The 57671-nt window shown below is 72.1% G+C and carries 51 protein-coding genes and 1 tRNA gene (1 of these 52 running past the window's edge); 33 read left to right on the forward strand and 19 right to left on the reverse strand.

Going from position 1 to position 57671, the window contains the following annotated elements; translation table 11 throughout:
* Window positions 1–115: 115 nt before the first annotated feature.
* Window positions 116–2020 carry a sigma-70 family RNA polymerase sigma factor gene (locus CSIV_RS16855; protein ID WP_077052459.1) on the forward strand — a complete coding sequence of 635 codons (1905 nt, stop codon included), beginning with the start codon at window positions 116–118 and terminating at the stop codon, window positions 2018–2020.
* Between the two features lie 10 nt (window positions 2021–2030).
* On the opposite strand, the gene CSIV_RS16860 is transcribed toward CSIV_RS16855, so the two are convergent.
* The gene (locus CSIV_RS16860) at window positions 2031–2897 is read right to left on the reverse strand and encodes a hypothetical protein (protein WP_077052460.1); all 867 of its coding nucleotides are present in this window, start codon (window positions 2895–2897) and stop codon (window positions 2031–2033) included.
* Window positions 2840–3277: a DUF6326 family protein gene (locus CSIV_RS16865; RefSeq protein ID WP_077052461.1), complete on the reverse strand. Its 438-nt coding sequence runs from the start codon at window positions 3275–3277 to the stop codon at window positions 2840–2842. The genes CSIV_RS16860 and CSIV_RS16865 overlap by 58 nt, the downstream gene beginning before the upstream one ends.
* Window positions 3278–3408: 131 nt before the next feature.
* On the opposite strand from CSIV_RS16865, the gene CSIV_RS16870 reads away from it, so the two are divergent.
* The 4 genes from CSIV_RS16870 to CSIV_RS16885 all read left to right on the forward strand — a co-directional run bounded on the left by CSIV_RS16870 (window position 3409) and on the right by CSIV_RS16885 (window position 6514).
* Window positions 3409–4071, forward strand: coding sequence for a DUF2306 domain-containing protein (locus CSIV_RS16870; RefSeq protein WP_077052462.1), 663 nt, complete (start codon window positions 3409–3411; stop codon window positions 4069–4071).
* Window positions 4072–4075: 4 nt separating this feature from the next.
* Window positions 4076–5191 (forward strand): sensor histidine kinase, encoded by a 1116-nt coding sequence (locus CSIV_RS16875; protein ID WP_083735199.1) that lies wholly within the window; start codon window positions 4076–4078, stop codon window positions 5189–5191.
* Window positions 5188–5841 carry a response regulator gene (locus tag CSIV_RS16880; RefSeq protein ID WP_077052738.1) on the forward strand — a complete coding sequence of 218 codons (654 nt, stop codon included), beginning with the start codon at window positions 5188–5190 and terminating at the stop codon, window positions 5839–5841. The genes CSIV_RS16875 and CSIV_RS16880 overlap by 4 nt, the downstream gene beginning before the upstream one ends.
* A gap of 241 nt (window positions 5842–6082) precedes the next feature.
* A complete protein-coding gene (locus CSIV_RS16885; protein ID WP_077052464.1) occupies window positions 6083–6514 on the forward strand; it encodes a MarR family winged helix-turn-helix transcriptional regulator in 432 nt (143 codons plus the stop codon).
* Window positions 6515–6633: 119 nt separating this feature from the next.
* On the opposite strand, the gene CSIV_RS16890 is transcribed toward CSIV_RS16885, so the two are convergent.
* Window positions 6634–8130, reverse strand: a complete 1497-nt coding sequence (locus tag CSIV_RS16890) for an L-serine ammonia-lyase, iron-sulfur-dependent, subunit alpha (protein ID WP_077052465.1) — start codon at window positions 8128–8130, stop codon at window positions 6634–6636.
* A 146-nt stretch (window positions 8131–8276) separates the two neighbouring features.
* Between CSIV_RS16890 and CSIV_RS16895 the strand changes: the two genes are divergently transcribed.
* Window positions 8277–8349: transfer RNA gene (locus CSIV_RS16895), tRNA-Arg, on the forward strand.
* A gap of 124 nt (window positions 8350–8473) precedes the next feature.
* Here the strand turns inward: CSIV_RS16895 and CSIV_RS16900 are convergent.
* The 4 genes from CSIV_RS16900 to CSIV_RS18535 form a co-directional block, all read right to left on the reverse strand.
* Window positions 8474–8770, reverse strand: coding sequence for a hypothetical protein (locus CSIV_RS16900; protein ID WP_077052466.1), 297 nt, complete (start codon window positions 8768–8770; stop codon window positions 8474–8476).
* Window positions 8771–9003: 233 nt separating this feature from the next.
* On the reverse strand, window positions 9004–10116 hold the full coding sequence (locus CSIV_RS16905) for a flavin-containing monooxygenase (RefSeq protein WP_077052739.1): 1113 nt from the start codon (window positions 10114–10116) through the stop codon (window positions 9004–9006).
* A gap of 30 nt (window positions 10117–10146) precedes the next feature.
* Window positions 10147–11325 (reverse strand): low temperature requirement protein A, encoded by a 1179-nt coding sequence (locus tag CSIV_RS16910; protein ID WP_139340748.1) that lies wholly within the window; start codon window positions 11323–11325, stop codon window positions 10147–10149.
* Window positions 11322–11477: a hypothetical protein gene (locus CSIV_RS18535; RefSeq protein ID WP_160897449.1), complete on the reverse strand. Its 156-nt coding sequence runs from the start codon at window positions 11475–11477 to the stop codon at window positions 11322–11324. The genes CSIV_RS16910 and CSIV_RS18535 overlap by 4 nt, the downstream gene beginning before the upstream one ends.
* A gap of 270 nt (window positions 11478–11747) precedes the next feature.
* Here CSIV_RS18535 and CSIV_RS16915 point away from each other — a divergent pair, with 270 nt between their 5' ends.
* Window positions 11748–13214: a helix-turn-helix transcriptional regulator gene (locus tag CSIV_RS16915; protein ID WP_077052467.1), complete on the forward strand. Its 1467-nt coding sequence runs from the start codon at window positions 11748–11750 to the stop codon at window positions 13212–13214.
* 537 nt (window positions 13215–13751) lie between these two features.
* Complete coding sequence (locus tag CSIV_RS16925) at window positions 13752–14327, forward strand: TetR/AcrR family transcriptional regulator (RefSeq protein WP_202400782.1); 576 nt, start codon at window positions 13752–13754, stop codon at window positions 14325–14327.
* 22 nt (window positions 14328–14349) lie between these two features.
* On the opposite strand, the gene CSIV_RS16930 is transcribed toward CSIV_RS16925, so the two are convergent.
* The 4 genes from CSIV_RS16930 to CSIV_RS16945 all read right to left on the reverse strand — a co-directional run bounded on the left by CSIV_RS16930 (window position 14350) and on the right by CSIV_RS16945 (window position 18676).
* Window positions 14350–14964: an asparagine synthase gene (locus tag CSIV_RS16930; protein ID WP_077052469.1), complete on the reverse strand. Its 615-nt coding sequence runs from the start codon at window positions 14962–14964 to the stop codon at window positions 14350–14352.
* Between the two features lie 50 nt (window positions 14965–15014).
* Window positions 15015–15443 carry a YdeI/OmpD-associated family protein gene (locus tag CSIV_RS16935; protein ID WP_077052470.1) on the reverse strand — a complete coding sequence of 143 codons (429 nt, stop codon included), beginning with the start codon at window positions 15441–15443 and terminating at the stop codon, window positions 15015–15017.
* A gap of 141 nt (window positions 15444–15584) precedes the next feature.
* Entirely contained in the window at window positions 15585–18014 is a 2430-nt protein-coding gene (locus CSIV_RS16940; protein WP_077052471.1) for a glycoside hydrolase family 2 TIM barrel-domain containing protein, read from the reverse strand.
* The gene (locus tag CSIV_RS16945; RefSeq protein WP_077052472.1) at window positions 18011–18676 is read right to left on the reverse strand and encodes a TetR/AcrR family transcriptional regulator; all 666 of its coding nucleotides are present in this window, start codon (window positions 18674–18676) and stop codon (window positions 18011–18013) included. The genes CSIV_RS16940 and CSIV_RS16945 overlap by 4 nt, the downstream gene beginning before the upstream one ends.
* 183 nt (window positions 18677–18859) lie before the next feature.
* On the opposite strand from CSIV_RS16945, the gene CSIV_RS16950 reads away from it, so the two are divergent.
* From CSIV_RS16950 to CSIV_RS16990, 9 genes are all read left to right on the forward strand, one after another.
* A complete protein-coding gene (locus CSIV_RS16950; protein ID WP_077052473.1) occupies window positions 18860–20383 on the forward strand; it encodes an ABC transporter substrate-binding protein in 1524 nt (507 codons plus the stop codon).
* A 61-nt stretch (window positions 20384–20444) separates the two neighbouring features.
* On the forward strand, window positions 20445–21386 hold the full coding sequence (locus tag CSIV_RS16955) for an ABC transporter permease (RefSeq protein WP_077052474.1): 942 nt from the start codon (window positions 20445–20447) through the stop codon (window positions 21384–21386).
* Window positions 21383–23245, forward strand: coding sequence for a dipeptide/oligopeptide/nickel ABC transporter permease/ATP-binding protein (locus tag CSIV_RS16960; protein WP_077052475.1), 1863 nt, complete (start codon window positions 21383–21385; stop codon window positions 23243–23245). Before CSIV_RS16955 ends, CSIV_RS16960 begins: the two co-directional genes overlap by 4 nt.
* Complete coding sequence (locus CSIV_RS16965) at window positions 23242–24078, forward strand: ATP-binding cassette domain-containing protein (protein ID WP_077052476.1); 837 nt, start codon at window positions 23242–23244, stop codon at window positions 24076–24078. Before CSIV_RS16960 ends, CSIV_RS16965 begins: the two co-directional genes overlap by 4 nt.
* A 176-nt stretch (window positions 24079–24254) precedes the next feature.
* Window positions 24255–26531, forward strand: a complete 2277-nt coding sequence (locus CSIV_RS16970; protein WP_443189831.1) for a glycoside hydrolase family 3 protein — start codon at window positions 24255–24257, stop codon at window positions 26529–26531.
* The gene (locus CSIV_RS16975) at window positions 26528–27652 is read left to right on the forward strand and encodes a serine hydrolase domain-containing protein (protein WP_238592395.1); all 1125 of its coding nucleotides are present in this window, start codon (window positions 26528–26530) and stop codon (window positions 27650–27652) included. The genes CSIV_RS16970 and CSIV_RS16975 overlap by 4 nt, the downstream gene beginning before the upstream one ends.
* Window positions 27649–29166 (forward strand): glycoside hydrolase family 43 protein, encoded by a 1518-nt coding sequence (locus CSIV_RS16980; RefSeq protein ID WP_077052479.1) that lies wholly within the window; start codon window positions 27649–27651, stop codon window positions 29164–29166. The genes CSIV_RS16975 and CSIV_RS16980 overlap by 4 nt, the downstream gene beginning before the upstream one ends.
* The gene (locus CSIV_RS16985) at window positions 29163–31979 is read left to right on the forward strand and encodes an alpha-L-rhamnosidase (RefSeq protein ID WP_077052480.1); all 2817 of its coding nucleotides are present in this window, start codon (window positions 29163–29165) and stop codon (window positions 31977–31979) included. The genes CSIV_RS16980 and CSIV_RS16985 overlap by 4 nt, the downstream gene beginning before the upstream one ends.
* Window positions 31980–31999: 20 nt before the next feature.
* The gene (locus tag CSIV_RS16990) at window positions 32000–33784 is read left to right on the forward strand and encodes a DUF5605 domain-containing protein (protein ID WP_077052481.1); all 1785 of its coding nucleotides are present in this window, start codon (window positions 32000–32002) and stop codon (window positions 33782–33784) included.
* A 58-nt stretch (window positions 33785–33842) separates the two neighbouring features.
* Here CSIV_RS16990 and CSIV_RS16995 read toward each other — a convergent pair whose 3' ends face one another.
* Entirely contained in the window at window positions 33843–35087 is a 1245-nt protein-coding gene (locus CSIV_RS16995; RefSeq protein WP_237488632.1) for a Fic family protein, read from the reverse strand.
* A 74-nt stretch (window positions 35088–35161) separates the two neighbouring features.
* Entirely contained in the window at window positions 35162–35890 is a 729-nt protein-coding gene (locus CSIV_RS17000) for a FadR/GntR family transcriptional regulator (RefSeq protein WP_077052483.1), read from the reverse strand.
* A gap of 101 nt (window positions 35891–35991) precedes the next feature.
* Between CSIV_RS17000 and CSIV_RS17005 the strand changes: the two genes are divergently transcribed.
* From CSIV_RS17005 to CSIV_RS17060, 12 genes are all read left to right on the forward strand, one after another.
* Complete coding sequence (locus tag CSIV_RS17005; protein WP_077052741.1) at window positions 35992–37362, forward strand: MFS transporter; 1371 nt, start codon at window positions 35992–35994, stop codon at window positions 37360–37362.
* Complete coding sequence (locus tag CSIV_RS17010; RefSeq protein ID WP_077052484.1) at window positions 37359–39110, forward strand: dihydroxyacetone kinase family protein; 1752 nt, start codon at window positions 37359–37361, stop codon at window positions 39108–39110. Before CSIV_RS17005 ends, CSIV_RS17010 begins: the two co-directional genes overlap by 4 nt.
* On the forward strand, window positions 39107–39577 hold the full coding sequence (locus CSIV_RS17015) for a ribose-5-phosphate isomerase (RefSeq protein WP_077052485.1): 471 nt from the start codon (window positions 39107–39109) through the stop codon (window positions 39575–39577). Before CSIV_RS17010 ends, CSIV_RS17015 begins: the two co-directional genes overlap by 4 nt.
* Window positions 39577–40344: a triose-phosphate isomerase family protein gene (locus CSIV_RS17020; protein ID WP_077052486.1), complete on the forward strand. Its 768-nt coding sequence runs from the start codon at window positions 39577–39579 to the stop codon at window positions 40342–40344. Before CSIV_RS17015 ends, CSIV_RS17020 begins: the two co-directional genes overlap by 1 nt.
* Window positions 40341–41135, forward strand: coding sequence for a sugar phosphate isomerase/epimerase family protein (locus CSIV_RS17025; RefSeq protein ID WP_077052487.1), 795 nt, complete (start codon window positions 40341–40343; stop codon window positions 41133–41135). The genes CSIV_RS17020 and CSIV_RS17025 overlap by 4 nt, the downstream gene beginning before the upstream one ends.
* Entirely contained in the window at window positions 41132–41998 is an 867-nt protein-coding gene (locus CSIV_RS17030; RefSeq protein ID WP_077052488.1) for a phosphogluconate dehydrogenase C-terminal domain-containing protein, read from the forward strand. The genes CSIV_RS17025 and CSIV_RS17030 overlap by 4 nt, the downstream gene beginning before the upstream one ends.
* A gap of 10 nt (window positions 41999–42008) precedes the next feature.
* Window positions 42009–42764 (forward strand): SDR family NAD(P)-dependent oxidoreductase, encoded by a 756-nt coding sequence (locus CSIV_RS17035; protein ID WP_077052489.1) that lies wholly within the window; start codon window positions 42009–42011, stop codon window positions 42762–42764.
* A 1-nt stretch (window position 42765) separates the two neighbouring features.
* Entirely contained in the window at window positions 42766–44499 is a 1734-nt protein-coding gene (locus tag CSIV_RS17040; RefSeq protein ID WP_077052490.1) for a hypothetical protein, read from the forward strand.
* 124 nt (window positions 44500–44623) lie between these two features.
* Window positions 44624–45031: a DUF4383 domain-containing protein gene (locus CSIV_RS17045; protein ID WP_077052491.1), complete on the forward strand. Its 408-nt coding sequence runs from the start codon at window positions 44624–44626 to the stop codon at window positions 45029–45031.
* 2 nt (window positions 45032–45033) lie between these two features.
* Window positions 45034–45564, forward strand: coding sequence for a hypothetical protein (locus CSIV_RS17050; RefSeq protein ID WP_083735201.1), 531 nt, complete (start codon window positions 45034–45036; stop codon window positions 45562–45564).
* A gap of 124 nt (window positions 45565–45688) precedes the next feature.
* Entirely contained in the window at window positions 45689–46513 is an 825-nt protein-coding gene (locus CSIV_RS17055) for an oxygenase MpaB family protein (RefSeq protein ID WP_442922938.1), read from the forward strand.
* A gap of 197 nt (window positions 46514–46710) precedes the next feature.
* A complete protein-coding gene (locus tag CSIV_RS17060) occupies window positions 46711–47259 on the forward strand; it encodes a J-domain-containing protein (protein ID WP_077052494.1) in 549 nt (182 codons plus the stop codon).
* Window positions 47260–47426: 167 nt separating this feature from the next.
* On the opposite strand, the gene CSIV_RS17065 is transcribed toward CSIV_RS17060, so the two are convergent.
* Together CSIV_RS17065 and CSIV_RS17070 are read right to left on the reverse strand one after the other, a co-directional pair.
* The gene (locus CSIV_RS17065; protein WP_139340749.1) at window positions 47427–48257 is read right to left on the reverse strand and encodes an aldolase/citrate lyase family protein; all 831 of its coding nucleotides are present in this window, start codon (window positions 48255–48257) and stop codon (window positions 47427–47429) included.
* A complete protein-coding gene (locus CSIV_RS17070) occupies window positions 48254–49702 on the reverse strand; it encodes a cation:dicarboxylate symporter family transporter (RefSeq protein ID WP_077052495.1) in 1449 nt (482 codons plus the stop codon). Before CSIV_RS17070 ends, CSIV_RS17065 begins: the two co-directional genes overlap by 4 nt.
* 143 nt (window positions 49703–49845) lie before the next feature.
* Between CSIV_RS17070 and CSIV_RS17075 the strand changes: the two genes are divergently transcribed.
* Both CSIV_RS17075 and CSIV_RS17080 read left to right on the forward strand, forming a co-directional pair.
* Window positions 49846–51450: a sensor histidine kinase gene (locus CSIV_RS17075; RefSeq protein WP_077052496.1), complete on the forward strand. Its 1605-nt coding sequence runs from the start codon at window positions 49846–49848 to the stop codon at window positions 51448–51450.
* A complete protein-coding gene (locus tag CSIV_RS17080) occupies window positions 51447–52127 on the forward strand; it encodes a response regulator (RefSeq protein WP_077052497.1) in 681 nt (226 codons plus the stop codon). The genes CSIV_RS17075 and CSIV_RS17080 overlap by 4 nt, the downstream gene beginning before the upstream one ends.
* Before the next feature lie 254 nt (window positions 52128–52381).
* Here the strand turns inward: CSIV_RS17080 and ald are convergent, their stop codons facing one another.
* On the reverse strand, window positions 52382–53467 hold the full coding sequence (ald, locus tag CSIV_RS17085) for an alanine dehydrogenase (protein ID WP_077052498.1): 1086 nt from the start codon (window positions 53465–53467) through the stop codon (window positions 52382–52384).
* 152 nt (window positions 53468–53619) lie between these two features.
* Between ald and CSIV_RS17090 the strand changes: the two genes are divergently transcribed.
* Both CSIV_RS17090 and CSIV_RS17095 read left to right on the forward strand, forming a co-directional pair.
* A complete protein-coding gene (locus CSIV_RS17090; protein WP_077052499.1) occupies window positions 53620–54093 on the forward strand; it encodes an Lrp/AsnC family transcriptional regulator in 474 nt (157 codons plus the stop codon).
* A gap of 64 nt (window positions 54094–54157) precedes the next feature.
* Entirely contained in the window at window positions 54158–55081 is a 924-nt protein-coding gene (locus CSIV_RS17095) for a hypothetical protein (RefSeq protein WP_077052500.1), read from the forward strand.
* A gap of 10 nt (window positions 55082–55091) precedes the next feature.
* Here CSIV_RS17095 and mmuM read toward each other — a convergent pair whose 3' ends face one another.
* From mmuM to CSIV_RS17110, 3 genes are all read right to left on the reverse strand, one after another.
* Window positions 55092–55934, reverse strand: coding sequence for a homocysteine S-methyltransferase (gene mmuM / locus CSIV_RS17100; protein ID WP_077052501.1), 843 nt, complete (start codon window positions 55932–55934; stop codon window positions 55092–55094).
* Window positions 55931–56440, reverse strand: a complete 510-nt coding sequence (locus CSIV_RS17105; RefSeq protein ID WP_077052502.1) for a MarR family winged helix-turn-helix transcriptional regulator — start codon at window positions 56438–56440, stop codon at window positions 55931–55933. The genes mmuM and CSIV_RS17105 overlap by 4 nt, the downstream gene beginning before the upstream one ends.
* Before the next feature lie 124 nt (window positions 56441–56564).
* Window positions 56565–57671: the 3' portion of a glycerate kinase gene (locus tag CSIV_RS17110; RefSeq protein WP_077052503.1), read on the reverse strand. The gene runs 3 nt beyond the window's last position; 1107 of the gene's 1110 nt are visible here — the last part of the coding sequence; its start codon lies off the right edge, out of view — the gene reads right to left on this strand; the stop codon is at window positions 56565–56567.

Below are 57671 nucleotides of genomic sequence, written 5' to 3' on the forward strand. Positions count from 1 at the left end.
GCGCGGGCGGAGGACCGACGCCCGTCGCGCGAATCGCCCATTAGGCTCTGGCCACGGGGACTCGCCGCCGCACCCTACGACGACGCGGAGAACCGTTCCGGGGGGAGGGGGACGCATGGCCGACGTCCGCGGCGACCGTGAGCTCCTCGCCGCCGTTCGAAGCGGTGAGACCGCAGCCTTCGAAGAGCTGTGGACCCGCCACCGCGAGGCCGCGGCGAGGTACGCGCGGCGGGCGCTTCCCTCGCGGGTGGACGACCTCGTCTCCGAGGCCTTCCTCGCGATCTACCAGCAGGTCACGACGACGGCCACCGGCCCCACGGACGCGTTCCGCCCCTACCTGAAGGCCGTGATCCGCAACACGGCCCTCCGGTGGCGACGCGCGGAGGTCGACCTGAGCGATCGTCCCGTCGAGGACATCGGCACCTCCCTGGATGCGCTGACCCTCGTCGAGCGCGACGACGAGCGCTCCGATCTGTCCGCAGCCCTGGAGGGTCTCCCGCCTCGCTGGCAGCGTCTGCTGTGGTTGACCGAGGTGGAGGGGGCGGACCGCCGGAAGATCGCCGAGGAACTCGGGATCTCGGCCAATGCCGTCTCCGCTCTCCGCCGTCGGGCGACGTCGGGGCTCGCACGCACCTGGCTCGCCCAGCAGATCCCCCCGCTCCTCCGAGACGATCCGACGCACGCCGCCCGCATCCTGCCCGACTACGTCAACCGGGCCACCGACCCACGGACGGATGCCGCCGTCCGTGCCCACATCGCAACCTGCGGGTCGTGCGCCGACCTCCTCCACGCCCTCCGCAGCAGGGCGTCTCGCACCCAGCGCACGCTCATCCTGGTCCTGATCGGCTCGGCGACGGGATCGGGCGCCGCGGCAGCAGCCGCGTCGACGGGTGGCGGGACGGTCACCGCCCTCGGCCTCGGCTCACTCGCCTCGGGAGGACCCGCGTCCTCCACGGCGGGCGGGTCCGCGTCCGTCGGCGTCGCGTCGTCCACGGCGGGCGGGTCCGCGGCCGCCGGCGTCGGTGCCGGCGCCGGCGTCGGCGTCGGCGCCCTGAGCGTGCTCGCCGTCGGCGGTGTCACGGCATCCCTTCTTCTGCTCTCGCCCCTCCTCGGAACAGCAGCCCCCGATGCGGCCGACGCGGCGGCTCCGCCCGCACCGCCGCCCGTCGTGAGCGCAGGATCACCGGTGCTCCCGGCGGCGGAGGACACCTCGCCGACAGAGGCCGCACCCTCCACCCCCGCCCCCGAGGCCACGACCGCCCCCCGCGTGGGGAGGGGGGTCGAGGATCCGAACCTCACGGAGGCTGCTCTCGTCCTCGATCCCGCGGCGCTCCCCCTCCCTCCGTCCGACCGGCCCACCCCGCTCGCGCAGAGCGGTACCCCCACGCCGACACCCGCTCCGACCTCGTCCGCGGGTCCGACCCCCGATCCCGCCGCTGCGACGACGGGGTACCTCGCGCCCGCACTGACCGGGCGCGGTCGACCGGGCGACACCGTCACGGTCGACGTGGACGGATCGCGGTACGCCGCCGACACGACGCCGGACGGCAGCTGGACTTTCGACGCCCGCCGCCTCTCCCTCCCCGCCGGCACCTACCCGTACGCCGTGACGAGTTCCTCGACCGACGGCACGGTCTCGAAACGAGCGGGCAGTTTCACGATCGTGAGTCTCGGGGTCCGCGGCTTCGAGGATCTTGCGGGCATCGAGGACATGACCGTGGACGAAGCATCCACGACCGGTCTCGTGATCGAGGTGGACGGCCCACCGGATGCCACGGTGCTCGCGGTCAGCATGACCGGCCACGCGGTGCAGTTCGCGCTCGACGGCGACGGGCACGCCCGCAAACGCCTCGTGATGGCGGCGCGAGGCTGGTACTACCTCACGTTCCGCGTGGTGGACGGCGACGGTCGCTGGGGCCCCGGCACGGAGCGCGCCGTCGACGTCTACGACCCCGACATCATCTTCGATCCGTGGGGCCCCTCCCCCGAGGAGATGACGTTCGACCTGACCGAACCCTGAGTCGGCCCGCTCACGCGCCGCCCGAGTCGAAGAACCCGGCCAGCGCGGGGGCCGTGTCCAGGACCGTCGAGAGATTCGCGAGCAGGATCAGCCCGAGCGCTCCCGCCAGCAGAGTCAGCGCGACCGCGGCGGATGCCAGGCTCCGACGCACCAGGCGCCGATCGCGCGGCGCTCGCGCACGTCGCACGAGCATCCAGGCGACCGACGCCCCGAGCCCGACGATGACGACGGACAGGCAGACGACGAGGGCTGCGTGGTACGTGCGGAAATCGGCGACCAGAGCACTCGTGACGGGACCGTAGACACCCGCGGCCAGCTCCGCGCGTACGGTGACGACCTCGGGCGAGGTCCCGATCGGCAGGAAGCTCATTACCGAGGACAACGGCGCGACCGCTCCCTGCACGTTCGCCACGACGATCAGCAGCACCAGCACGGGGAGCGACGCTCCCAGCACGCCCGCGGCGATCCACGCGGCTCGTGGGAGGAGCGTGCCGGCGCGCACGGCACGCTCCCACACCTGGCGCCCGACGCCCACCAGCGCGTACAGCAGCGCGATCGCGAGCGCGGCCTTGGTGAAGTGGAACACCGCCCAGAAGGTCACCGCGTCCGAGAGCGGGGCCGCGGGAGCGGCCGCACCCGACGACATCCACCGCTCGAATCCCACCGACACGGTCTCGACGAGACCCGCGACCGCGACCCGGCCCGCCGACGACCACTCGGCCACGAGCGACGGGAGGATCATCGTCGCGACGCCGAGGAGGACCGCGGACAGGACCCAGGATGCCGGACCTCGGTGCCGCGCCGTCGCGGCGATGACGGTCATCGCGCCGACTCGGGTGCCGTCGGCGCGATGACCCCCGCGGCGTTCCAGATCCATGCGACGCGCAGGATGAATGCCAGGAGGGCGACCTCCAGCCCGATCGAGATCGCGTAGAACGCCGCCCACTCCAGACTCTCGCCCACGACGTTGAAGAGCGAGTAGGGGACGAGCACGATCGCGACCACGAGGTTGGTGATGCGGTTCGCTCGGGCGGGGAGGGCCAGGGAGAGGACCACCATGAGGGCGGGGACCGCGACCGAGGCCAACATCACCGTCAGCAGAGGAGCGCTGACCTCGAAGTCCCACACCTTGCCGTTCAGGATCTCGGCGAGCACTCCGGGTTTGAAGAAGTTGAGGATGTCGACGTAGGCGTACAGGAACATGAAGCTCGTCCATGCGGCGGCGATCTTGGCCTGCACGGGAATCGTTGTTGTCATGTCTCGAGACTCGCGCCGAGTCCATCGGAGTCCATCGGACGAGAGGCCGGAACCCGGTCGGCCGAAAGCACGGTTCTCGGCTCGTCCCGCGGGCCGACGACACGGACACCGGGGCGAACGAGCATCGAGACATGTCGAACGAACACGCACGACAGTCCCCGGACGGCGCCTGGCTCGCCGTCACCGGGCTCTTGCTGTTGAGCGCACTCCCCGTCATCGGCGGGATCCTGCGATTGGGCGAGATCCCTTCCGCGGGCGCGGTGCGCCCCGCGGCCTCGTCGATCGCCGCTGTGGCGCACATCGTCGGGATGACCCTCTTCTGCCTGCTGGGCGCGTTCCAGTTCTCACCGGCGCTGCGCTCTCGCCGCCGATGGCATCGCGGCGCCGGCCGCGCGCTGATCCCCGTCGGCTTCGTCGCGGCGCTGGGCGCAGCCTGGCTCGCGGTCTTCTTCGGGGGGCCGGCCGACCAGCGGCCCCTGGCGATGGTCCGACTCGTCTTCGCCGCGGCCATGATCGTGTCGCTCGCGCTCGGGACCGCCGCGATCGCCCGTCGGGACTTCGCGGCCCACGGCGACTGGATGACGCGGGCGTTCGCGATCGGGGTCGGCAACGGCACGCAGGCGCTCGTCGTCCTGCTCTGGACCGTACCTCTGGGCGACGTGGACGCCGACGGCGAGACGTGGCTCGTGGCCACCGGCACCCTCCTCACGGCTCTGGTCGCCGAGGCCGTCATCCACCGGCGGGCTGTTCGGCGCGGACGAGCCACGGCGGCGGGGGAAGCGCTTGTATCCTGACGCGGTGACCGGGGTGCTGCGTTCCGTATGGAGTGCGCCGCGCGCGGTGCCCCCGCCGCCGCGCCGGGTATGGCGCGACGGTGTCCTCCTCGCCGTCGTCGCACTCGCGGCAGTGTCCGAAGGCATCCTGCGAACCGACCTGCCCCACCCGCTGCTCTCCGTCGTCGCCGTGCTCGCGGTCCTGCCGACCGTGCTGTGGCGGCGCGCGCACCCGCTGTGGATGCTGACGATCGCCCTCGCCCCCGTCGATCTCGTGCTGCCGACCTCGCTGCTGTACGCCGGAACGTTCGTGCTCGTGATGGTCTATGCGCTCTTCCGATGGGGCTCCGGTCGCGACCTCATCGTCGGGTCGGCGGTGATCCTCGTGACACTGGCGCTCACCCTCGTACGCGGCGGCGGCCTCGACGAAGTCGTCGGTGGGACGACGCTGTTGCTGGCGACCGTTCTGCTCGGTGTCCTGGTCCGTTCGCGGGCGGGCGCCCGGCACCGACTGCTCGACCAGGCGCGCCTGCGCGAACGCGAACAACTCGCCCGTGATCTCCACGACACCGTCGCCCACCACATGTCGGCGATCGCGATCCGCGCGCAGGCCGGTCTCGCCGTCGCGGAGCACGACCCGAGGGCGGCACGCGACGCACTGCAGGTCATCGAAGCCGAAGCCGGTCGCACGCTGCGCGAGCTGAGGTCGATCGTGCGGGTCCTCCGGCAGGACGAAACGGCGGAACGCGCTCCGAGTCCGGGCATCGGCGACATCGTGAACCTCGCCGGCCGCGCGCCCGGCGGCGCCGCCGTCACCGTGACGATCGACGGCGATCCCGGCATCCTTCCCCCTCCGGTGGCGGCCGCAGTCTCGCGGATCGCGCAGGAGTCGGTGACGAACGCCCTCCGCCACGCGCACGACGTCAGCCGCGTCGACGTCAGCGTCGACGTCGATGACCGGGCAGTGCGGTTGCGCGTGACGAACGACGGCCGCCTCCCCCTGGCGTCCACGCCCGGCTTCGGGATCATCGGCATGATGGAGCGCGCCGCCCTGCTCGGCGGCTCGTGCACCTCCGGCCCGTCCCCCGAGGGCGGCTGGAGGGTCAGTGCGGACCTGCCTCGAACGGGGTGGGCAACGTGAGCATCCGCGTCCTCGTCGCGGACGACCAGGAGCTGGTGCGCACGGGGCTGAGCATGATCCTCGACGCGCAGCCGGACATCGACGTCGTCGGCCAGGCTGCGGACGGGCACGAAGCGATCGCTCAGGCGCGACGGCTGCGGCCGGACGTCTGCGTGTTCGACATCCGGATGCCGGGCATCGACGGCATCGAAGCGACGCGTCTCCTGGCGGGACCCGAGGTCGACGACCCGATGGCCGTCGTCGTCATCACCACGTTCGACCTCGACGAATACGTGTTCGGCGCCTTGCGCGCAGGGGCGAGGGGATTCCTCCTGAAGGACGCCGGCACGCGGTTGCTTACGCAGGCCGTGCGAGCCGCCGCTCGAGGCGACGCTCTCATCGCCCCGAATGTGACCGTGCGACTCCTCGAGGCGTTCGCCGGCGCGAGCCCCGACTCACCGCCGCCGCAACCGCTCGATCCGCTCACCGATCGTGAAGAACAGGTGCTCGCGAGGGTTGCCGTCGGACGCAGCAACAGCGAGATCGCGGGCGAGCTCTACATCACGCTCAGCACGGTCAAGACGCACATCGCGAGCCTGATGTCGAAGCTCGGCGCGCGGAACCGCGTCGAGATCGCGATCTGGGCGTACCAGTCCGGGCGCGTGCGTTAGGGCCCGGGCGTCACCGGCGATCTCATCACGAAAACATCACGACCAACCCTTCCCTTCCGTTACCTCACCGTTATAGAGTCATCGCACGGTGATCGTTTGCTGTGGCGGTCACCGACATGTGATTGCAGGACACTCTTGGTGCAGAGGGCCGGTCGGATGCCGCTTCGACCGGCCCTTCCTGTATTCACCGACATGGACGTGGCACCGCCCCCGTCGGGTCGGGACGCCCTACCCTGAGTCCATGACCGATCGTCGCCTCGCCGTCCAGGCATGGGAGAGCCTGTTCCGTGCGCAGCACGAGGTGTTCGAGGATCTGCGCACCGACTTCGAGTGCTCCGAGCTGTCGCAGGCCGAGTACGACGTTCTCCTGACGGTGACCCGTCGCCGGGGGATGACCGCGCGCCTGCGCGATGTCACGGCGAACATGCTCATCAGCCAGCCCAGCGTCTCGCGCCTGGTGGAGCGCATGGTCGCCCGCGGGCTGCTGACCAAGTGCGCCGACCCCGAGGACGGCCGCGGCTCGCTCGTCACGGCGACCGAAGCCGGCGCCGTCGCCTTCCGCCGTCTCGCCGCCGCGCACGCGACCTCGATCGCGGACCGCATGGCCCGACTCGACGACGCCGAGCTCGCGCAGCTCCACTCGCTGACCGCGAAGCTCCGCGACGAGCGCTGACGCCGGGGCCGCACCGCGCCGCGCTCCGCCGTTGAGTGTCCAAGACACGCCGTTCGGCGCCGATGGCATCGGCGTGTCTTGGACACGGAAGCCCGGGGACGACGCCGACCGCCCGCGCGTCAGCACTCGATGACGTTGACCGCGAGGCCGCCCTCGCTGGTCTCCTTGTACTTCGTCGACATGTCGATGCCGGTCTGCCGCATCGTCTCCACGACGGTGTCGAGCGACACGTAGTGCGTGCCGTCGCCGCGCAGCGCGAGGCGCGCGGCGGTGACGGCCGTCGAGGCCGCGATCGCGTTGCGCTCGATGCACGGGATCTGCACGAGACCGCCGACCGGGTCGCACGTGAGACCGAGGTGGTGCTCCATCGCGATCTCGGCCGCGTTCTCGATCTGCCGGTTCGTGCCGCCCATCACCGCCGTGAGCCCTCCCGCGGCCATGGCGCACGCGGAGCCGACCTCGGCTTGGCATCCACCCTCGGCACCCGAGATCGACGCGTTGTTCTTGAACAGCGACCCCAGGGCCGCCGCCGTCAGGAGGAAGCGACGGATGCCACGGCGGCGATTGGCCTCGGCCACCTGCGCGTCGTCCCACCCGGCGGCTTCGTCCCGCGTGGCGGCGTGACCGTGGAAGCCGAGCAGCGCGCTCCCGACCAACTCGCCGTGCGGGGTGACGGCGTTGCCCACACCGAGTCCGGAATCCGCGAGGAACCGCCACCAGTACATCGCCACCGCGGGGAGGATGCCCGCCGCACCGTTGGTGGGAGCGGTCACCACGCGCCCTCCGGCGGCGTTCTCCTCGTTCACCGCGAGGGCGAACGCACCCAGCCACTCCCCCGGGAGTTCGCGGTGTCCCTCCGCCTCGATCGCCTCGAGCTGTCCGCGGATGACCGACGCCCGGCGCTTGACCTTCAGGATGCCGGGGAGCACCCCGTCGTGCTGCAGACCGGCGTCGACGCAGGAGGCCATGGCATCCCAGATCCGGTCCAGTCCCTCGGCGATCTCCTCGTCGGAGCGCAGTGCTTCCTCGTTGCGGCGCGCGGCTTCGGCGATCGTGATGCCGTGCTCGTCGCACAGCGCGATCAGCGACGCGGCGTCGGTGTACGGGAACGGCACGGGAGCGGCGGCGACCCGCGGCGGCTCGCCCTCCCGGCGGATGAACCCGCCGCCGACCGAGTAGTAGGTCTCGTCGGCGAGGATCGCGCCGTCGGCGTCACGCGCGAACAGCGTCATCGCGTTCGGGTGGCCGGGCAGGCGCGTGCGCGGCGCGAGCACGATGTCGGATTTCGAGAACGGGATGCCATGGCTCCCAGCGAGGGCGAGCTCCCGGCCGTCGGGCCAGTCCGACCAGGCCCGGCGCACGGCATCCGGATCCACCGTCTCGGGTTCGAGCCCCTGGAGGCCCGCGACCACGGCATCCGGGGTGCCGTGCCCGATACCGGTCGCGCCGAGCGATCCGTACAGGGCGCAGGAGACGGATGCCACCCGATCGAGCGTCCGGGTGGAACGCAGGCGTGCGGCGAATTCTGCGGCGGCCCTCATGGGGCCGACCGTGTGGGAGCTCGAGGGTCCTACTCCGATGGAGAACAACTCGAACGCCGAGACGTAGGCGCTCATGGGAACAGCGTACGTCGCGCCCCCGTCACCGTCCGGACACCCGCGCGCCACGCCCGGGATGCCGTGCCGTCGGCGCCGATTAGACCTCCACCGGTTCTCCGTCTATGCTGGACCACGGCCTGCGCGCCGTTTCGCGCGGAGGCCCTGCGCCCGTAGCTCAATGGATAGAGCATCTGACTACGGATCAGAAGGTTAGGGGTTCGAGTCCCTTCGGGCGCACACTGTGTTGAGACAGTGAAACAACGGCCCCCGCTTCGGCGGGGGCCGTTGTTGTTTCCACCTGCACACTCGGACCGCACATCGGCACGGATCCCCGACGCGGTCGCGAGCTACGGTCGCGTGATCAGCGCCGGCGGAGCGTGGCCACCCGAAGATTCACACCCACCTGCGCGAGCAGCGAAGGCACGAAGCAGGCGAATACAGTCAGGGCCCTGAGCCAGCCGTTCTCGACGCCGTGGGCGAGTATCAATCCCCCGAACACCGTGAACCCGATCCCCACCACGAAGAATGCCCGCAAGCGTCTCTCGGGACGGTGAAGAAACGGAACGCGATCGGTCGGATTCCGTCGGTGGTAATCGAGCATCCCGGCGATGTACACGCTCTGCCCCATCACCACGCTCGCAACCCAGACCCACGTCATAGCGGCATCGACCCCGCCCCCTCAGCCTCGCGCGACGGTGACGACCATACGGACCGGTGGCGCCGACCGAGTGGGCTTGACGTAGCGCGAGTTGTCGCACCGACGACCTCGAGGCGAGCTGTTCGCGACACGGCTCGGGGAAGCCGGCTTGCTGCGGGCGTCGAAGTCGCCGCGGGAATACCCTCCGGCCGCGCACCATAGCCAGGCAACCGGCGTCCTGGTAGCGGGCGGCCTCAGATCGCGTCGGCGGTGATGAGCCGTTTCCGCAGGGCGCGGACCGCGTCGCGGCCGGCGCGATTGGCGCCCACCGTCGACTGCGACGGTCCGAACCCGATGAGGTGCACGCGCGGCTCGACGGCGACCTGGGTGCCCGTCAGCTGGATTCCCCCGCACTCGTTCCGCAGCCCGAGTGGATCGAGGTGCCCGAGGTCGGGACGGAAGCCCGTCGCCCACAGGATCGCGTCGACCGGGGTGAACGACCCGTCGGCCTCCCGCACCCCGTCGGGTTCGATCGAGGTGAACATCGGGCGACGCACGAGGGCTCCGCGCTCCCGAGCCGCGACCGCGTACGGCAGCCAGGACAGTCCGGTGTAGGAGACGACGCTCCCCGAGGGGTTTCCCGCCTCGACGTCGGCGACGACCTTCGCGATGACCTCCCGCCCCGTCTCGGGTGTGAAGTCCCCTTCCCAGAACACGGGTTCCCGCCGCGTGTACCAGAACACGGTCGCCACCCGGGAGATCTCCTCGAGCTGCTGCACCGCGGAGATGCCTCCGCCCACGATCGCCACACGGAGACCCGCGAACTCCTCGAGCGAGACGTAGTCGCGGGTGTGCGACTGCCGACCGCGGAAGGTCTCCTGGCCGGGATAGTGCGGGAGCAGCGGGTTGTTCCACGTTCCGGTCGCGTTGATGACCGCGCGCGTCTCCCACACCCCCGACGTCGACTCCACGATCAGGTCGCCGTCGGGGTCGGCATCCGCGTAACGCACCGCGGTCACGGTCACCGGGCGCACGATCGGCGGCCGCAGGTGCTGCTCGTACGCGGCGAAGTAGGCGGGCACCGCGTCGCGGCTCGGCGCCGACTCATCGATCGGCGGCTTCGGGAAGCCGGGGAGGTCGAAGATCCCGTTCACGGTCGCCATCGTCAGCGACTCCCATCGGTGCCGCCAGGCACCGCCCGCCGCGGGTTCGGCATCCAGCACCACGAACGACGGCCCGTCCCCGTCGCGCGCGGGGTCCAGCGCGCTCACGAATCCGGCCCGGGCGAGGTGGTACGCCGCGGACAAGCCTGCCTGACCCGCGCCGATGACGACGACGCTCGCGCGACGCCGGTCTTCCGCGGAAATGCCCACGCTCGATTATCGGCGCGGATCCGCTCAGGGGCGGCTCAGCCGGTCGCGACTGCGCCGGTACTCGAGCACGACGACCGCGAGAACGACCGCGACGGCGGTGCCGACGACCGTGACCACGGGCAGGAGCGCGCAGGCGAGCACGAGCGCCGCGGCGGCGAGGAACAGCGCCGAGGCGGCCGCGGGGATCCGCCCGCGCAGGAGCACCGCCCACGTGGCCACCAGGAACACCGCGACCGGGATCGTCAGCGCGAGCGAGGCGGTACCGGCATCCAGGTGCTCCGCGGCTCCGGTGATCAGGTCGAGCTCGACCTCGATCCCCGCCGACACCGCACCGGCGGCGGCGAAGACGAAGTAGTGCGCGTACCCGAACGTGAACGCCCGACGCCCGGCACCGAGCCCGTCGCCCTGCTCGCGCGAGAAGTAGGTCCACCACATCCCCGCCGCCAGCACGACGCCCGCGATAGCGAGGGCGGCGAGATCGCCGGAGTGCCCTTCGGCGTTGCGCGCGTCGATGATGGCGTTCGCCGACGCCAGCAGGCTCTCCCCCAGCACGATCAGCGTGAAGAGGCTGTAGCGCTCCGCGACATGGTGCGGATGCCACGGTGTCCCCTGCACGCGCTCCGCCCACACCGGCACGAGGAACTCAAGGATCATGACCGGCCAGAACGTCCAGAACTGCACCTCGGGAGGGAACGCGATGCGCGCCACCCACAGCAGTTGCACGATCGAGATGCCCACCGCGAAGCGGATCGCGACCCTCCGCCGAGACGGATCCGACAGGGCCACCCGCACCCACTGCCCCACCATGGCCAGACGCATGACCACGTAGCCCCAGGTGACGGTATCCCAGCGACCCTCGACCATCGCGTCGTGGACACCCGCGGCGAGTATCAGGACGCCGCCCATCTGCACGATCGTCATCACCCGGTACAGCCAGTCGTCGGTGTCGAACGCCGAGGCGAACCAGGTGTAGTTCACCCACGCCCACCACAGCGCGAAGAACACCATCGCGTAGGTCAGCGTCGCCGACGCCGCGTGCCCCTCCACGACACCGTGGTGGAGGTTCTGCGACGCCTGCGACACGGCGACGACGAAGACGAGGTCGAAGAACAGCTCGAGAGGGCTCGCCACCCGGTGATGCTGATGCGGGTCGCGCCCCGTCATCCGCACCAGGCCGGCGCGGGCCAGGATCGAGCCGCTCATGCGTGCGGCGGGATGCGGAACGAACCGATGCGGTCGCCCACGGCGGTCACGATGGCGGTGGACTCCCCCGTGAACACGCGACTGCGCCAGGAGCCGGCGTTGATGGCGTCGACGGCTCGCTGGACGACGAGGGGAACGGAGACGGATGTCATCGGGGTCCTCCGGAACGGGGAGTGATCACCGCCCGAGGACGCGGCTCCGGCGGCGGCGCGTTCGACACGCAGCGACAGAAAGCTACACGCGACCATCCGGCCGAGTCGGCCCACCGGGGCCCCTTTGTCGGTCGGAGCGGGTGAATTCGTGGGTGATACGCGATTTCGGCCACGGAATCGCCGTCGCCGCGTCACCTTCGGTGCCGACCGCACTCCCCTGAGGTGACGGGGCTCCCGCATGCCGGCCCCGTCGACCCGAAGGGAGAGCCGATGTCACTGTCCGAGCCGATGGACCCTCACGCGTCCCCCTCCGGCGCGACGCGCATCGACCTCCGCGACGTCGTCGTCGCCTCCCGTCATCTCTTCGCACTCCGCCACGAGCCGGACCGGATCCCGGCAGCCGTCATCGCGACCCTCGCGCGAACCCCGACCTCGGTGATCGCGCGGCTCTCCGGCGCCGAACGGTGGTACGCGGCCGCAGCCATCGCCGGCGCCCGCGCCTCGGCGGGGTCCTACGACGCCGCCGCGTCGGCCCTCGCCGCGGTCGCGTGGGAGACGCTGTCCACCCACGCGGGGATCGAACCCCGGGCTCGCGCCTGGGGCTGGCTCATCGTCGCTGAGATCTCCCTCGCCGGCGGTTCGCTGCGCCGCGCTCTGAACGCCGCGGAGAATGCCCGCGTGGCGCTCGGCGAGCACCCCGACGAGATCATGCAGCAGGAGGCGGGCGCCCTCGCCGCACTGGCGCGCGCCCTCAACGGGGAGTCCGGCCACGCCCGACGCTTCATCGACGGCGCGTCGCCGAGCCCGGCGGCCCGCGTCGAACGACTCGTCGTCTACACGCGCGCCGTGCTCGCCGCCGCCGAGGCGGACGCGCGGGTTCTGAGCGACTGCGCCGAGACGCTGCGTCGACGATCCCCCGTCCACGACACCGCCGAAGCCGCCGCGACCCTGATGGCGGCGCTCGCTCACCTCCTCGACGGCCGCGTCGACGAGGCGTCGGCGAAAGCGACGAGCATCCTGCATGCGACGGCGTACGACCGTTTCCCTCCGGTCCTGCGGGCGCTGGCGGCCACGCTCACCGCTCGCACGCTCATCGCGCGCGGCGACCACCTGCGCGCGCTGACGGTGCTTCACGAGCGATCCTCCCCCGCGGGCCACGTGGTGTGTCTCGAGTCGGTCCGGGCCTCCGCGCACCTCGGGATCGGATGGTGGCGCGAATGCCTCCGCGCCACCGACGGATGTCTGCGGATGGGCCATCAGCACGCGCTGAGGACCCTCACCTCGGTGTCGCTGAACCGCGCCGTCGCCCTGCACCGGCTCGGCCACGCGCAGGCGGCCGACGCGATGTTCGCGGACGGTGTCCACACGGCGCTGAGCACGGGAGCGATCGTGGACCTGCTCCTCCTTCCCCCGGGCGAGACCGACACCCTGTTCTCCCGAGCGGGGGAAGCGGCGGCGGGTCTGTCGCAGCGCGTCCGGGACGCCCGGACGTTCACCCCGGCCCCACGACGCGCTGCACGGGCCATCCCCGCCTTCAGCCCGAGAGAAGAGGTCCTGGCTCGCGCCCTGCTCGCGGGCACCACGATGCGCGAGATCGCGATCGAGCTGCACGTGTCCGTGAACACCATCAAGACCCAGACCCGGGCCGTGTACCGCAAGGCCGGGGTGCGCTCCCGCACCGAGCTGATCTTTCTCCTGGACGACATCGGATTCGGCGGCGCGGCGCGGCCGTCGTGATCCGTGCCGTCAGGCGGGACCACCGGCCTGCAGCTGCGCGATCTGCGCGCGCGCCGCGTCGACGAGCTCCGAATTCGTGTGGGCACGACCCCCCAACCCCACCCGCCGTCGACGGCCTCGGTCAACAGGACCCATGTCCGGGCCGTCAGCGACGGGTCTCCCGCGGCATCCGCCACGATCCGCGTGAATTGCTCGACCACCGCGACCTGCTTTTCGCGGTCCAGCGCGCCCGCGTTCGTCAGCACCTGGACGCGCACGTAGGCGGACTCCCCCTCGACGTTGGAGAGACGGTCGTCGGTCAGTTCGTGGACGAACGCGGCGGTGTTCTCGCGGAACATCGGGATGTCGGGGACCTGTTCGATCCGCATCAGCGTCGTCGCGAGGGTCCGCGCCAGCGCGTGCGTATCGGGGAAGGTTCCGGCGGTCGCGTACACGTCGATCATGGGCATGGGTCATCTCCTGACTCGGGGAACGGATGCGGTGCTAGTGTTATGTATGACGCCCGTCATAGTCAAGACCCGGACATATACTCTCAAAGTGGTCGACAGGGGGAAAGAGAGTCCGCGAGAGGCGATGATCGGGGGCGCCGCGCGCCTGCTCGCCGAGCGCGGGCTGCAGGAGACCTCCTTCTCCGAGGTCCTGAAACTCACCGGCGCCCCGCGCGGCTCCATCTATCACCACTTCCCGGAGGGCAAGGATCAACTGGTCCGTCACGCGGTCGAAGCCGCCGGAGACCGGTTGCGCGCGCGCCTCGAGCAGCTCCGCGGGCGCCCCGCCGAAGAGGTCGCCGCCGGCTTCCTGGCCATGTGGCGGCACCTGCTCGTCGAGGCGGACTTCCGCATCGGGTGCTCCGCGACCGCGGTGACGGTGGCCACCGTCTCGACCGATCTCCTCGACTCCGCCTCGAACGTCTTCCGCGAGTGGACGGACACCCTGGCGTCACTCCTCACCGACGGCGGGATCCCCGCGGATGCCGCGCAGGGCGCGGCGACCCTGCTCATCGCGGGCAGCGAGGGGGCGGTGGTCCTCAGCCGGGCCCAGCGCGCCATCGACCCCTTCGATGCCGCCGCCCGCGGCCTGGAGAGCCACATCCGGGCCCTCGCTGCGAGCTGACCGCGGGCGGGACGCCGCGGGCTCAGGCCGAGGTCGACTTCTTCTTCTTCGTTGCCGGAGCCTCCGCCTCGTCACCGGCCGCCGCGGACTGCTCTTTCGCCCGCTTCTTCGCCTGCGAGGCGAGACGCGCGAGGTCGACCATGCGCAGCGCGTCCATGCGCGCGCGACGCATCGTGGCGTAGTCGGGATCGGCATCCGCCGTCATCCCCTCGACGTCGAGCCGCTTCGAGAGGTTCGCCTCGACGTCGCCCCACGCGGCCGCGCGGGCCGCGGCGACGAGGCCGTCGACGCGCTCGGGGTCGTCGGCGAACGCGCGCAGCTCCTTCGCGACACCGTGCGACTGACGGGCGCGGCGCCGGAGGTTGCGGGTGTCGCGGTCGCGGTAGTCATGCGTGCCCGACGAGTCGGAGAAACGCCCCCAGGCGCGCTTGCGCTGCTGGGTCACGCGATCAGCGGCCTGGTCCTGCTCGGCGGCGAGGGCGCGGAGTGTCTCGCGGGCGAATTCGGCGAAGACCTCGCCGTCGAAGTGTCCCCCGCGGGCGATCGTCTCGACCAGGATGCGGTTGCGTACGGTGAGCCGCGCCGCGGCCGTCGCGATCGACAGCCCTTCGGCGATGGCATCCTTCGTCCGGCCCACGCGACCTCCCGCTCCAGGCTACCGTCCGAGGCGCGCGGCCGAGTCCGCGGTCACGTCAGAGCGGCGACGATCTTCCCGATGCGGCGGGCGCGTGTCTCGGGCGCCTTCGCCTCGGCCACGCTTCCCGCGTGCGCCTTGCGCGTGCTCGGGGCCAGCGCATCGAACGCCGCACGCACCCCGGCTTCGGCGAGCGCCCCGGCCAGATCGTCGGGGAGCTCCACCGTCCGCTCGGCGGTGTCCAACGTCAGCTCCACCGTGATCGCGTCGCCACCGGCGAGGCCCGTCGCCTTGCGCTTGTCGGCCGAGAAGGGGATCAGCTGGCGTCCGCCCATCACGGCCATCGTGCTGGAGTACACGTACCCGTTGACGTCGACGGTGACCGCGGCGCGTTTGCCGCCGCCCAGCCCCTCGACCACCTCGGGGGGCACCTCGATGCCGGTGTTGTTGCCCATCTGCAGCAGCGTCGTCTCGAACCTCATCCGGCGAGTGTGGCAGAGACTCGCTTAGGCCAACAGCGCCGGTTTGGCAATCCCCGGGTCACGAACCGTTCGCCTGCGTAGGGTCTGATTCGTTGCGGAGGGCCTCGGAGAGTACTCGGGGGCCTTCTGTCGTATCCGGGGTCACTCGGCTCGGATGCCGACCGCGGTGTCGTGATACCCCTCGGCCGAGACCCGGATGCGGATCTCCCCGGGGCCGGTGGGCCGGACGATCGCGAGTGCACGGCCGTGGAAGAGCGTCACGGATGCCGCGGAGAACGGCTCCTCCGTCGCCGCGCGGCCGGCACCGAGGCCCGCGAGCACCGCGGGACCGTCGACCCCGACGGTGACGCGCACGTCGTGATCGCATGGCACGATGCCCGCGGCATCCTCCAGGGTGATCCGCACGAATCCCAACGCGTCGGGATCGGCGGCGATCGTGTCGGCCTCCGCCCGGGCGGTGAGCGCGACCTCGGGCGCCGCCGTGCGCAGCGACGTCCGACCGACGTCGACGCCGCCGCGTCGAGCGATCGCGACGAGCTCGCCCGGAACGTACTCGGTCTCGAAGCGGGCGGTGTACTCGCGCACCGCTCCGACGGGAGCGACGCCGACCGACGCGCCGTCGCGGAAGAGTTCTACCTCGTCGGCGTCGGCGTACACGTCGACGCTCACGGGGGCGCCCGCGGCGACGCCCCAGGTCCACGACGCGACCGTGTCGTCCCACGACCACGGCGTCACCGCGGTCGGCCGACCGTGGTGGCGGGGCGGATGGACCGCGATGAACGGTTCCCGGCGCAGACCGTAGACGATCTCGCGGAAGAACGAGACGGTCCGGCGGTGACCCGTGATGTCGAGGTCGCCGGACTCGGCCGCGAGGTACGGGTAGGGTCCCGCGGTGCCGGTGTCGGTGTACCCGGGTTCGTCCGCGTAGTCCACGCGCCCGATCCCCGCCTCGCCGAGGTAGTCCCAGCCGGTCCAGGTGAAGTCGCCGATCACGTGGGGCTGGCTCGACACGAGCGGCCACAACGCGCCGATGCGCTCGGGGAACGTCTCCGAGCCGACGATCACGCGGTTCGGGAACAGATCGGCATCCAGTGCGTACCGCGAGTCGGCGTAGTTGAAGCCCACGACGTCGAGAACGGCCGCGGACTCCTCGATCGACTCGGTCACGAGATCCGACGCGTTCAGCAGCGCCATCTGCTCGCCCATGGTCGCCATCAGGGTGTTGGGGTCCGAAGCCTGCGCCTCGGCCATCGCCTCGCCCATGCGGTCGAGATTCGCGATGATCCCGTTGATGCCGTTGGTCACGAAGCGGGTGCCGTCGAGCTCGCGCACGGCCTCGGCGAGGCGCCGACTCCAGATCGCGCCGTGGGCACCGGCGAGCTCGAGGATCTCGTTGCCGATGGAGTACAGCACGACGCTGGGGTGGTTGACATCCTTCATCACCATCGCCTCCACGTCGCGGCGCCAGTGATCGGCGAACCCGACGGAGTGGTCGAAACCGGTCTTCGCCCGTGTCCACACGTCGCCGAGCTCGTCCATGACGACCATGCCGTGCCGGTCGCAGGCGTCGAGCATCGCGCGGCTCACGGGGTTGTGGGAACTGCGGATCGCGGTGAACCCGGCCTGCTTCAGCAACCGGATCCGGCGGTCCTCGGCCGCGGGGATCGCCACGGCCCCGAGCGGCCCGTTGTCGTGGTGCACGCACGCGCCCCGGAGCGTCACGCTCTCGTCGTTGATCCGCAGACCGTGCACGGGGTCGAGCCGGAGGGTCCGGATGCCGAACGCCAACGTCTCCGCGTCCAGCGGCGTCTCGCGGCCCTCCTCGACGAGCGTCGTGCGCAGACCGTACAGCTGCGGGTCGTCGATCCCCCAGCGACGCGGATCGCGCACCGTGAGGCGCTGGCGCGCCGTCGCGCGCTCGCCCGGGAGCACCGAGACGGGCGAGTCGCCGGTGGCGACGACGGCGCCGTCGGTCGCGGTCACCTCCCATCGGACCCGGACGGTCCGCGTGTGGCGGGTCTCGTTCTCGACCACCGACGAGACGGCGACGATCGCGCGCTCGTCGTCGACATCGGACGTGACGATGCGCGTGGCATCCAGGGCCAGGTGGACGGGATCGGCGACGACGAGGTGGACCGGACGGTGGATGCCGGCTCCCGTGTACCACCGCGAGTCCTTGTGGACGCGGGCCTCGACGGTGATCCGGTTCGTGCGGCCGAAGCGCAGGTACGCGTCCAGCCGCACGATGAAGGCCGCGTAGCCGCTCGCCTCGTGCGCCGCGCGGTCGCCGTCGACGAACACGACGGCGTCGCGGTAGACGCCCTCGAACTCCAGCAGCACCGTCTTCTCGCGCCACTCCTCGGGGACGTCGAGCTCGTGGACGTACTCGAACACACCGCCCGGGTAGTACCCCGACGTCACCCCCTGCGGGCTGCCCGGATCGCGCGGGAGGTCGCGCAGGGCGTCGTGCGGGAGCGTGACCGGGACGAACGCGGTGGCCGCGTCGCGCTGTTCGAACGCGCCGAGCTTCGGCCCCACGGTCCAGCCGTGGAGCAGGGGCTCGCGGATCACGGAGCGTCCTCGGCCACCGTGTCGAGCAGGTCCTCCAGTGCGGTCAGATCGAATCCGCGGATCGAGCCCCGGAAGTACTCGGCGAGCGCCTCGGCCATGTCGGTGGATGCGGGGTCGAGGAGCCACTGCACCTGCAGTCCGTCCATGAGGGCGATCGTGGCGACGGCCGCGCGGCCGGGGTCGAGCCCCGGGGCGAGCCGTCCGGCGGCCTGGATGCGTTCGAACGCCTCGCGCGTGCTCAGGCGCACCTGCTCGTAGCGGCGGCGGAAGTAGTCGTGAGCCGGGTGGTCCGGCGCGGTGGCCTCCGCCGACACCGTGCAGTACAGCTCCACCACTCCGGGGACGGAGGCGTTGTGTCGGGCGAGGTCGACGAGGTTGCGGAGCGTCTCGACGCCGTCGTCCGAAGTGAAGTCCACGATCGACCGGGCGAGTTCGTCGCGATGGTCGAGCACCGCCTGCAGGAGCGCGCTCTTGCGCGGGAAGTGGTGGAGGAGACCGGCTTCGCTCATGCCGACCCGCTGCGCGATCTCGCGCAGCGACCCCGAGCGATACCCGGCCTCGGCGAAGACCTCGAGCGCGGCATCCAGGATCGCCTGCCGGGTCGCCTCGGATTTCGCATACTCGCCCCGCTGTCGGCGGGGAGTCTGCGTCGTCTCCGTCATCGCATCACCGTAACGCCCACCGGACCGATCGTCGGGTGGGAGCCCTCTCACGAACCGTTCTACAACGAATTTCTAGTGGTCGCTAGTTTTTTGCTGCAAAAATCTAGCGGGCACTCGGATTTGGTGTTAGCTTCTCGCCGCAGGGCCACTCACCCGAGCCCCGCCAGAGAGAAGAGGACAAGGATGTTCCGATGGAAGGCCACAGCAGCCCTCGCCGTCGCCGCAGCGCTGACACTGACCGGATGCGCCGGTGACAACACCGGGGGCGGCGGCGACGGAGGAGGCGCGCAGCTGACGCTCGGCGCCATCGCCGCGCCGACCAGCTACGACATCGGCGCCGGCGCCGAGTACGGCAACCGCAGCCCGTTCTTCCAGGCCGTGTTCGACACGATCCTGCAGAAGAACTCCCAGGGCGAGATCGAGCCGTGGCTCGCCACCGCCTGGGAGTACAACGGCGACAACACCGTTCTGACCCTCACTCTGCGCGACGACGTGACGTTCTCGGACGGCACCAAGCTCGACGCCGACGCCGTGGTCGCGAGCCTCGAGCGGTTCCGCGACGGCACCTCGCCGCAGGCCGCGACACTGGCCGGCAAGACGTTCGCTGCCCCCGACGCCACGACGGTCACGATCACCCAGACGGCGCCGGACCCCTCGCTGATCAACCTGCTCTCCATCGCCCCCGGTCTCGTCGAGGCTCCGTCCTCCTTCGACAACCCTGACGTGTCGACGAACCCCATCGGCTCGGGCCCCTACATCCTCGACACCGCCTCCTCGGTGACCGGGACGACCTACAACTACACGGCGAACCCGAACTACTGGAACAAGGACGCCGTCAAGTACGACAAGCTCACCATCAACGTCTTCGATGACGTCACGGCGACCATCAACGCCATCAAGGCCGGCGAGCTCAACGGCGCGAAGATCGCGGACAACAACACGATCACCGAGGTCGAGGGAGCGGGCTGGACGATCGAGTCCAACGAGCTCGACTTCCAGGGCCTCCTGCTGCTCGACCGCGCCGGAACCATGGCGCCCGAGCTGGCGGATGTCAAGGTGCGCCAGGCGATCAACATGGCCTTCGACCGCGCGGCCCTGCTGCAGTCGCTGCAGACCGGCTACGGCACCGTCACCGAGCAGGTGTTCCCCGCGACCTCCGTCGCCTACGACGCGTCGCTGGACTCGACCTACGCCTACGACCCCGCCGGCGCGAAGGCGCTTCTCGCCGAGGCCGGCTACCCGAACGGCTTCACGCTGAACATGCCGACCACCCCGGCGTTCCAGCAGACGTTCGACCTGGTCGCCCAGCAGCTGTCCGACATCGGCATCACGGTGAACTACACCGACCCCGGCGCGGCCAACTTCATCGCCGACATGCTCGCGCCGAAGTTCCCGGCGACCTGGATGGCGCTGGAGCAGAACCCGGACTGGCAGCTGATCAACTTCATGATCGCGCCGAACGCCACCTTCAACCCCTTCAAGTCGGAGGACCCGAAGGTCGACGCGCTCATCTCGACGATCCAGACCGGCTCGCAGGCCGAGTCCGACGCCGCGCTCAAGGAGCTCAACAAGTACCTCGTCGACCAGGCCTGGTTCGCCCCGTTCTTCCGCGTCCAGGGCACCTTCGCCACCGACCCGAACACGAACCTCGAGTTCTGGCCGACCAACGCCTACCCGTCGATCTTCGACTTCTCGCCGAAGAACTGACCCGCCGACCGGGCCCACCCGCACTCACCGGGTGGGCCCGGTCCGCCCCGAGGGACCACACATGCTTGCATTCATCGTGCGCCGGCTGCTGTCCGGCGTCGTCCTCGTCGCCGTCATCTCGCTGCTGGCCTTCACGCTCCTCTACGCCGCGGGCGGCGACATCGCCCGCCGCATCCTGGGTGAGCAGGCCACCGCCGAGACCGTCGCCAAGAAGACCGCGGAACTGGGGCTCGATCGACCCCTGTGGACGCAGTACACCGACTGGGTGACCTCCGCCCTGACCGGGAACCTGGGTCGGAGCTGGTTCAACGGCGAGCTCGTCTCGACGAGCGTCTCCGGCCGCCTCGGGGTGACGCTCTCGATCGTCATCGGCGCCACGCTCGTGTCGGCCATCCTCTCCGTACTGCTGGGCGTCCTCGCCGCCCGACGCGGAGGAGCGGTGGATGCCACGGTGCAGTTCCTCTCGCTCGTCGGCTTCGCCGTCCCGGGCTTCCTCATCGCCCTCGTCCTCGTCCTGGTCTTCGCCGTGAACCTCGGCTGGTTCAAGGCCACGGGCTTCACACCGCTCACGACCTCCGTGAGCGGCTGGCTCTCCTCCGTCATCCTCCCCATCACGGCACTCTCGATCGGCGCGATCGCGACCGTGGCGCAGCAGGTCCGCGGCTCCGTCCTGGACGCCACCTCCCGCGACTACGTCCGCACCCTCCGCTCGCGCGGCCTGAGCGAACGCTCCGTCGTCTACAAGCACGTGCTCCGCAACGCCGGCGGCCCCGCCCTCGCCGTCCTCGCGGTGCAGTTCGTCGGGCTCCTCGGCGGCGCCGTCATCGTCGAGCAGATCTTCGCCATCCCCGGCATGGGTCAGCTGAGCGTCCGGGCGACGACCCTCGGCGACATCCCCGTCGTCATGGGACTCGTGATCGCCTTCGCCATCATCGTCGTCGTCGTCAACCTCCTGATCGACCTGGCCCAGGCGGCCCTCAACCCGAAGGTGCGACTCGCATGACCGCCATCGCCGTCCCTCCCGCCGTCCCCGTCGCCCCGGTCCGGGTCGCCCTGTTCCGCCGGCTCGTGCGCCGTCCGGTCGGGCTCGTCTCGCTGATCTTCCTCGCGATCGTCGCCGTGCTGACCTTCATCGGCCCGCTCATCGCCCCGCAGGATCCGAACTTCGCCGACATCCGCAACATCCTGTCGGGGCCGAGTTCCGCGCACCTCCTGGGCACCGACGGCAGCGGCCGCGACGTGCTGTCGCGCCTCCTGGCCGCCACGCAGACGAGCATCGCCGCCGCCCTGGTCGCGGTGGTCGTGGCCGTGCTGATCGGCGTGGTCAGCGGCCTCATCGCCGGGTACTACCAGGGCTGGTTCAACACCGTCGCGACGTGGGTCACCGAACTGACCATGGCCCTCCCGGGCATCGTCGTGCTGCTCGCGGCCCGCGCCGTCCTCGGCCCCTCCGTATGGCTGTCGATGGTGATCTTCGGCATCCTGCTCTCGCCCGGTTTCTTCCGTCTCGTCTTCGCCTCGGTGACCGCCGTCCGCGGCGAGCTCTACGTCGACGCGGCCCGCGTCTCCGGCCTCAGCGACGCGCGCATCATCGGGCGGCACGTGCTGTCGGTCGTGCGGGCGCCGATCATCATCCAGGCCGCGATCGTCTCGGGCATCGCGATCGCGATCCAGTCCGGGCTCGAGTTCCTCGGCCTCGGCGACGCCAACGTCCCGACCTGGGGCTCGATGCTCACCGACGCGTTCAAGAACATCTACAAGAACCCGGCCGGCCTCGTCTGGCCCTCGCTCGCGATCGCCCTCACCTGTATCGCCCTCACACTCCTGGCCAACGTCCTCCGCGACGAGCTGGAGCGCACCGTCACCGTCCGCCGCCGGCGCCGTCGTGCGGTGTCGAGCCGGACCGGTTCGATCGCCGCCGTCACCACCTCCGTCTCCCTCAGCGGCGGCGACATCCTCGACCAGGACGAGCTCCCGATCGTGGAGAGCGACGTGATCGTGCACGCCGACGACACCCGCAGCAAGGCCACCGACACGCTCCTGCGCGTCCGCGACCTGCACGTGGGGTACGACCAGGCGGACGGCTCCCACATCGAGGTCGTCCACGGCGTCTCGCTCGACGTCCGCAAGGGCGAGGTCCACGGCCTGATCGGCGAGTCCGGTTCCGGCAAGTCGCAGACGGCCTTCGCCGTCCTCGGCCTCCTCCCCCGCGGCGGATCGGTCACGGCGGGCTCGATCCTCTTCGACGGCACCGAACTGGCCGACGCCGACGAGAAGGTCTACGCGGGCGTGCGCGGCAAGCGCATCGCCTACATCCCGCAGGAGCCGATGAGCAATCTCGACCCGGCTTTCACGATCGGGAGCCAGCTCGTCGAGCCCCTGCGCAAGAACCTCGGGCTGTCGAAGAAGGAGGCGCGCGAGCGCGCCCTCGCACTGCTCGCCCGCGTCGGCATCCCCGACCCTGCCCGCACCTTCGACGCGTACCCGTTCGAGGTCTCCGGCGGCATGGCGCAGCGCGTGCTGATCGCCGGCGCCGTCTCGACCGATCCCGAACTGATCATCGCCGACGAGCCGACCACCGCCCTCGACGTCACCGTGCAGGCCGAGGTGCTCGAGCTGCTGCGCGACCTCCAGAAGGAGCGGCACATGGCGATGCTGCTCGTGACGCACAACTTCGGCGTCGTCGCCGACCTCTGCGACCGCGTGACGGTGATGCAGAACGGCGTGTTCGTCGAGCAGGGCCCGGTCCGGGCGATCTTCACCGAAGCGCAGCACCCGTACACGCGGGCGCTGCTGGACGCGATCCTCGACGAGGGTCCGGCACGGCCGCCGCTGGGCGCCGAGGAAGGGGTGCGGGCATGACCGCTCCGCTGCTCACGGTCGACGACCTGGTCGTCGAGTACCCGGGCAAGGGATTCCGCGCCCAGCCCTTCCGCGCCCTGAAGGGCGTGTCGCTGGACATCCTGCCCGGCGAGACGATGGGCCTGGTCGGCGAGTCCGGCTCGGGCAAGACGACGCTGGGTCGCGCGGTCCTCGGGCTCGCCCCGGTCAGCGGCGGCACGGTCACCTACGACGGGCGCGACATCTCGCACCTCGGCCGCGCCCAACGCCGCGCGCTGAGCTCCGAGATCCAGGTCGTCTTCCAGGACCCGTACTCGTCGCTGAACCCCTCGATGACGATCGAGCAGATCCTCGCCGAGCCGCTGACGGCGTCGGGGGTCGCGGGATCCGAGGCGCGCTCTCGCGTGCGCGACCTGCTCGATCAGGTGGGGCTCCCCTCCGACTCGCGCAGCCGCCTCCCCCGCGAGTTCTCCGGCGGCCAGCGTCAGCGCATCGCCATCGCCCGGGCGCTCGCCCTCCGGCCGAAGCTCATCGTGTGCGACGAGCCGGTGTCCGCGCTCGACCTGTCGACGCAGGCACGCGTGCTCGACCTGTTCATCGACATCCAGAACCGCACCGGGGTGGCCTACCTGTTCGTCACGCACGACCTCGCGGTCGTCCGCCACATCAGCCACCGTGTGGCCGTGATGTACAAGGGCGAGATCGTCGAGACCGGTCCCGCCGAACGCGTGACCTCGCGACCCGAGCACCCGTACACGCAGCGCCTGTTCATGGCCGCGCCCGTCCCCGACCCCGACCGGCAGGAGGAGCGTCGCGCCGCCCGTCGCGCACTCCTGGCCTCCTCGGCATCCTGACCTTCGTCCCTCTCGCACCCGGAAAGATCATCGTGACCCTGCCCTCTGTCGCCGCGCCCGCGACCGCCCACCTCCTCCCCCTCCTGGAGAGGCTGACCCTCGACCAGAAGGCGGCCCTCGTGCAGGGCGCCGACTTCTGGACGACCGTTCCGCTGCCCGAGATCGGCCTGCGGGCCATGACCCTGTCCGACGGCCCCGCCGGGGTGCGCGGCCCCCGGTGGGACGAGCGCGAGCCCTCGCTGAACATGCCGTCCGGCTCGGCCCTCGCCGCGTCGTGGAACGTCGAACTGGCCTACCGCTACGGCGCGGCGGCCGCCGCCGAGGCACGGCGCAAGGGCGTGGACGTCGTCCTCGGCCCGACCATCAACCTGCACCGCTCGCCGCTGGGCGGCCGGCACTTCGAGTGCCTGAGCGAGGATCCGGAGCTCTCCGCCGAGCTCGGCGCCGCGTACGTCCGCGGACTGCAGGACAACGGCGTCGCCGCCACCCCGAAGCACTACGTCGCGAACGATTCCGAGACGGACCGCTTCACCGTCGACGTGCAGGTGGACGAGCGCGCGCTGCGCGAGCTCTACCTCGCTCCCTTCGAACGCGCCGTGGAAGCCGGCGCCTGGTCGATCATGAGCGCGTACAACTCCGTCGACGGGGTGACCATGACCGAGAACGACCTCCTCGAGACGCCGCTGAACTCCGAGTGGGGCTTCGACGGCGTCGTTATGAGCGACTGGACCGCGGTGCGGTCGCTGGATGCCGCCACCGCGTCGCAGGACCTCGCGATGCCCGGCCCCGCCCCGGCGTGGGCGGATCTCGCCGACGCCGTCCGCGACGGGCGGGTCCCCGAGGCCGACCTCGACCGCAAGGTGCTGCGCATGCTGCTCCTCGCCGAGCGCGTCGGCGCTCTCGGTGACGCCGCCACGATCGAGCCCGCTCCCCTGGATGCCACGGCCTTCGCGCGTGAGTCGGCGGTCGCCGGCACGGTCCTGCTGGCGAACGACGGCATCCTGCCCCTCGAACCCGCCGCCGTGGCATCCCTCGCGGTCATCGGGCAGAACGCGCGGGACGCCCGCACGCAGGGCGGCGGCAGCGCGACGGTCGTCCCCGAGCGGATCGTCTCGCCGCTCGAGGGTCTGCGTCGCGCCTACGGACCCGACCGCGTCACCTATGAGCTCGGCGCCGTCGTGCAGGAGGGCGTGGCCGAGATCCCGCTCGCGCAGCTGCGCAACCCGGTGACCGGCGGACCGGGAATGCGGGTGACGTTCCTCGGCGACGACGGGGAGCTGTACGCCGAGGACCGCCGGGCGACCGCCCTGGTGTGGTTCGGCGGCGACGCCCCGATCGCGCAGTCGCGCACCGTCGTCCTGGAGACCGTCTACACCCCCGAGACGACCGGAGACATCGAGCTCGGCTTCGCCGGAGCCAATCCCGGCCGCCTCTTCGTGGACGGAGAGCTCGTCCTCGACGACTCCCCCGTCGTGGACGGAACCGACCTGGGTGCCGCGTTCCTCAACCCGCCGTCGCTGACCGCGCCCGTGCGGGTCGAAGCGGGACGGGAGATCGCGGTCCGCGCCGAGTTCGACCGCGCCGAGGGCGGCATCCCCGGGGCGATGAGCGTCACGCTCGGCATCGCCCCCGAGAACACGGATGCCGACGAGCTCATCGCCCGCGCGGCCGCCGCCGCCGCCCGAGCCGATGTCGCGGTGGTCGTGGTCGGCACGAACTCCAAGGTCGAGTCCGAGGGCTACGACCGCGAGAACCTCGACCTCCCCGGGCGTCAGGACGACCTCGTCCGCGCGGTCGTGGCCGCCAACCCCCGCACCGTCGTGATCATCAACGCCGGTTCTCCCGTCGTGCTGCCGTGGGCGGACGACGTCGCCGCGATCGTGCAGGGCTACTTCGGCGGCCAGGAGTTCGGCGCGGCGCTGGCCGACGTCCTCACCGGTGCCGCGGAGCCGGGCGGACGCCTCCCCACCACGTGGCCGGCGGCGCTCGCGGATGTCCCCGTGCTCGACGTGACACCCGACCAGGGGGTGCTGCGCTACAGCGAGGGGATCCACATCGGGTACCGCGCGTGGCTGCGCTCCGAGGTCCGCCCCGCGTTCCCCTTCGGCCACGGCCTGGGGTACACGACGTGGTCGTGGGACGCCGTCGATCGCGACGGTGACGATCTCGTCGTCACCCTCACCAACACGGGTGCCCGCACGGGCGGCCAGGTCGTGCAGGTGTACGCCGAACGCGCCGACTCCGCGGTCGACCGCCCCACGCGATGGCTGGTCGGCTTCGGCGTCGTCCGCGCGACGGCCGGGGAGACCGCCACGGTCCGCGTCGGTGTTCCCGCGCGTCGACTCGCGCACTGGGACGGCGGCTGGGAGGTCGAGTCCGGCGTGTTCACGCTGCGCGTCGGCGCCTCCGTCGTGGAGACGCCGTTGAGCGTCGAGTGGGAGGCGGGCGCGTGACGGGACTCCTGCGGGGTCACGTCGACCCGCGGCTCACCGCCGCGGGCGACCGTCTGGCGGCTGCCCTCGCCGCAGACCCCGACCTGTCGTTCCAGGCCGCGGCGTTCCACCACGGCACCCCCGTGCTGGACGTGTGGGGCGGACCGCACCTCCGCGAGGACAGCGTCCTCGTGCCGTACTCGGTGTCGAAGAACACGATCGGGATCACCGCGGGCCTCCTGGTCGAACGGGGCCTCCTCGATCTGGACGCGCCCGTCGCGGAGTACTGGGCCGAATTCGCCGCGGCCGGCAAGGCCACCGTGACGGTGCGTCAGCTGCTGTCGCACCAGGCGGGCCTCCCCCAGGCGACGCCGGCCCTGGACTTCCTCGACATGCTCGACCAGCCCGCGGCCGCCGCGAGCCTGGCCGCGAGCGTGCCGTTCTGGCATCCGGGGAGCGCCTTCGGGTATCACGCCGTGACGATCGGCACGCTCGGTGCCGAGCTGGTGCAGCGCGTGACGGGCCGGAGCCTGCACGCCTTCTACGAGGAGGAGATCCGCGCCCCGCACGGCATCGACTTCTTCCTCGGCCTCCCCGCCGACCAGGAACCGCGCCGCGTCGACGTCCTGCCGATGGTTCCGCCTGCGACGGGTCCGGGCGAGCGGCAGACGACGCCGTTGGGGGCGCTCGTCTTCGGCCCGGGACGCTCCAGCGTCGACATGGCGAACGACCCCCGCAGCTGGGGCTACGGCCACCCGGCGACCTCGGCGACCGGCAGCGCCCGCGGGATCGCGCGGCTGCTGGCCGCCGCGGTTACCGGCGTCGAAGGGCGTGCACCGTTCCTTTCCACCGAGACGGTCGCGGCGATCGGGCAGCAGCAGGTCCGCGGATTCGACGAGGTCCTCGGCCAGCCGGACCGCGCCCACGCGATCGTCTTCCAGAAGCCGTCCGCCGCGATGCCGTTCGGCGGACCCCGGGCCTTCGGGCACGACGGCGCGGCGGGCTGCTTCGCGTGCGTCGATCCCGACAGCGGGGTCGCGTTCGCGTGGACGATCGTGCGCGGCCCCTGGCCGGGCGGCGGCGACCCCCGCGCCGTCTCCCTCGCGGCGGAGATCGGCCGCGTCCTGGGGACAGGCGCATGACCGACTACCCGAACCCCCTGGTCCCCGGCTTCCACCCCGACCCCTCCGCGGTGCGCGTCGGCGACACCTGGTACCTCGCGACCTCCACGTTCGAGTACCTGCCCGGCATCCCGATCCACCGCTCGACCGACTTCGTGACGTGGGAGCTCATCGGCCACGTCGCCACGCGTCCGGGGCAGCTCGGCGTCGAGGACGTCCGCACCGCGGGCGGCGCGTGGGCGCCGACCCTGCGGCGGCACCGCGACGGAGTGTTCCACCTCGTCGTGACGGATGCCATGGGCCGGGGCATGCTGCACTTCACCGCGACCGACCCCGCGGGGCCCTGGAGCGACGGCGACCTGATCACCGACTCCGAGGGCCGGGCCTCGCTCAACGGCATCGACCCCGACATCGCGTGGGATGCCGACGGCGTCGCCGTCATCACGTACTCGGGCCTGATCCTCGGCGGCGAAGGGGCGGGGCGTCACCTCGGCATCCTGCAGGCCCGGGTCGACCTCGACACGCACCGCGCGCTCGAGGAACCGCGGTCGCTGTGGTCCGGCACCGGTGGGCAGTTCCCCGAGGCTCCGCACCTGTACGAGATCGACGGGCGCTGGTACCTGCTCATCGCCGAAGGCGGCACCGAGCGCGGACACGGTGTGTCGATCGCCCGCGCCGATCGTCCCGAAGGCCCGTTCGAGACCGGCCCCGCCAACCCGATCGTGTCGGCGCGATCCACGATCCGCCCGGTCCAGAACACCGGTCACGGCGATCTCGTCATCGGTCCCGACGGCGAGTGGCTGTGCGTGCTGCTCGGTGTCCGCCCGCGCAGCATGACGCGGGCGTTCTCGGCGCTCGGTCGCGAGACGTTCGTCACCCGCGTGCAGTGGCACGCGGACGGCTGGCCCACGATGGAACCCGTCACCCTGAACCCGCGCTCCGGCACGCGCGTGGACGTGACGTTCTCGCCGGAGGTTCCGCTGGACGGCGAGTGGATCACGCCGCGCCGACTTCCGACCGAGCTCGCCGACCTGACCACCCGCCCGGGGTGGCTGGTACTGCGGGCCGACGGCTCGAGCCTCGACGACCCGCGCCCGGTGTTCGTCGGTCGCCGCCAGGAGCACCTGACCCAGTCGACCTCGCTCGACCTGGACTGCACCGCCGGGGTGGGCGGCCTCGCCGTGCGCTACGACGAGAGCTTCCACGTCGAGGTCGAGGCGGGCGCGGGGCGCATCGTCGCCCGCGCGAACGTCGCCGGCCTGGTGCAGGAGTGGGCGGCATCCGTCGACACCGACCGCGTCACCCTGCACATCGAGTCGCGCCGCCCCGACATCGAGGGCGGGTTCGCCCGCACGAGCGACGTCTTCCACCTCGCCGCCACGGTCGACGGCCGGCGCATCGATCTCGCCGAGGTCGACGGCCGGTTCCTGTCGTCGGAGACGGCGGAATCCTTCACGGGCCGGGTCGTGGGCGTCTACGCCCGCGAGGGCAGAGTGGATGCCGCGAACTGGACCTCAGAGGGGGACGACGCATGAGCACGGTCGAGGTCGCCCTCCACGCAGATCTGCGCGAGGACACCCCGTTCGTCGCGACGGCGCTCCCGCGCCTGTCGTGGCGCGTCCGGACCGCGACGCCGGACTGGCGTCAGAGCAGCGCCGAGCTCACCGACGGCGTCGACACGGTCGCGCTCGCGGGCGGGGAGTCGGTGCTCGTGGACTGGCCGTTCCGCCCGCTGACCGCGGGCGAGGAGCGGGAGGTGCGCGTGCGCGTCACCGACACCGCCGGCGCGATCAGCCCGTGGAGCCCGCCGCTCGCCGTCGCCGCGGGCTTCCTGGACGCGGACGAGTGGATCGCGGCGCCCGTCGGGCTCGCCGACCCCGTGACCGCGGCCCAGCCGGCCCTCCTGCGGACCACCTTCCGGCTCGAGCGTCCGGTGCGCCGGGCGCTGCTGTTCTGGACGGCGCTCGGCGCGGCCGAGCCCGAGATCAACGCGACGCCCGTGAGCGACCACGTGCTCTCGCCCGGATGGACGTCGTACCGCGACCGGCTCGTGCACGAGACCGTCGACGTCACGGCGCTGCTCAGGGTCGGCGAGAACGTGCTCGGCGCGACGCTCGCCGGTGCCTGGTACACCGAGAAGTACGGGTTCTTCACGTTCACCGACCGCGTCTACGGCGACCAGCCGTCGTTCCTCGCGCAGCTCCGCGTGACGTACGAGGACGGCACGACCGAAACCCTCGCCGCCACCGGCCCGGGATGGGAGGCCTCCCCCGACGGCCCCGTCCGCGCGAGCGGGATCTACGCCGGTGAGGAGCAGGACCTGGGTCGCGCCGGCGAGAGCGTCTCGCACGGCGCGCGCTGGGCCCCCGCCCGCGTCGGCGCCGTCGCCCGCCCGGGGTACGAAACGGTGCCGACGCCCGAGGCGCGCATCGCTCCGCCGGTGCGGCGCATCCAGTCGCTGCCGGTGGCCGCGCGTCTGCCCACGCCGTCCGGAGGCACGATCCTCGACTTCGGACAGAACCTCGTCGGACGCCTCCGCGTCCGCGTCCGCGGCGCAGCCGGAACGCGCGTCACGATCCGCCACGCCGAGGTGCTCGACGCCGGCGAACTGGCCCTGCGTCCTCTCCGCAACGCCCGGGCCGAGGCATCCTTCGTCCTCTCCGGCGGTGACGACGTGCTCGAGAGCCGCTTCACCTTCTACGGCTTCCGCTACGCGCAGATCGAGGGCATCGATGTCGCCGACACCGATGTCGACGCCGTCGTGCTGCACAGCGACCTGGTGCGCACCGGCTGGTTCTCGTCGTCGCACGGGCTGCTGGACAGGCTCCACGAGAACGTCGTGTGGGGCATGCGCGGGAACTTCCTGTCGATCCCGACCGACTGTCCGCAGCGCGACGAGCGACTGGGATGGACCGGTGACCTGCAGGTGTTCGCGCCCACCGCGAGCTTCCTGTACGACAGCGCCGGGTTCCTCACGTCGTGGCTGCGCGACCTCGCCCTCGAGCAGGGGCGCCACGACGGCGTCGTCCCGCTCGTGATCCCCGCGGCGCTGCCGTCCTTCGCCGGCGGCGGGCCCGTCGCCGCCTGGGGCGACGCGGCCACCGTCGTGCCGTCGGTGCTGCACGAACGCTACGGCGACCGCGCGGTGCTCGCGGCGCAGTACCCGAGCATGCGGGCGTGGGTCGAGGCCGTTCACCGCGACGCCGGAGACAGCGGACTGTGGGCCGGCCGCATGCAGCTGGGCGACTGGCTCGACCCGGCAGCCCCGCCCGACAAGCCCGGCCAGGCGAAGGTGGATGCCGACATCGTCGCCACCGCGTGCTTCGCGCGGTCGCTGCGGCTCGTCGCCGACGCCGCCGCCCTCCTCGGGCACGACGCCGACGCGAAGCGGTACGGCGACCTGGCCGAGCGCAGCCGGCGCGCCTTCGTGGCGGAGTACGTCACGCCCGCGGGCCGCATGATGAGCGACGCCCCCACGGCCTACGCGCTCGCGCTCACGTTCGACCTCGTCGAGGACCCCGAGACCCGGCACGCCCTGGCCGGCCGCCTCGCGGCCCTCGTCCGCGAGGGCGGGTACCGCATCGGCACGGGTTTCGTCGGCACACCGCTCGTCGCCGACGCGCTGAGCGACGGCGGCCATCTCGCCGCCGCCGAACGGCTGCTGCTTCAGACCGAGTGCCCGTCCTGGCTGTACCCGGTCACGATGGGCGCCACCACCGTCTGGGAGCGCTGGGACAGCCTCCTGCCCGACGGGTCGGTGAACCCGGGCGAGATGACCTCGTTCAATCACTACGCCCTGGGCGCCGTGGCCGACTGGCTGCACCGCACCGTCGCGGGCCTCGCCCCGGCGGCGCCGGGCTACCGTCGCCTCCGGATCGCCCCGCGCCCGCTCGCGACGCTGGAGCATGCCTCCGCGCAGCACGAGACGCCCTACGGCACGGCCTCGGTGGGGTGGCGACGCGAGGGCGAAGTGGTCCGCATCACCGTCGTGGTGCCGCCGAACACGACCGCGGAGGTCGATCTCCCCGGCATCCCCGCCGACGGGACGACCGCGCCGGCGACGGTGGGATCGGGAACGCACGAGTGGACGGTGACCGCGCCCACGGCCCCGACCGCTCCCCCGCTCCCGGGGCTCGAGGCGTCGCTGGCCGCCGTCATCGACGATCCGCGCGCCTACACCGCGCTCCTCGACACGCTCACCGAGGTCGCCCCCGAACGTCTCGGCGCCGTCCGCGACGACACCGTGTGGGCCGCGGGGCGTCCGCTCGCGAGCGCCCTCATGTTCACCCCGCCCGACGTCCTGGACCGCGTGGACCGCGCCGTCCGCGCGGCCACCGGCGCCGCCTGACCCCCGAACCGGAGACCCCCATGTTCGACCGCCGCTCGACCTTCGGCGACGCCCTCGACCACCCCGGCGCCCGCGCCGTGCTGGAACGCTTCCTGCCCGGTGTCGCCGCGTCGCCCATGGCCACGCAGTTCCGCGGCGGCCGCCTCGGGCAGCTCGTCGCGATCGTGCCGAGCCTCGAAGACCTCGACCACCGCGCGCGGTTCTGGGAAGCGCTCGCCGAGATCGGCGACGGCGACGAGCGACCGCCCTACGCGCCGGCGATCGCGCCGTCGGCGACGTACGAGGGCGATGACGTTTCGCGGGCGAGCGCGAGCGTCCGCCCGACCGCCGCGACCACGCTGTGGGGCGTGCTGGAAATCCGCGTCGACGGCCCCGCGCACGGGAACCCCTTCGTCGACGTCGACGCGCACGCGACGTTCCGTCGTCCCGACGGCTCGCCCGTCCGGGTCGGCGGGTTCTACGACGGCGACGGCGAGTGGGTGTTCCGGGCGCTCGCGGATGCCGAGGGCACCTGGTCGTTCGAGACGGATGCCACCACCCCGTCGCTCGACGGCCTCACCGGAACCGCGGACGTCGGTCCCGCGGCATCCGGGGCCCACGGTCCGGTCCGCGTGGACGGTTTCCACTTCCGGCACGCCGACGGCACCCGGCACCGACCGCTGGGGACGACGGCGTACGCCTGGACCCACCAGCCCGAGGCCCTCCAGGAGCAGACGCTCGCGACCCTCGCCGAGGGCGCGTTCCGCAAACTCCGTATGTGCCTGTTCCCGAAGTCGTACCTCTTCAACGCCAACGAGCCCGACGACTTCGTCTTCCCCGGGTCGCTGGCCGACGGGTTCGACCTCGAGCGCTTCGACCCGGCGCACTTCCGCCGCCTCGAGCGCCGCATCGCCCAGCTCGGCGAGATGGGCGTCGAAGCCGACCTGATCCTGTTCCACGCCTACGACCGCTGGGGGTTCGCCGACCTCGGCCCCGCGGTCGACGACCGGTACGTCCGCTACGTCGTGCGACGGCTGGCGGCGTTCTCGAACGTGTGGTGGTCGCTCGCCAACGAGTACGACCTCGTCTGGGGCAAGGACGAGGACGACTGGGAGCGCATCGCCGCGATCGTCGGCGAGGAGGACCCGTTCGGCCACCTCATCTCGATCCACAACTGCCGCCCGTTCTACGACTACACCCGGCCGTGGATCACCCACGCGAGCGTGCAGCGCGTCGACGTCTACCGCACCGCCGAGAACACCGACGAATGGCGCGAGCGCTGGGGCAAGCCCGTCGTCATCGACGAGTGCGCGTACGAGGGCGACATCGACCAGGGCTGGGGCAACATCACCGGCGAGGAGATGACCCGCCGATTCTGGGAGGGTGCCGTCCGCGGCGGATATGTGGGCCACGGCGAGACCTACCTGCCGGCGCCGTTCGGCGAGGCGCTCATGCCCGCGTCCGCCGGCTCCGACGACGAGGTGCTGTGGTGGGCGAAGGGCGGCGTCCTGCACGGGTCCTCCCCCGCGCGGATCGCCTTCCTCGAGCGATTCCTGGCCGGGGTCCCCGACGGCGTGCTCGAGCCCGCGGCATCCGACTGGGACGTGCCATGGGCGCAGTCGCCGGATGGGACGGTGCGCGTGGCGTACTTCGGGTTCAATCGCCCGCGGTTCCGCTCCGTCCTGCTCGGCGAGGGCGACTGGGTCATCGACGTCATCGACACCTGGAACATGACGACCGACCGGGTCGACGGCATCCATTCGGGGACCGTCCGGGTCACCCTGCCGGGGCGGCAGTTCGTGGCGCTGCGGGTGTCGCGCGTCTGACGCGCTTCGCTGCGGTGCGGGGGCGTTCGCGCCGTGACCCGTCCCGTCATTCCGACGGTCAGACGCGCTGGCGACGCCCCGCCCGCGCCGCGAACGCGTCGAGAGCGTCGAGGATCTCTTCGCTCCGCCAGAACGGCCCCAGCTTGTGCTCGGCCTTCGAACGGACGATACCTGCGTCGACGAGCGCCTTCAGCGGCGGGTACACGTTGGGCTGGGCGATCCCCAGCGCCCCGGCGGCCGTCGCCGAGTCGAGGACGGGTCGAGACGCGAAGATGTCCAGGAGACGCCAGGCGCTCGAGTCACGACGGGCGGTCAGCCGATCATTCCAGGACCCGCGAACAGCGTCGATGTTCGAGACGAGCTCTCGGCTGTTGGACACGGCGCGGAAAGCGGCGGACGCGAAGGCGCGGACGATCGGGTTGGGGTCTCCCGCGCGGTAGGCGGTCAGCGCGGAGTGATACCCGTCGACATCCGCCAGGAGGCCCGCGGAGACGGGAACAGCGACGTTCCTGGTGACGCCGCGGTAGCGAAGCAGCGATTGTGCGAGGGCTCGGCCCGTCCGACCGTTGCCGTCGGTGTAGGGGTGGATCGTCTCGAACTGCGCGTGGGTGATCGCGACGGAGGTGAGCGAGGGCACGTCCCAGCGCGCCGCGAACTCGGCGAGGTCGTCGATGAGAGCCGCAACGCGTTCATGATGAGGCGGGACGAACTCGGCTCCGACGGGCGAGTCCCCTCGCGTTCCGATCCAGTTCTGTTCGCGGCGATACTCGCCGGGAGTGTGTCGGGGCTGCGATTCCATCAGAACCCGATGCATCGCCGCGATGCTCGCGGGCGTGATCTGTTCCGCGAGGTCGAGAGCCGCCTGAAGTGAGCGCGTGTTCGCGGCTATCAGCTCGGCGTTTCGAGACCCCTTGGCCCCGAGCTCGGCCGAGAAGATCGCGCGTGCGGATGCCGTGAGGTTCTCGATCTGCGACGAGGACGCGGCCTCCGAACGAAGGAGAACCGGGGCGAACCCGGCGACCCGGCTCCCGAGTTCCGCGTCGAATCGCGCGAGCTCAGCCGCCGCCTCATCGGCGTCGGCGGCGACCTCGGGGAGCAGCACGGGATGGCGCGAGGCGATCATCGGCGGCACGGACGCGTCGTAGGCGACGCTCGCGCGACCCGCGCGTGCGGCGCGGACCCCCATGGCGGCGGCCGGCACCCACTCCCGTCTCTCATGGTCGATCGCCGGCCAGGACGGGTCGAGCTGATCCCCCGATTCGCCCGCGGCGGCGTGGTCGGGCGGCAATTCCTCAGAACTCATAAGAAGTCCCCAAAAATTTATGACTTAAGGCACTATCTCATAAAATCGGACGCGTGCCTTCTGAGGAAGGCAGCTCACTCCCCGACGAGACGCGCCGACGCCGTCGCCATGTGCACGGCCATCGCGGATGCCGCGGCGTCGGCGTCCCGCGCGCGGATCGCGCGGTCGACGGCATCGTGTTCGGCGATGGCCCGGGTCGCGTCGTCCGCGCTCTGTACCGCGCGGTCGGCGTAGACCTGCAGCAGCGAGCGGACGACGTTGAGCTGGTCGACGAGGAGGGCGTTGCCGGCGGCGTGGCCGAGGGCGTCGTGGAAGTCGCGGTCGGCTCGCGCGAACGCGCGGAGGTCGTGACGCGACCGGGTCATCTCGGCCAGCGTCGCCGCGATGCGTTCCCGCGCGGCCTCGTCGGCGCGGTCCGCGGCCAGGCGGGCGACGTAGATCTCCAGCCCCGCGCGGAGGTCGAGGAGTTCGGCGGTGTCGGTGTCGCCGAGGAGCAGTCCCCAGCGCAGCGTCTGCGGAAGCAGTGAGCTCGCGGTGCCGCGCAGGTAGGTGCCCGAGCCGGGACGGACGTCGACGATGCCGAGGATCTCGAGCGCCGCGAGCGCCTCGCGGACGGCCGAGCGCCCGACGCCGAGCGTCGTGGAGAGCGCACGCTCGGCGGGCAAGCGCGTGCCCGGGGCGATGGAGCCCGTGGTGAAGAGATCGAGCAAGCGGCGAGCGACCTCGCTGACCGGCGACCCCGCGGGGAGGGCCTCGAGTGCGGCCGCGATCTCGTGGCTGCGGTCGGCGGGGTAGGCGGGCACGCCTTCAACCTAGCGGCCACCGAAGTCGTGCTTGCAATTGGTCAACCGGTTGGCCAATATAGACGAGCGCGCCGATGCGCCCCGAATCGAACGGAGTCAACGTGGACACCTCCACTCCCCTCGCAGCGGAACCCGACGTCGCGCGTCGAGCCATCCGCAAAGTGGCCTGGCGACTGGTCCCCTTCGTCGCCCTGATGTTCTTCATCAACTACCTGGACCGCACCGCGATCGGCTTCGCCGCCCCGAACGGGATGAACGACGATCTCGCTCTCAGCGCCGCGCAGTTCGGCTTCGCCTCCGGCGTCTTCTTCGTCGGCTACATCCTTCTCGAGGTGCCCTCCAACCTCGCCCTGCACCGCTTCGGCGCCCGCCGCTGGCTCGCCCGGATCATGGTGACCTGGGGCATCGTCGCGCTGCTGTTCACGTGGGTGCAGAACTTCGAGCAGCTCGTGATCCTGCGCTTCCTGCTGGGTGTGGCCGAGGCCGGGTTCTTCCCCGGGGCGATCCTCTTCCTCAGCCTGTGGGTGCCCGCGGCGCATCGCGGTCGCATCCTGATGCTCTTCTACCTCGCCCAGCCCCTGACGACCGTGATCGGGGCCCCTCTCGCGGGAGCTCTCATCCAGCAGCACGGCACGTTCTTCGGCCTCGAGGGATGGCGTTTCATGTTCTTCGGCGTCGCGATCCCGGCGATCGTGGTGGGCGTCATCGCGTGGTTCTACCTCAAGGACAAGCCCGCCGACGCGAACTGGCTCGCCGCCGACGAGAAGGAGTGGCTGACCGCCGCGCTCGCGAAGGAATCGGCCGCGACCGCGGCGAGCCAGAAGCACGTCTCCGCGCGCTTCGCCTTCCGCAGCGGGCGCGTGTGGATGCTGTCGTTCATCTACTTCGGCTTCATCTACGGCCTGTACGCCCTCGCCTTCTTCCTGCCCACGATCATCAACGGGTTCCAGGAGCAGACCGGGGCCTCCTTCGACGTGTTCCAGAAGGGCCTCATCACCGCCATCCCCTACGTCCCGGCGGCGATCGCGATGTACTTCTGGTCCCGCGACGCCTCGCGACGAGGACTGCGCACGTGGCACATCGTGGTCCCCGCGCTCGTGGGCGCGGTCAGCATCCCCCTGGCCCTGTTCGCGGGCTCCCCCGCCCTGACGATCGCCGTGATCACGCTGACCGCGATGGCGATCTTCGCCGCGCTGCCGAACTTCTGGACCCTGCCGACGAAGTTCCTCACCGGCGCCGCCGCCGCGGCCGGCGTGGCACTCATCAACACGATCGGCAACCTGGCCGGCTTCAGCGCGCCGTACGTCACCGGCGCCGTGCACGACTGGACGGGCGGCTACGAGGTCCCGATGTTCATCGTCGGCGCCGTGATGCTGGTCTCCGCGATCCTCATGGTCGTCCTCGCCCGCCGGACGGCGGCCGCACCCGCCCCGACGCCCGAGGCGATCGACGTCGAGGAGACGGCTCGGTGACCCGTCTCTGGAACGAGCCGGCGGCGTTCGCGGACGAGATGATCGACGGCTTCGTCGCGGCCAACGGCCGCTACGTCCGCCGCATCCCGGGAGGGGTCGCGCGCGCGACGACCTCGCCGAGCGGGCAGGTCGCGGTCGTGGTGGGCGGCGGCTCGGGCCACTACCCGGCCTTCGGTGGTCTCGTCGGCCCGGGCCTGGCGCACGCGGCAGCGATGGGCAACCTCTTCGCCTCCCCATCGACGCAGCAGGTGTACAGCGCGGCGCGGACCGCTGACAACGGCGGCGGGGTGTTCTTCGCCTACGGCAACTACGCCGGCGACGTCCTGAACTTCGACGCGGCACAGGAGCGCCTGCGCAGCGAGGGCATCGACGCGCAGACCGTCACCGTCACCGACGACATCTCCTCCGCACCTCCCGCGGAACGCCACCGGCGGCGGGGCATCGCGGGCGATCTCACGGTCTTCCGCGCCGCCGCGGCCGCCGCCGAACGGGGGGACGACCTCGACGGAGTGGCCCGCGTCGCCGCCCTCGCCAACGAGCGCACCCGCTCCTTCGGCGTGGCGTTCACGGGCTGCACGCTCCCCGGCGCTCAGGACCCGCTGTTCAGCGTCGCCGAGGGGCGCATGGCGGTGGGGCTCGGCATCCACGGCGAACAGGGGATCGACGAGACCGCGATCCCCACCGCCGACGGACTCGCCGAGATGCTGGTGGCGGCCCTGCTAGACCCCGCCGAGGTCCCCGACGGCGTGGCATCCGTCTCCGGCGCCCGCGTGGTGCCGGTGCTGAACGGGCTCGGCTCGCTCAAGTACGAGGAGATGTTCGTCGTGTACCGGCGGATCGCCCAGCTCCTCGAGGACGCCGGGATCGAGATCGTCGACCCGCACGTGGGCGAGTACTGCACCTCGTTCGACATGGCCGGCACGTCGCTGACGCTCTACTGGCTCGACGACGAACTCGCAGCGCTCTGGGAGCACCCGGTCGACACCCCCGCCTACCGGCGAGGAGCGGTCGCCGCGACCGAACGCGTGTCGGCGCCGGTGGCCGAGACGGAGACCGCCGACGACATGCCGGATGCCGACGACACCTCGCGCGCGACGGCGCAGACGGTGCGTCTCGCGGTGGAGGCGATCGCCGACACCATCGACGCGCACGTCGACGAGCTCGGACGCCTGGATGCCGTCGCCGGCGACGGGGACCACGGCATCGGGATGCAGCGCGGCGCCCACGCGGCGCAGGCCGCGGCGGACGCCGCCGCCGCCGCGGGCGCGGGGGCCGCCACCACGCTGCGGCGCGCCGCGGACGCGTGGGCCGATCGCGCAGGCGGGACCTCCGGCGCGCTGTGGGGAGTGATCCTCGGCGCGATCGCCCGCACGCTGGGCGACACGGGTGCGCCGACGGCCGCCGACGTCGCGGGCGGGGTGTCCGCCGCCTCACGCGCGGTCACCGACTACGGGAAGGCCGAAGTGGGCGACAAGACGCTCGTCGACGCTCTCGTGCCCTTCGCCGCGACCCTTTCCCACGCGATCGACGGCGGCGCCTCGCTCGCCTCCGCCTGGGCGTCCGCGGCCGACTCGGCCGACCGGGCCGCCGCGGCGACCGCCGATCTGCTGCCCCGCAAGGGCCGCGCCCGCACCCACGGCGAACACGCCGTGGGAACCCCCGACCCGGGCGCCGTCTCCCTCGCGCTCATCACCGCCGCGATCGCCCCCGTGCTGGCGACCGCCTCCGAGAACGGAACCCCCTCATGACCTCTCCCCTGCGCATCGTGATCGGCTCCGACGACGCCGGCTTCGACTACAAGGAGATCCTCAAGCGCGACCTCGAGGCCAACGACGGCGTCCTCGCGGTCACCGATGTGGGCGTGGACGCCGACGGCCACACGCCCTACCCGACGGTCGCGATCGAGGCGGCCTCGCGCGTCGCCGACGGCGAAGCCGACCGGGCGCTTCTGATCTGCGGAACCGGACTGGGCGTGGCGATCGCGGCCAACAAGGTCCCCGGCATCCGCGCGGTCACCGCGCACGACTCCTTCTCGGTCGAGCGCGGGGTGCTGTCCAACAACGCGCAGGTGCTCACCATGGGGCAGCGGGTCGTCGGGATCGAGCTCGCGCGACGGCTCGTGCGCGAGTGGCTCACCTACCGCTTCGACGACTCCTCGGCGAGCGCCGAGAAGGTCGCCGTCCTCACCGCGTACGAGAACACCGGATCCTGCTGATGACCGCACCGGTGTGGGTCGGGGTGAGCCTGAAGACGTACTTCGGACACGCCCGCGCCCTCGCGTGGCTGGACGACGTCGCCCGTATCGCCCGTGAGACACCCGCCATCGCCTCCGGCGCGGTGCGGCTCGTCGTCGTCCCCACGTACCTGCAGATCCCCGCGGCGCTCGCGGTCTTCGCCGGAACGGACGTGCGGGTGGGTGCCCAGGATGTCTCCGCACACCCGGCCGGCGCCTTCACCGGCGAGATCACGGCTTCCGAGCTCGCGGAGATCGGTGTCGCGTTCGCCGAGATCGGTCACGCCGAGCGTCGACGCCTGTTCGGGGAGACCGACGCGGAGACGGCGGCGAAGGCCGCGGCCGCGCTGACCGCGGGTCTCACGCCGCTCCTCTGCCTGGGCGAGACCGGGAGAACCGCCCCCGAGATCGCTGCCGCGACCGTCGTGGCCCAGCTCCACGCGGATCTCGAGGGTGCACCGGCGGGCGCGGTCACCGTCGCCTACGAGCCGGTGTGGGCGATCGGCGCGGAGTCCCCGGCATCCCTCGCGCACATCGTCCCCGTCGCGCGGGCGCTGCGCGCGGCGCTCGACGCCCTGCCGGAGCGTGCGGGCAGCGCGGTGGTGTACGGCGGGTCGGCGGGGCCGGGCCTGCTCACCGACCTCGGCGGGGCGGTCGACGGCCTGTTCCTCGGCCGCTTCGCCCACGACCCCGCGCAGCTTCGCCGCGTCCTCGACGAGGCCGCCGCCCGCGCGGGGGTGAGCGCGTGATCGGCCTGGGAACCTACGCGTTCTTCTGGCAGCACTCCGCCCTCGCTCCCGAACCCCTGACGCTCCGCGGAGCCTTCGAGGCCACCCGTGCGCTCGATGTGGGGCTGTTCCAGATCTGCGACTACGCCCCTCTGGAGCACATGGGCGATCGCGAGCTGGCCGAGGCGGCGACCGCCGCACGTGATCTCGGGGTCATCGTGCAGCTCGGCACGAAGGGCCTCACTCCCGAGCGGCTCCAGCGCTTCCTGTGCCTCGCCGAGGTCTTCGACGCCCGCCTCCTCCGCTCGATGCTCAGCGGCCCGGAGGGCACTCCGACACTCCGGCAGGCCGAGCTCTGGCTCGCCGACACCCTGCCCTCGTTCGAGGACGCCGGGGTGACCCTGGCCCTCGAGACCTACGAGCAGGTCGCCACGGTCGACCTCGTCGACCTGGTGTGGTCGCTGTCGAGCGAGAGCCTGGGCATCTGCCTCGACCCCGCGAACGTCGTCGCCCGCCTCGAGCAGCCGGCCGCCTGCGTCGAGGTGTGCACGGAACTCGTCGCCAACGTGCACGTCAAGGATTTCGCTTTCCATCGCCGCGACGGCTGGGTCGGCTTCGAGTACACCGGCGCTCCGATGGGTTCGGGACTGCACGACTACCCCCACCTCCTCGACACCGTCCGACCGCGCGAGCGCGGCATCGACGAGATCGTCGAGCACTGGCTCCCCTGGCAGGGGGATGCCGAGACCACCGTCCGCCTCGAGCGGGAATGGACCCGCACCACCATCGACTACCTCAGGAGCACCCCATGACCGAGACCACCACCGACCTCCACTCGATCGCCGTCATCGGCGCGGGCGGGAAGATGGGGATGCGCGTGTCGAACAACCTCGCGCGTACCGCCCACCCCGTGGCCTACGTCGAGAACTCCCCCGCCGGTCGCGAGCGCACGATCGCCGCGGGCCGGGAGCTCACCGAGGCGGCCACCGCGGTCGCCGACGCCGACATCGTGGTGCTCGCCGTCCCCGACCTCGCCCTCGGCGCGGTCACGGCCGAGCTCGTTCCGCAGCTGAAGTCGGGAGCGATCGTGCTGACGCTCGATCCCGCCGCCGCCTACGCGGGCCTGCTCACCACGCGCGCGGACGTCATCCAGGCGGTGGCCCACCCGTGCCACCCGTCGGTCTTCCTCGAGCGCACGACGAAGGAGGAGTGGGCCGACACCTTCGGCGGCATCGCCGCCCCGCAGGACGCGATCGCCGCGATCGAGTCCGACGACCCCGTCAAGCGGGCGATCGTCGAGGCGACCGTCCGCGCGATCTACGCCCCCGTCATCGACGTGCACTGGGTCACCGTGAAGCAGCTCGCGCAGCTCGAGCCCACGCTGGTGGAGACGGTGGCGTGCATGATCGGTTCGCTCCTGAACGAAGCGCTGGACGAGGCCGTCCACACGATGGGCGTGCCCGAGGCGGCGGCGCGCAGCATCCTCTACGGCCACACGCAGGTGGCGCTCGCGAACGGACTCCGCGGCGACAACCCCTTCAGCGACGCGTGCCTCATCGCCATGGACTACGGCCGCGAGAGCATCATCAAGGAAGACTGGAAGAAGATCTTCCGCGACGACGAGCTCGACAAGAACCTCGCCCGGATGCTCGACCTCGACCGGATCGCACGCTGAGGAGACGACCATGAGCAGACTCACCGGGAAGACCGCTCTGGTCACGGGCGCCGCCAAGGGCATCGGCTTCGCCGTGGCCGCCCGCTTCGTCGCCGAGGGCGCGCGCGCCGTGATCGCGGACGTGGATGCCGCCGGCGCCCGCGCCGCGGCTGAGGGCTTGGGTCCGGACGCGCGGGCGCTCGCGATGGACATCTCGGACGAGGAGTCCGTCGCCGGAGGGTTCGCCGAACTGCAGAGCGCGGGATGGGAGCCCGACGTCGTCGTCGCCAACGCCGGGGTGCAGCTGTTCGGTCGGGACGCCCCCGCCGCCGAGCTCGACCTCGACGTGTGGCGCCGGACGCTCGACATCAACCTCACCGGGGCGTTCCTGACCGTGAAGTACGCGGTGCGATCGATGCTCCGCGGCCGCGGCGGGTCGATCATCCTCACCGGAAGCCCGACCGCGGTCAACGGCGAAGGCAAGGACTTCACCGCCTACAGCGCGTCCAAGGCCGGTGTGCACGGCCTGGCCCGCACCGTCGCTGCGGCATATGCCGCCGACGGCATCCGCGTGAACACCGTCCAACCCGCGTACACCGAAACGCCGCTGGTGGCCGCGATCACCGACGACCCCGAGGCGCGCGCCGCCATCGTCGGGCGCATCCCCGTCGGTCGCGCGGGAACGCCCGACGACGTCACCGGCATCATGGTGTACCTCGCCAGCGACGAGGGCGCGTTCGCCACCGGCGCGACGTTCGTCGTCGACGGCGGCATGACCACGCTCTGACATGACCTGGAACGACGACGAGGTCGCGTGGTCGAGCGGCCCGTGGACCCTGACGCGGCGGCGCGGCGACGAGTTCGCCGACATCGCGTTCCGCGGCCGCCCGGTGCTGCGCAGCGTCCGCCTCGCCGTCCGCGACCGGGACTGGAACACCCTCCCGCTCTCCGTCGACGAGGTCCGCGACGAGCCCGGATGTCTCCGCCTCGGCGTTCGCGCGTCGGCCGACCCCGGAGGCCTCGAGGGCGAGCTCGTGGCGCGCGCGGACGACGACCGGCTCGAGATCGCGGTCGACCTGATCAGCACCGCGGCGTTCGAGACGAACCGGACCGGACTCGTGGTGCTCCACCCGCCGAGGGTGAGCGGCCGCGCCCTCTCCGTGGACCATCCGGACGGCTCGTCCGAGGCCACCCGTTTCCCCGACGGGATCAGCCCGCACCAGCCGGCGACGGACATCGCCGCACTCCGGTGGTCCTCGGATGCCGGGGAGATGCGGATGACGTTCTCGGGCGACGTGTTCGAGATGGAGGACCAGCGCAACTGGACCGACGCGTCGTTCAAGACGTACAACCGCCCCCTCGCTCTGCCCTTCCCGGTCCGGCTCGCCGCCGGGGAGCGCGTCGCGCAGACCGTGGTGATCGAGCGCGTCGGTCCCGTGCCGCCGCCCGAGCCGACGGGGCCGGCGGTCATCGACCTGCGCGCCGAGGGGACCGCGCCGTCCCTCGGCATCGGCGCGAGCACCGCCCCCGACCCCGTCGAGGAGGTCGATGACCGGCCGTTGCCCGTCGACACGGTGCTCGTCGAGCTCGACCTGGCCTCGCCCGCGTGGCCCGCCGCCCTCGCCCGCGCGCGGCGCGCCGGGCTCCCGCTCGACGTCCGCTTCGTCGTCGACGAGCAGCGGCCGGACGCCCTGCAGGACGGCGTCGACGCGCTCACGGGGATCGACGTGCGCCGCGTGGCCGCTTTCCGAGCCGACGGTCCCGCCCGGCACGTTTCCGACGCGGAGACGGTGGCGGCCCTCCGCGCGGCGAGCGGGCGCGCGGGGCTGAGGGCGCCCGTCGCGGGCGGGGTGCGGACGCACTTCACCGAACTCAACCGCGAACACCACCGCCTCCCGGCCGGGCTCGACGGCCTCGGCTTCGCGATCACCCCCCTCTTCCACGACGTGAGCACCGCGCAGCTGGTCGAGTCGGTCGCGATGCAGAGACGGGTGGCGGAGCAGGCGGTCCGGCTGTCCGGCGGGATCCCCGTCGACATCGGCCCGATCGGACTGCTCCCGCACGTGAACGCCGTCTCGACGACCGCCGAGCCGCGACCGTCGCAGCCCGATCTCCGCGACGGCTACGGCCCGGCGCTCCTCCCCTCCGCAGACCCGCGCCAGGATGCCGTCGAGCTCGCCGCCTGGACCATCGCGAGCGCCGCAGCCCTCACCGTGCCGGGCGTGCGATCTCTGACCTACTTCGAGGAGTGGGGGGCGCGCGGCATCCGGAGGCCGGACGGCACGGACCGACCGGTGGCCGCGGCGATCGCCGCCCTCGCGGAGCTCGGCGGTCATCCCGCGCTCACGGGCGACTCGCCGGACGGGTCCGTCTGGGCGGTCGGGGCGCTCACCCCGTGGGGCGCCGTCGTGCTGCTCGCGAACCTCGACCACCGGGCCCGCGACCTCGAGGTACGCACCCCGCGCGGGTCGACCTCGGTCCGGCTGGAGCGTTCCGGCTGGGCGAGGATCGTCCTGCCCTGAGGCGCATTGCGGCCCTACCGCATGGCATCCCCTGCGTGCAAAGGCCAATCCGAAACACACAGTGTCTCCGAAGATGTGTGAAAGGCGACCGAATGGTCGCTGTCAGAACTCTGGGAGGTTCATCATGAGCTCGTCACCGAACCGCATCGTCGCGACCGTCTTCGGCGCCGTCTACCTGCTCGTCGGTCTGCTCGGCTTCGCCGTCACCGGCGGCGTCGGCTTCATCAGCAACGAGGGTGGCCTGCTGCTGGGCATCTTCGCGGTCAACCCGCTCCACAACATCGCGCACCTCCTGATCGGTGCCGCGCTGCTCATCGCCGGTCTCGCCAACGCGCGCGCCGCCAAGGGCGTCAACACCACCGTCGGTGCGGTCTACCTGCTCCTCGGTATCGTCGGCTTCTTCCTCACCGGACCGGCCAACATCCTCGCCCTCAACGTGCCCGACCACTTCCTCCACCTCGCGAGCGCCGTCGTGCTCCTGGGTGTCGGCCTCGGCACCGAGCGCAACGTCCCCCGCACCGCGGCGGTCTGAGCGTGAACGCCGCGACCTTCGTCCGGTCGTGGCCCTCCGTGTCCGCATGGGGGGCAGGCCTGATCCTCGCCGCCCTCGGTGCGGGCGCCATCGTCGGACCCAGCTCCGGGATCGCCTCGCGCGGTCTCGGAGCGGGTCTGGTCGTCCTCGGGGTGGCCGCGCTCGTCTGGGGTGGAGCCGTGCTCGCCCTGGGTCGGTTCGTCGCCCCGCGCACGACGCTGGCGGGAGTTCTGGCGGGAGTCCTCGCGGCATCCGCCCTGATGTTCGTCCTGCCGACTCACACCAGCATCGTCGCGGTCACCGCCGCCACGTTCCTCCTCATCGTGGTCGGCGCGGCCGTCGCGGTGCACGTCCGGCGCGGCGGACGCGAGGGCTCAGCCCCGCGGACCGCGCAGCCGATGAGCGTGTGGGGGCTCCTGCTCGCCGCGTCGATCATCGCCGTCGTCGTCACCCCCGCTCTGGGGGCGACGCAGGACGCGGTGCTGATCCGCGACGACGGCAGCGTCCCCGTCATCACCCACGAGGGTCACTGATCCGGCCCTTCCGCCTCCCGCGGGATGGCACGCTGGAACGGTGACGTCCTCACCCCCGGTCCCGGCGCCGATCGCGCGGTTGCGCGCCAAGCTCCTCACCGCCCTCGCGGGCGACCCGACCGGGATGGCGCCGTACGTCCGCGCGATCGCCGAGGGCGACGACGGCGGCTACTTCGTCGAGAACGGTCCCGCGTGGACCGTCCATGCCGGAATGGGCACCTTGGTCGCCGGCATCCGGGCCCTTCTCCTGCAGGCGCTGCACCCCGGGGCGCTCGCGGGGGTCCACGACTGGTCGCGCTACCGCGAGGACCCGATCGGGCGCCTCACCGGCACCGTGCGCTGGGTCATCACCCTCACGTACGGATCCCAAACCCAGGCGGATGCCGAGACCGCCCGCGTGGGCCGCTTCCACCAACGCGTGCGGGGGACGTACGTCGGCGGCGACGGAGACGCGCGCGGCTACACCGCCGAGGACCGCGACCTCGTCCGGTGGGTCCACATCGCCTTCACCGACGCGTTCCTGCGGAGCCACCAGGCCTACGGCGGCCCGATCCCCGGCGGCGCCGACGCGTACGTCGCCGACTGGGCGACGGCGGGTCGGCTCATGCGCCTGCCCGATCCGCCGCTCACCGAGGCCGCCCTCCGCGCCGAGCTCGAGGGGTTCCTCGACCGTGGCGAGCTGCGCCACGACGAGCGGGTCGACGACGTCGTCCGTTTCCTGCGGAAGCCCCCGTTCACGGGACTCATGGGCGTGGCCTACCGCGTGCTGTTCGCCGCCGCGGTCGCGACCTTCCCACCGCGGGTGCGCAAGATGCTGGGCATCCGCCGCTCGTGGCTGCCGGTGAAGACCGCGACACGCCTGATCCTGCGGATCACCGAACGCGCGCTCGGATCCGGTCCGCGCGCGCAGGACATGGCGCGGCTGCGGCTGCGCCGCCTGGGGCTGTAGCGCCGGGCCGGGTTCGCGGGTCGCGGCCCGTTCAGTGTCCAAGACACGCCGACGCGCCCGCGCAGGATCGGCGTGTCTTGGACACTCGAGCGGCGCGGCACGGCGCGGCGACGCGGACGCGACGCGGCGGAGGCTCCGGCGCCACCCGCTCCCCACCGACGTAGCCTGGAAGCACCCGAGCACACGGCGGAGGCGGCATGAGCGACGATCCGAGGCAGGCGGCGGAGCGCTATCGCCTGGACCGGCGGCTGCGGGATGCCGGGCTGGAACCCGAATCCGCACCGTCGCCGGCGCGGGGGTCGACCGCGGCCGAGCGCGCCGCCTACGTGGAGACCTCGATCCAGCAGGCCATCCGGCGCGGAGAGTTCGACGACCTCCCCGGTGCCGGGAAGCCGCTCCCCGACCTCGGCGGCAGCCACGACCCCGACTGGTGGATCCGTCGCAAGATCGAGACTGAGAAGCTCTCGGGCCTCGGGCCGCCCGCGCTCACCCTACGGGTCGAGCACGCCGAACTCGCCGATCGCCTGGACGCCCTGTCGCGCGAGGGCGACGTCAGGGAGGCGCTCGAGGACTTCAACCGCCGCGTCATCGAGGCCCGCCGGCAATTGCTCGGCGGCCCGCCCGTGGTGACACCGACGGTGGACGTGGATGCCGAGCTCGCGGCGTGGGCGTCGCGACGCCGCGCGCGCGGGGACGCGGTGGCACCCGCGCCGCCGCCGCGTCGCCGCCACTGGTTCCGGCGCTGACCTGCGCCGCGGCGGGATGGCGGCCATTTCACGTGAACTGACCCAAACCACCCGCTGTTAGCGACCCGCGCCGAGTGATCTCGACCATTTCACGTGATCTCGCCGCCGCGCCACCGGACAGCCGCCTCGCCGCACGGCCACCGCGCCGCCACGGCCCCGCCGACGCGTCAGAGCCGCGCGAGCGCCTCGGCGCGGACGACCAGGGCGCGGGCGCGGGCGAGGGTGGGAGCGTACGAGCCGTCGACCGGGCCGTCGGGAACCTCCGCGAGCACCGCCCGGGCGGCCTCGACCTCGACGGCGCTCGGCGTGAAGCCGGCGTGGGCCCCCGCGATCGCGGCATCCCGCAACACGAGAGTGCCGGTGAAGCCCATCGTGGCCGCGTGCTCGGCGGCATCCCGAGCCTGCTCGATCGGACCGCACGGGCCGTCGATCGGCCCCGCGATCCCCGCCGCCGCCGACGCCACCACCAGCTGCGCGCGCGGCCACGACAGCGCGATGCGGTCGGCCGCCATGCCGGTGTCGCGACGGAAGTCGCCCGTGCCGAACGCCAGGCGCCGGGTCGCGGGGTGGGCGGCGATCGCCGGTGCCGACAACAACGCCGCAGCCGACTCGATCATCGCCACGATCGCCACGCCGGAGGGGAGGGATGCCGCGACGTGAGCGACGTCCGCCGGCCCGGCGCACATCGCGAGGACGACGCCGGCGAGGCGGTCGCCGAGCTCGCGGCCCAGGGCCAGGTCGGCCTCGCCGTCCCGTGTGCCCGCGGCGCTGATGCGCAGCCACACCGGCGCGGTCTCGGCGGCGCGGCGGGCGCGCTCGCGCCCCTCGGTCTTGCGCGCGGCGGGCAGTCCGTCCTCGAGGTCGAGCACGAGCACGTCGGCTGCGGTCTCCCCGCCGGCCGCGAGCGGCGAGCGCAGCAGCCAGGTGCGGGCGAGATCCACGCGCGCGGGGGCGGGGGCGGCCGAAGCCGCCCCCGCCGGGGAGTGCGTCAAGCTCACGAACGGCTCCGAGCCGCCGCCTCCGCCTCCGCCTGAGCGCGGAAGGCGTTGAGCGCCTGCGTGTCCACCGACGCCGGACCGGTGCCGGCGACGGCCGACGCCTCTTCCTTGGCATCCGCCGCCGGAGTGGCGGAGTGGTCGTGACCGGTGAGCAGCGTCTCGTCGAACGGGATGCGACCCGCGAGGACCTCGCCGACGCGCTCGCGGTCGTACTGCTTCGTCCACGCGCCGATGAGCAAGGTCGCGACGGCGTTGCCGGTGAAGTTCGTGACCGCGCGGGCCTCCGACATGAACCGGTCGATGCCGACGATGACGCCGACGCCGTTGACGAGGTCGGGACGGTAGGCGGAGAGACCACCGGCGAGGGTTGCGAGACCGGCACCGGTGACACCGGCGGCGCCCTTGGACGCGATGATCATGAAGACCAGCAGACCGATCTGCTCGGGAACCGACATCGGCGCCCCCATGGCGGTGGCGATGAAGAGCGACGCCATCGTCAGGTAGATCGCGGTGCCGTCGAGGTTGAACGAGTATCCGGTCGGGACGGTGATGCCGACGACCGGCTTCGAGACGCCGAGGTGCTCCATCTTCGCGATGAGGCGCGGAAGCGCCGCCTCGGACGACGAGGTGCCGACGATGAGGAGGTACTCGCGGCCGAGGTACTTGATCAGCGAGAAGATGTTGACCCGCGTGACGACGTAGAGGAGCGTCCCCAGGACCACGGTGATGAAGAGGAAGCAGGTCAGGTAGAACGAGCCCATCAGGATGCCGAGGCTGATGACCGCGCCGAAGCCGGTCTTGCCGACGACCGCCGCGATGGCGCCGAACGCACCGATGGGGGCGAGCCACAGGATCATGCCGAGGATACGGAAGACCAGCACCTGGAAGTTGCGGATGCCTTCGACCATGCGCGCCCCGCGCTCGCCCATGCCCTGCAGCGCGAAGCCGACGAGGAGGGCGATGAAGAGCACCTGAAGGATGCTGCCGCCGGTGAACGCCGAGAAGAACGTCGTGGGGATGATGCCCAGGATGAAGTCCTGCGTGGTGGTCGCCTCGGGCACGGCGTCGTACGACGCGCTGGCGATGTTGAGGCCCTCGCCGGGGTGGATGATGTTGCCCACCAGCAGGCCGATGCCCAGCGCGAAGGTCGACATCACGACGAAGTACAGCAGCGCCAGACCGCCGATCTTGCCGACCGTGGAGGCCTTGGCGATCGACCCGATGCCGACGACGATCGTGCAGAAGATGACCGGGGCGATCATCATCTTGATGAGGCTGACGAAGCCCTTCCCGATCGGCTCGAGGCCGGTGGCGAACTGCGGGGCGACGAGGCCGACGATGATGCCCGCCGCGACGGCGACGATGACGGCGATGTAGAGCCAGTGGTTGCGGTCGATCTTCTTACGCGGACGACCGTCGCGCGTGGTGCGGAGTGAGAGAGACATTCGCGACTTCCCCTTTTTCTAACGTCTTTGTTGAGTCCGGCGGGGCCGCCGGAGATGTGTCGACTTTGCGGGAGCGCAGAGCCCGGGGCGATTTGTGGTCGTATTGTTCACGGCAGACCGGAACGGACCGGAGAGGGCACGGCATGCGTTTGAGCGTGGGCGGACGACTGGCGATGGTGTCGCTCGGCGTCGTCGTGCTGGTCGCGGGTGTGCTCGCGGCGCTCATGTCCGTGCAGCTGTCGGACTCCGGGCAGCGCCAGGCGCAACAGGTCACGCGCTCCGTCGCCGAGACCCTCGCGCACGAACCGGACGTCGCCGCGCTCGTCCGCGCGCAGGACTCGGCGACGCTTCAGCCGATGGTCGCGGCGATCCTCTCCGATGCCGACCTGTCGTTCGTCACGATCATGACGCCCGACGGCATCCGGCTGACCCACCCCGATCCCTCGCAGATCGGCCAGCCCTACATCGGCTCGCGCGAAGAGGCGCTCGCCGGGGCGACCTACACCGAGGTCTACGAGGGCACGCTCGGCCCGTCCGTGCGGACCATCGCACCCGTCCGCGCCGGCGGAGCCGACGACGGCGAGATCGTGGGCCTCGTCTCGGTCGGGGTCACCCTGGGAGCCGTCCAGGCGGATCTCGCCGCCCGTGTGCCCCTGATCGTCGCCGCCGCTGCCGGCATCGTGGGCATCGGCATCCTGGGGGCCCTGTACGTCCGTCGGAGCGCCCGTCGCGTCACCGGCTCGTACACCCCGCGCGAGCTCGCCCGACTGGTGGAGAGCTACGAGACGGTGCTGCACTCGCTGCGCGAGGGCCTGGTCGTCACCGACAGCGACGGCCGCATCGTGCTGTACAACGACGAAGCCGCCGACCTCCTCGGCCTCCCGCCGGCGACGCAGGGGCAGACGAGTCTGGACCCGCGTGAGACCGACATGGATGCCGCCCTCGCCGACGCGATCGCCACCGGGCGCCGCATGGTCGAGGAGACCGTGGCCACCGGCGACCGCGTGCTGCTGGTGAACCAGGAGGAGGCCCGCGACCTCACCGGTCGGCGCGCGCCGGAACGCGGTCGGGTCATGACCCTCCGGGACCGGTCCGAGCTCCAGGCCCTGCTCGGCGAGCTCGAGGGGGTGCGGACGCTCACCGACACCCTCCGCTCGCAGACGCACGAGCACGGCAACCGGCTGCACGCCCTGCTGGCACTGCTGGAGCTCGGACGGGTCGACGACGCGCGGCAGCTCATCGCGGCATCCACGGAGGACCGTCAGGATCTCGCCGACCGCATCGTCTCGGGCAACGACGGCGCCGTCGTCGTCGCTCTGCTGCTCGGGAAGCTCGACGAGGCCGCCGAGCACGGTGTCGCCCTCGACCTCGACGTGGAGGAACCCACTCCCGCGCTGCCGCTGGCCCCGGCCGAGGCGGTGACCGTGGTCGGCAACCTCGTGGACAACGCGATGGATGCCGCCACCGCCGGCCCCGATCCGCGCTGGGTGCGCGTGTCGCTCACGCGGCGAGGACCCGATGTCGCGATCGAGGTGAGCGACAGCGGGCCGGGGTTCGATCCGACCCTCGCCGACCCGTTCGCGTTCGGCGCCTCGACGAAGCCGGCCGCGGCTCCCGGCGGTCGCGGTGTGGGGCTCGCGCTCGTCCGCGACATCGTCTCGGCCCACGGCGGCACGCTGCACGTCACCGACGCGCCCACGACGGTGCGCGTCGTCCTGCCGGCCCCGGTCGAGGCGGTGCCCGCGTGATCCGCGTGCTCGTCGTCGACGACGACGCGCTCGCTCTCGAACTGCACGCCGCGTACGTGGAGCGCCTGCCCGGGTTCGAGGTCGTCGGGCAGGCGGCGGGAGCCCGCGCGGCGCTGACCGCGATCGCCGATCCCGCCCGCCCCATCGACCTCGTGCTGCTGGACATGACCATGCCCGACGGCGGCGGCCTCGACGTCGCCCGGCGCGTGCGCGCGATGGGCGCGGGCGTGGACATCATCGCCGTGACCGCGGTCCGGGATGCCGCGACCGTCCGCGCGGCGGTGTCGACCGGCGTCGTGCAGTACCTGATCAAGCCGTTCACGTTCGCTGCGTTCCGCGAACGCCTCGAGGCCTACCGCGCGTACGCCGAGGGCCTGGACCGTGCGGCCGGGGAGGCCACGCAGTCCGAGGTGGACGCGCTGCTCGGGTCGCTGCGGACCATGGCGCCCGCGCTGCCCAAGGGCCTGAGCGAGGAGACGCTGCAGGCCGTCGCGGAGCGCGTCCGCACGGCATCCGGCGCCGTGTCCTCGACCGAGGTCGGCGAGCGCGAGGGCATGTCGCGCGTCACCGCCCGCCGGTATCTCGAGCACCTCGCCGACGTCGGCCGCGTGCGCCGCGAACCGCGCTACGGCGGCCCCGGCCGCCCCGAGATCACCTACGCCTGGGTCCGGGCCTGACGCGGCGGCGGGTCGCCCTCACCCCGCCGACATCACGTGAACTCGGCGAACGCACACGCCACGGCGCGGCAACGACGCGTCGCCTCGCCCAGATCACGTGAACTGGACGGCGCGCTCACGGCGCGGCCACGACGCGTCGCCTCGCCCACATCACGTGAGCTCGCCGAGCGCACACGCTCCGGCGCGGCCACGACGCGTCACCTCGCCCAGATCACGTGAACTGGCACCGCCGCGAGCCCCCGCGCGGACCCGCGTCAGAGGTCGAACGCCGCCCGCACGCCCTCGTTCACCACGACGCCCGAGCGCACGTTCAGGCCCTTCGCGAGGGCGGGATCGGCGGATGCCGCGGCCTCCCAGCCCGCGTCGGCGATCCGGGTGATGTAGGGCAGCGTGGCGTTGGAGAGCGCGCGCGTCGAGGTGTGCGGGACCGCGCCGGGCATGTTCGCCACGCAGTAGTACAGCGAGTCGTGCACCCGGAACGTGGGGGCGTCGTGGGTGGTGGGCCGCGACCCCTCGAAGCATCCGCCCTGGTCGATCGCGATGTCCACGAGCACCGAGCCGGGCTTCATCGCCGCGACCATGTCGTCGGTGACGAGCTTGGGCGCCGCGGCGCCGGGGATCAGCACCGACCCGATGACGAGGTCGGCGTCGGCCAGCTGCTCGGCGATCTCGAGGCGGGTGGACGCCCGCGTCTGGATCGCGCCGCCGAACCGTTCCTCGAGCTGGCGGAGCTTGGGGAGGGAGATGTCGATGACGGTGACGTTCGCGCCGAGACCGAGCGCGTTCGCCGCGGCGTGCTCCCCCGCGACGCCGCCGCCGATCACCACGACCTTGGCCTTGGGCGTGCCGGGCACCCCGCCGGGAAGCAGGCCCCGACCGCCGGACGCGCGCAGCAGGTGGTGGGCACCCTCGATGATCGAGAGGCGTCCGGCGACCTCGCTCATCGGGGCGAGGAGCGGCAGGGCGCGGTCCGCGGTCTGCACCGTCTCGTACGCCACCGCCGTCGTTCCCGCCGCCACCAGGGCGTCGGTGAGCGGGCGGTCGGCGGCGAGGTGCAGGTACGTGAAGAGGGTGAGGTCGGCGCGCAGGTGCCCGTACTCGGGAGCGATGGGCTCCTTCACCTTGACGAGGAGCTCGGCGCGCGCCCAGGTCTCGTCGGCCGTCGCGACGATCTCGGCGCCGGCCAGGCGGTACTGGTCGTCCGAGAATCCACTGCCCTCACCGGCACCGGCCTGGACGAGGACCTCGTGGCCCCGGTGCACGAGAGCGTCGACGCCCGCCGGTGTCATGGCGACGCGGTTCTCGTTGTTCTTGATCTCGGTGGGCACGGCGACGCGCATCGGTCTCTCCTCTGAGTGGTCGTGGCAGGAAGGATCGCAGGAATCCATGTTTCCGTGGCGTTACTCCGCAGATCCTTCGGTATGGATGCCATTTCCACCGGTATCGTCGGATCGGAGCCGTCCCACCCGATTGCCGCGCCGAAGGATCTGCGATGCCCGAAGACGACCTGCACCCGCTCGACGCGCGCATCATCGAGCTCCTCTCGGCGGATGCCCGCATGACGAACGCCGCCCTCGCCGACGCGCTCGGCGTCGCGGCATCCACGGCTCACACCCGCGTCCGCGGGCTCGTCGACCGCGGGCTCATCACCGGCTTCCACGCCGCGGTCGATCAGAGCCGCCTGGGGCGCGGACTGCAGGCCATCGTCGGCGTGACCCTCCGGCCCGGCCAGCGGCACGAGAGCATCCGCGCCTTCGCCCAGGAGATCCGGCGGCACCCCGACGTGATCCAGCTGTTCTTCCTCGGCGGTGCCGACGACTTCCTCGTCCACATCGCGGTCGACGACTCCTCCTCCGTGCGCCGGTTCGTCGTCGATCAGCTCTCGGCCCGGCACAGCGTGGCATCCACGCGCACCAGCATCATCTTCGAGTACCACCGCAACGCGCTCGCGGCCGATTTCGACTGAGCGGCCGCCCGTCCGCCGGTAGGGTGTCGGAAACCGCAGACCACCGCACCGGCGAGGGGGATCCGTGCTGCTGACGATCGGGCTCGCCGTGATGTGCATCGGTGTCGCCTTCGGCGTCGTCGGCATCGCCCTGCCGCGGGCCTCGGCTCCCGTGCCGTTCACCACGTTCATCCAGTACGCCGTCATGGCCGGCATCTTCTCGATCGGCTCGACGGTGATGTACGTCGTCAACCGGTACGACGGCGCGCGTCTGGCCCTCGTCGTCGGCGACGCCACGATGGTCCTCGCCGCAGGAACCATGGCGGTCGCGCTCGCGGGACTGGCGGTCGGCCGTCGTCGGGCGGCCCTCGGGCTCGTGGCCGTGACGGCGATCGCCGTCGGCGCGAGCACGGCGGCGACCAGCGAAGACGTGTCGCTGATGATCAAGGCCGCCATCCTCGCCGTGGTGTGCGGCGTGTGCACCCTCGCCGCGGTCCGCTCCCCCGTCGCGCCGAGGCGACCTGCACTGCTGATCGCCGCCGCCATGGGTCTGTACACCGTCTACTCCGCCGCGCGCGCCCTCGTCGGCGTTGCGACGGGGTGGGCGGGACCGGTGGGCGCGGTGTTCCGCTCGCTGGAGATCGGTTCCGCGGTCGCGATCGCCACCGTCCTGGTCTGCGGGCTCGGCATCGTGCTGGCCCTCCGCATCTCGGGACAGGTCTCCGACGGCGAGCCCCGCGAGCATTCGGTCGTCGTCATCGGCGATGCCCAGCTCGTCGCGAGTGCGTTCGGTTCCGACCGGCTGCGATCGCTCGTGAACGAGTTGCGCGCGGCCGCGCACGCGCTCGACGACCATGCGGTCGATGTCCGCAACGGCGTGGCGACGGCGATGCCCTCGGCACTGCCGACGCTCGGCGAGCAGATGCAGAACGGCTTCGGGTGGAGCCCCGAAGAGATCGCGCTGCTGGTCGAAGGCGACGGTCGACGCGGACGGACGAACCGCCGCTGACCGCCGCGGGTCACCCCAGGGCGACCGCGATCGCGGCGATGTCCGCGGGGGTCGAGCGGCAGCATCCCCCCACGAGCCGCGCTCCCGCCGCGACCCACGACGGTGCGGCGTCGGCGAGCGGCGCCGCGCCGCCCCGCCACGTGCGGGTCGCGGCATCCCACCGCTCCCCCGTGTTCGGATAGGCCACGAGCGGAACCGCGGGGGCGGTGGCGAGCGCCGGTCCGACGCTCTCGGGTGCGCAGCAGTTGACCCCGACCGCCACGACCCCCGGGACGGATGCCGCCACCCGCAGGGCCGCCGCGAGCGCGCCGGCCTCGGCGTATCCGGTGCTGTCGGCCGACAGGCTCACGAACGCCGGCACGCCCAGGTCGGCGAGTTCGAGGGCGAGCGCCTCGACCTCGAGGGGTGAGGGGATCGTCTCGACCGCGAGCAGATCCGCCCCCGCGTCGGCGAGCACCGCGAGACGGCGACGGTGAAAGGAGCGCAACCGGGCGAGGTCGAGACCGTAGTCGCCCGTGTACTCGCTCCCGTCGGCGCGCAGCGCGCCCACGGGGCCGACGGATGCCGCGACCAGACCGTCGCCCGCGTCGCGCGCGAGCGACACCGACCGCCGCAGCAGCATGTCGACGTCGGCATCCGGGATCTCGCCCCCGAAACCGACCTGGTACGAGGCGGTGATCAGGACGTCCGCGCCCGCGGCCGCGAACTCGGCGTGGCCCGCGCGCACCTCGTCGGGGTCGTCGCGCAGCACGCGGGCAGACCACAGCGACGACGACACGTCGTTGCCGCGGCTCTCGAGCAGCGTGCCGAGCCCTCCGTCGAGGAGGAGGGGGCGGGTGGCGAGATCGATCACGCCTCGTGGGTCTCGCCGGCGGCGAGGACCCGCAGCGCTCGGGCGAGAAGGGCCTGATCGGTCCGGCTCACGTCCCGCAGGGCGTCGGCCTCCAGCCGGACGAGCTCGGTCATCGCGGCATCCACGCGTTCGATGCCCTCGGGCGTGATCGCGACGAGGATCGCACGGCCGTCCGACGGGTTGGGGCGGCGGTTCACGAGCCCGCGGTCGGCGAGCTTGTCGAGACGGTTGGTCATCGCCGCGCTGCCGATCATGGTCGCCGAGATCAGGCGCGTGGCGCTGAGCTCGGTGCCGGCGCGGCGGAGGACGGCGAGGACGTCGAACTCCCACACGGCGATGTCGGCGCTGGCGAAGGCGCGGGCGCGCAGCTTCGACAGATGGAACGCCGCGCGCCGCAGTCGCGACATGACGTCCAGGGGTGTCAGGTCGACCTCGGGCAGCAACTGCGACCAGGCGTCGATGAGGAGATCGACCTCATCGTCCTTGTTGCTGGAGACAGTGGACACACCTCGACGGTACCGGAGCCGAGAGGGGATGCGGCGCGCGCGGCGGCGGGTTGCGGCGGCGGGGCTGCGGGTACGGGGCGCTCCGGAGCGTCGTCCGCGCGCCCCGCCGTGCCCGCGGCGACACTCAGCCCAGGCGCCGGGCGAGCTCCGCGCCGGCCACGGTCAGCCATCGCGTGGGGTCGCCGAGCGCCGCCTTCGACGACCCGGCGAGCGCGACGAGGGCGACCGCGGCGTCGAACGCCGACGTGTCGGCATCCGGGGCGATGCGTCCCGCGACCAGACCCGCGCGGCGCCCTTCGGCCCGGGCGAGCGCCGCCACCCGAGCGGGGGCCTTCCCCGTGGCGGAGCTGACGTCGAACGAGCCCTCGCCCGTCACGACGACGTCGGCGGCCGTCACCGCCGCGGCGAGGCCGACGAGCTCGGCGACCCGCTCGGCACCGAGGACCAGCTCGGCGCCCCACGCACGCAGCGCCGCCCCCGTCCCCCCGGCAGCCCCGGCGCCCGGGTGGGCGGCGTCGGTGCCGAGCAACTCGGCGGCGCGGGCGAGGGCGGCATCCGCGTCCGCGATGTCGTCGGGACCGAGGCCCTTCTGCGGGCCGAACACCGCGGCGGCCCCGGCCGGACCGCTCAGCGGACTCCCGACGTCTGTGAGCACGAGCACCCCACCGGCGGGGAGCGCGCGCAGCCCGTCGACGTCGATGCGCGCGGCGGTGCGCACGCCGCGCAGCCCGGGCGCGACGTCGCGGCCCTCGGCATCCGTGATCCGCGTACCGAGGGCGGCGAGGACGCCGAAGCCGGCGTCGGTCGACGCGCTCGACCCGATCGCGAGCACGAGGCGCGAGACACCGTGGTCGAGCGCGGCGGCGATCGCCTGCCCGAACCCGCGCGTGTCGGCGTCGAAGGGACGGAGGTCCCCGTCGAGGAGCTCGATACCCGAGGTGGATGCGAGCTCGACCACGCCGGTCCCCTCCGGCGCCTCGTCCGTCGGGGGAAGAAGCACCCAGGATGCCGCGACCTCACGGCCGTGAGGAGCGGTGACCGTGACCGGCATCCGTCGCGCTCCGGGCACGGCGACGAGGAACGCGTCGAGGGTGCCCTCACCCCCGTCGGCCATGGGGAGCTCGACGGTCTCGTCGTCACCGCGGACGGAGCGCCATCCCGCGGCGAGCGCTCTCGCCGCAGCCACGGCTGACAGGGATCCCTTGAACCCGTCCGGGGCGAACAGCACGCG

Origin of the sequence: Microbacterium sp. CSI-V (genome assembly GCF_001984105.1) — a bacterium.
Classification (GTDB): Bacteria; Actinomycetota; Actinomycetes; order Actinomycetales; family Microbacteriaceae; genus Microbacterium.

What these genes read in the sequence shown, in the direction of transcription:
- CSIV_RS16855 (WP_077052459.1), top strand. Translation starts at nt 116, where the DNA reads ATGGCCGACGTCCGCGGCGACCGTGAGCTCCTCGCCGCCGTTCGAAGC.
- CSIV_RS16860 (WP_077052460.1), bottom strand. Translation starts at nt 2,897, where the DNA reads ATGGATCTGGAACGCCGCGGGGGTCATCGCGCCGACGGCACCCGAGTC.
- CSIV_RS16865 (WP_077052461.1), bottom strand. Translation starts at nt 3,277, where the DNA reads ATGACAACAACGATTCCCGTGCAGGCCAAGATCGCCGCCGCATGGACG.
- CSIV_RS16870 (WP_077052462.1), top strand. Translation starts at nt 3,409, where the DNA reads ATGTCGAACGAACACGCACGACAGTCCCCGGACGGCGCCTGGCTCGCC.
- CSIV_RS16885 (WP_077052464.1), top strand. Translation starts at nt 6,083, where the DNA reads ATGACCGATCGTCGCCTCGCCGTCCAGGCATGGGAGAGCCTGTTCCGT.
- CSIV_RS16890 (WP_077052465.1), bottom strand. Translation starts at nt 8,130, where the DNA reads ATGAGCGCCTACGTCTCGGCGTTCGAGTTGTTCTCCATCGGAGTAGGA.
- CSIV_RS16900 (WP_077052466.1), bottom strand. Translation starts at nt 8,770, where the DNA reads ATGACGTGGGTCTGGGTTGCGAGCGTGGTGATGGGGCAGAGCGTGTAC.
- CSIV_RS16910 (WP_139340748.1), bottom strand. Translation starts at nt 11,325, where the DNA reads ATGAGCGGCTCGATCCTGGCCCGCGCCGGCCTGGTGCGGATGACGGGG.
- CSIV_RS18535 (WP_160897449.1), bottom strand. Translation starts at nt 11,477, where the DNA reads ATGACATCCGTCTCCGTTCCCCTCGTCGTCCAGCGAGCCGTCGACGCC.
- CSIV_RS16915 (WP_077052467.1), top strand. Translation starts at nt 11,748, where the DNA reads ATGTCACTGTCCGAGCCGATGGACCCTCACGCGTCCCCCTCCGGCGCG.
- CSIV_RS16935 (WP_077052470.1), bottom strand. Translation starts at nt 15,443, where the DNA reads ATGAGGTTCGAGACGACGCTGCTGCAGATGGGCAACAACACCGGCATC.
- CSIV_RS16945 (WP_077052472.1), bottom strand. Translation starts at nt 18,676, where the DNA reads ATGACGGAGACGACGCAGACTCCCCGCCGACAGCGGGGCGAGTATGCG.
- CSIV_RS16950 (WP_077052473.1), top strand. Translation starts at nt 18,860, where the DNA reads ATGTTCCGATGGAAGGCCACAGCAGCCCTCGCCGTCGCCGCAGCGCTG.
- CSIV_RS16955 (WP_077052474.1), top strand. Translation starts at nt 20,445, where the DNA reads ATGCTTGCATTCATCGTGCGCCGGCTGCTGTCCGGCGTCGTCCTCGTC.
- CSIV_RS16960 (WP_077052475.1), top strand. Translation starts at nt 21,383, where the DNA reads ATGACCGCCATCGCCGTCCCTCCCGCCGTCCCCGTCGCCCCGGTCCGG.
- CSIV_RS16965 (WP_077052476.1), top strand. Translation starts at nt 23,242, where the DNA reads ATGACCGCTCCGCTGCTCACGGTCGACGACCTGGTCGTCGAGTACCCG.
- CSIV_RS16970 (WP_443189831.1), top strand. Translation starts at nt 24,255, where the DNA reads ATGACCCTGTCCGACGGCCCCGCCGGGGTGCGCGGCCCCCGGTGGGAC.
- CSIV_RS16980 (WP_077052479.1), top strand. Translation starts at nt 27,649, where the DNA reads ATGACCGACTACCCGAACCCCCTGGTCCCCGGCTTCCACCCCGACCCC.
- CSIV_RS16985 (WP_077052480.1), top strand. Translation starts at nt 29,163, where the DNA reads ATGAGCACGGTCGAGGTCGCCCTCCACGCAGATCTGCGCGAGGACACC.
- CSIV_RS16990 (WP_077052481.1), top strand. Translation starts at nt 32,000, where the DNA reads ATGTTCGACCGCCGCTCGACCTTCGGCGACGCCCTCGACCACCCCGGC.
- CSIV_RS16995 (WP_237488632.1), bottom strand. Translation starts at nt 35,087, where the DNA reads ATGAGTTCTGAGGAATTGCCGCCCGACCACGCCGCCGCGGGCGAATCG.
- CSIV_RS17015 (WP_077052485.1), top strand. Translation starts at nt 39,107, where the DNA reads ATGACCTCTCCCCTGCGCATCGTGATCGGCTCCGACGACGCCGGCTTC.
- CSIV_RS17020 (WP_077052486.1), top strand. Translation starts at nt 39,577, where the DNA reads ATGACCGCACCGGTGTGGGTCGGGGTGAGCCTGAAGACGTACTTCGGA.
- CSIV_RS17030 (WP_077052488.1), top strand. Translation starts at nt 41,132, where the DNA reads ATGACCGAGACCACCACCGACCTCCACTCGATCGCCGTCATCGGCGCG.
- CSIV_RS17035 (WP_077052489.1), top strand. Translation starts at nt 42,009, where the DNA reads ATGAGCAGACTCACCGGGAAGACCGCTCTGGTCACGGGCGCCGCCAAG.
- CSIV_RS17040 (WP_077052490.1), top strand. Translation starts at nt 42,766, where the DNA reads ATGACCTGGAACGACGACGAGGTCGCGTGGTCGAGCGGCCCGTGGACC.
- CSIV_RS17045 (WP_077052491.1), top strand. Translation starts at nt 44,624, where the DNA reads ATGAGCTCGTCACCGAACCGCATCGTCGCGACCGTCTTCGGCGCCGTC.
- CSIV_RS17055 (WP_442922938.1), top strand. Translation starts at nt 45,689, where the DNA reads ATGGCGCCGTACGTCCGCGCGATCGCCGAGGGCGACGACGGCGGCTAC.
- CSIV_RS17060 (WP_077052494.1), top strand. Translation starts at nt 46,711, where the DNA reads ATGAGCGACGATCCGAGGCAGGCGGCGGAGCGCTATCGCCTGGACCGG.
- CSIV_RS17070 (WP_077052495.1), bottom strand. Translation starts at nt 49,702, where the DNA reads ATGTCTCTCTCACTCCGCACCACGCGCGACGGTCGTCCGCGTAAGAAG.
- CSIV_RS17075 (WP_077052496.1), top strand. Translation starts at nt 49,846, where the DNA reads ATGCGTTTGAGCGTGGGCGGACGACTGGCGATGGTGTCGCTCGGCGTC.
- ald (WP_077052498.1), bottom strand. Translation starts at nt 53,467, where the DNA reads ATGCGCGTCGCCGTGCCCACCGAGATCAAGAACAACGAGAACCGCGTC.
- CSIV_RS17090 (WP_077052499.1), top strand. Translation starts at nt 53,620, where the DNA reads ATGCCCGAAGACGACCTGCACCCGCTCGACGCGCGCATCATCGAGCTC.